The sequence below is a fragment of the Paracraurococcus lichenis genome (assembly GCF_030657435.1).
Taxonomy (GTDB): domain Bacteria; phylum Pseudomonadota; class Alphaproteobacteria; order Acetobacterales; family Acetobacteraceae; genus Paracraurococcus; species Paracraurococcus lichenis.
On record NZ_JAUTWS010000008.1, the window covers coordinates 111,903 to 165,369 of the forward strand.

Annotated in this window: 59 protein-coding genes and 1 tRNA gene (2 of these 60 only partly in view); 31 read left to right on the forward strand and 29 right to left on the reverse strand. The window is 73.1% G+C overall.

Annotated elements, in window-relative coordinates:
- The 14 genes from Q7A36_RS10470 to Q7A36_RS10535 all read left to right on the forward strand — a co-directional run.
- Positions 1 to 2,182 carry the 3' portion of a 4Fe-4S dicluster domain-containing protein gene (locus tag Q7A36_RS10470; protein WP_305103630.1) on the forward strand. 632 nt of this gene lie to the left of the window's left edge, so only the last 2,182 of its 2,814 coding nucleotides appear in the window; its start codon lies beyond the left edge, outside the window; its stop codon occupies positions 2,180 to 2,182.
- Positions 2,179 to 3,534: an NrfD/PsrC family molybdoenzyme membrane anchor subunit gene (gene nrfD, locus Q7A36_RS10475; protein WP_305103631.1), complete on the forward strand. Its 1,356-nt coding sequence runs from the start codon at positions 2,179 to 2,181 to the stop codon at positions 3,532 to 3,534. Before Q7A36_RS10470 ends, nrfD (Q7A36_RS10475) begins: the two co-directional genes overlap by 4 nt.
- A complete protein-coding gene (locus Q7A36_RS10480) occupies positions 3,531 to 4,052 on the forward strand; it encodes a DUF3341 domain-containing protein (RefSeq protein ID WP_305103632.1) in 522 nt (173 codons plus the stop codon). Before nrfD (Q7A36_RS10475) ends, Q7A36_RS10480 begins: the two co-directional genes overlap by 4 nt.
- Positions 4,052 to 4,570, forward strand: coding sequence for a c-type cytochrome (locus Q7A36_RS10485; protein ID WP_305103633.1), 519 nt, complete (start codon positions 4,052 to 4,054; stop codon positions 4,568 to 4,570). The genes Q7A36_RS10480 and Q7A36_RS10485 overlap by 1 nt, the downstream gene beginning before the upstream one ends.
- Entirely contained in the window at positions 4,567 to 5,628 is a 1,062-nt protein-coding gene (locus Q7A36_RS10490) for a hypothetical protein (protein ID WP_305103634.1), read from the forward strand. The genes Q7A36_RS10485 and Q7A36_RS10490 overlap by 4 nt, the downstream gene beginning before the upstream one ends.
- Entirely contained in the window at positions 5,618 to 6,004 is a 387-nt protein-coding gene (locus Q7A36_RS10495; RefSeq protein WP_305103635.1) for a hypothetical protein, read from the forward strand. The genes Q7A36_RS10490 and Q7A36_RS10495 overlap by 11 nt, the downstream gene beginning before the upstream one ends.
- Positions 6,001 to 6,741, forward strand: coding sequence for a thioredoxin domain-containing protein (locus Q7A36_RS10500; protein WP_305103636.1), 741 nt, complete (start codon positions 6,001 to 6,003; stop codon positions 6,739 to 6,741). The genes Q7A36_RS10495 and Q7A36_RS10500 overlap by 4 nt, the downstream gene beginning before the upstream one ends.
- The gene (gene coxB, locus Q7A36_RS10505) at positions 6,738 to 7,676 is read left to right on the forward strand and encodes a cytochrome c oxidase subunit II (RefSeq protein ID WP_305103637.1); all 939 of its coding nucleotides are present in this window, start codon (positions 6,738 to 6,740) and stop codon (positions 7,674 to 7,676) included. The genes Q7A36_RS10500 and coxB overlap by 4 nt, the downstream gene beginning before the upstream one ends.
- Positions 7,673 to 9,367 carry a cytochrome c oxidase subunit I gene (locus Q7A36_RS10510; protein ID WP_305103638.1) on the forward strand — a complete coding sequence of 565 codons (1,695 nt, stop codon included), beginning with the start codon at positions 7,673 to 7,675 and terminating at the stop codon, positions 9,365 to 9,367. Before coxB ends, Q7A36_RS10510 begins: the two co-directional genes overlap by 4 nt.
- Positions 9,364 to 10,005, forward strand: a complete 642-nt coding sequence (locus Q7A36_RS10515; RefSeq protein ID WP_305103639.1) for a cytochrome c oxidase subunit 3 — start codon at positions 9,364 to 9,366, stop codon at positions 10,003 to 10,005. The genes Q7A36_RS10510 and Q7A36_RS10515 overlap by 4 nt, the downstream gene beginning before the upstream one ends.
- Positions 10,002 to 10,376, forward strand: coding sequence for a cytochrome C oxidase subunit IV family protein (locus tag Q7A36_RS10520; RefSeq protein ID WP_305103640.1), 375 nt, complete (start codon positions 10,002 to 10,004; stop codon positions 10,374 to 10,376). Before Q7A36_RS10515 ends, Q7A36_RS10520 begins: the two co-directional genes overlap by 4 nt.
- A 41-nt stretch (positions 10,377 to 10,417) precedes the next feature.
- Positions 10,418 to 11,737, forward strand: a complete 1,320-nt coding sequence (selA, locus tag Q7A36_RS10525; RefSeq protein ID WP_305103641.1) for an L-seryl-tRNA(Sec) selenium transferase — start codon at positions 10,418 to 10,420, stop codon at positions 11,735 to 11,737.
- On the forward strand, positions 11,734 to 13,653 hold the full coding sequence (locus Q7A36_RS10530) for a selenocysteine-specific translation elongation factor (RefSeq protein ID WP_305103642.1): 1,920 nt from the start codon (positions 11,734 to 11,736) through the stop codon (positions 13,651 to 13,653). Before selA ends, Q7A36_RS10530 begins: the two co-directional genes overlap by 4 nt.
- 7 nt (positions 13,654 to 13,660) lie before the next feature.
- A tRNA-Sec gene (locus Q7A36_RS10535) sits at positions 13,661 to 13,753 on the forward strand.
- A 1-nt stretch (position 13,754) separates the two neighbouring features.
- Here Q7A36_RS10535 and Q7A36_RS10540 read toward each other — a convergent pair.
- The 4 genes from Q7A36_RS10540 to Q7A36_RS10555 are packed head-to-tail and all read right to left on the reverse strand — an operon-like array spanning position 13,755 to position 16,748.
- Positions 13,755 to 14,489 carry a DUF4396 domain-containing protein gene (locus tag Q7A36_RS10540; protein WP_305103643.1) on the reverse strand — a complete coding sequence of 245 codons (735 nt, stop codon included), beginning with the start codon at positions 14,487 to 14,489 and terminating at the stop codon, positions 13,755 to 13,757.
- A complete protein-coding gene (gene nrfD / locus Q7A36_RS10545; RefSeq protein WP_305103644.1) occupies positions 14,486 to 15,577 on the reverse strand; it encodes an NrfD/PsrC family molybdoenzyme membrane anchor subunit in 1,092 nt (363 codons plus the stop codon). Before nrfD (Q7A36_RS10545) ends, Q7A36_RS10540 begins: the two co-directional genes overlap by 4 nt.
- Positions 15,578 to 15,579: 2 nt before the next feature.
- On the reverse strand, positions 15,580 to 16,488 hold the full coding sequence (locus Q7A36_RS10550) for a 4Fe-4S dicluster domain-containing protein (protein WP_305103645.1): 909 nt from the start codon (positions 16,486 to 16,488) through the stop codon (positions 15,580 to 15,582).
- 11 nt (positions 16,489 to 16,499) lie between these two features.
- Complete coding sequence (locus Q7A36_RS10555; RefSeq protein ID WP_305103646.1) at positions 16,500 to 16,748, reverse strand: hypothetical protein; 249 nt, start codon at positions 16,746 to 16,748, stop codon at positions 16,500 to 16,502.
- A 152-nt stretch (positions 16,749 to 16,900) separates the two neighbouring features.
- On the opposite strand from Q7A36_RS10555, the gene fdh reads away from it, so the two are divergent.
- Both fdh and Q7A36_RS10565 read left to right on the forward strand, forming a co-directional pair.
- A complete protein-coding gene (fdh, locus tag Q7A36_RS10560) occupies positions 16,901 to 20,095 on the forward strand; it encodes a formate dehydrogenase (protein ID WP_305103647.1) in 3,195 nt (1,064 codons plus the stop codon).
- A complete protein-coding gene (locus Q7A36_RS10565; protein ID WP_305103648.1) occupies positions 20,085 to 20,387 on the forward strand; it encodes a hypothetical protein in 303 nt (100 codons plus the stop codon). Before fdh ends, Q7A36_RS10565 begins: the two co-directional genes overlap by 11 nt.
- Positions 20,388 to 20,465: 78 nt before the next feature.
- On the opposite strand, the gene selD is transcribed toward Q7A36_RS10565, so the two are convergent.
- The 4 genes from selD to Q7A36_RS10585 form a co-directional block, all read right to left on the reverse strand.
- Positions 20,466 to 22,697 carry a selenide, water dikinase SelD gene (gene selD / locus Q7A36_RS10570; RefSeq protein ID WP_305103649.1) on the reverse strand — a complete coding sequence of 744 codons (2,232 nt, stop codon included), beginning with the start codon at positions 22,695 to 22,697 and terminating at the stop codon, positions 20,466 to 20,468.
- 254 nt (positions 22,698 to 22,951) lie between these two features.
- Entirely contained in the window at positions 22,952 to 24,175 is a 1,224-nt protein-coding gene (locus Q7A36_RS10575; protein ID WP_305103650.1) for a hypothetical protein, read from the reverse strand.
- Positions 24,172 to 25,314, reverse strand: coding sequence for a hypothetical protein (locus Q7A36_RS10580; RefSeq protein WP_305103651.1), 1,143 nt, complete (start codon positions 25,312 to 25,314; stop codon positions 24,172 to 24,174). Before Q7A36_RS10580 ends, Q7A36_RS10575 begins: the two co-directional genes overlap by 4 nt.
- Positions 25,315 to 25,383: 69 nt before the next feature.
- On the reverse strand, positions 25,384 to 25,875 hold the full coding sequence (locus Q7A36_RS10585; protein WP_305103652.1) for an MmcB family DNA repair protein: 492 nt from the start codon (positions 25,873 to 25,875) through the stop codon (positions 25,384 to 25,386).
- 81 nt (positions 25,876 to 25,956) lie between these two features.
- Here Q7A36_RS10585 and Q7A36_RS10590 point away from each other — a divergent pair, with 81 nt between their 5' ends.
- Positions 25,957 to 26,394, forward strand: coding sequence for an Rrf2 family transcriptional regulator (locus Q7A36_RS10590; RefSeq protein WP_305103653.1), 438 nt, complete (start codon positions 25,957 to 25,959; stop codon positions 26,392 to 26,394).
- A 39-nt stretch (positions 26,395 to 26,433) separates the two neighbouring features.
- On the opposite strand, the gene Q7A36_RS10595 is transcribed toward Q7A36_RS10590, so the two are convergent.
- On the reverse strand, positions 26,434 to 26,724 hold the full coding sequence (locus tag Q7A36_RS10595) for a 4a-hydroxytetrahydrobiopterin dehydratase (RefSeq protein WP_305103737.1): 291 nt from the start codon (positions 26,722 to 26,724) through the stop codon (positions 26,434 to 26,436).
- Positions 26,725 to 26,844: 120 nt separating this feature from the next.
- Between Q7A36_RS10595 and Q7A36_RS10600 the strand changes: the two genes are divergently transcribed.
- Entirely contained in the window at positions 26,845 to 27,246 is a 402-nt protein-coding gene (locus tag Q7A36_RS10600) for a metallopeptidase family protein (RefSeq protein ID WP_305103654.1), read from the forward strand.
- A gap of 22 nt (positions 27,247 to 27,268) precedes the next feature.
- Here the strand turns inward: Q7A36_RS10600 and Q7A36_RS10605 are convergent, their stop codons facing one another.
- Together Q7A36_RS10605 and Q7A36_RS10610 are read right to left on the reverse strand one after the other, a co-directional pair.
- Positions 27,269 to 27,727 (reverse strand): trypsin-like serine peptidase, encoded by a 459-nt coding sequence (locus Q7A36_RS10605; protein ID WP_305103655.1) that lies wholly within the window; start codon positions 27,725 to 27,727, stop codon positions 27,269 to 27,271.
- An 18-nt stretch (positions 27,728 to 27,745) separates the two neighbouring features.
- Positions 27,746 to 27,991 (reverse strand): trypsin-like serine protease, encoded by a 246-nt coding sequence (locus Q7A36_RS10610; RefSeq protein WP_305103656.1) that lies wholly within the window; start codon positions 27,989 to 27,991, stop codon positions 27,746 to 27,748.
- A gap of 368 nt (positions 27,992 to 28,359) precedes the next feature.
- On the opposite strand from Q7A36_RS10610, the gene Q7A36_RS10615 reads away from it, so the two are divergent.
- Positions 28,360 to 29,325: a phytanoyl-CoA dioxygenase family protein gene (locus tag Q7A36_RS10615; protein ID WP_305103657.1), complete on the forward strand. Its 966-nt coding sequence runs from the start codon at positions 28,360 to 28,362 to the stop codon at positions 29,323 to 29,325.
- 133 nt (positions 29,326 to 29,458) lie between these two features.
- Here Q7A36_RS10615 and Q7A36_RS10620 read toward each other — a convergent pair whose 3' ends face one another.
- Genes Q7A36_RS10620 through Q7A36_RS10640 form a run of 5 tightly spaced genes read right to left on the reverse strand, consistent with a single transcriptional unit; the run spans position 29,459 to position 32,030 of the window.
- Positions 29,459 to 29,956, reverse strand: coding sequence for a copper chaperone PCu(A)C (locus Q7A36_RS10620; protein ID WP_305103658.1), 498 nt, complete (start codon positions 29,954 to 29,956; stop codon positions 29,459 to 29,461).
- Between the two features lie 11 nt (positions 29,957 to 29,967).
- Positions 29,968 to 30,480: a YcnI family protein gene (locus Q7A36_RS10625; RefSeq protein WP_305103659.1), complete on the reverse strand. Its 513-nt coding sequence runs from the start codon at positions 30,478 to 30,480 to the stop codon at positions 29,968 to 29,970.
- A 37-nt stretch (positions 30,481 to 30,517) separates the two neighbouring features.
- The gene (locus Q7A36_RS10630) at positions 30,518 to 30,889 is read right to left on the reverse strand and encodes a hypothetical protein (protein ID WP_305103660.1); all 372 of its coding nucleotides are present in this window, start codon (positions 30,887 to 30,889) and stop codon (positions 30,518 to 30,520) included.
- 10 nt (positions 30,890 to 30,899) lie between these two features.
- Positions 30,900 to 31,436 carry an RNA 2',3'-cyclic phosphodiesterase gene (gene thpR / locus Q7A36_RS10635; protein ID WP_305103661.1) on the reverse strand — a complete coding sequence of 179 codons (537 nt, stop codon included), beginning with the start codon at positions 31,434 to 31,436 and terminating at the stop codon, positions 30,900 to 30,902.
- Between the two features lie 24 nt (positions 31,437 to 31,460).
- Positions 31,461 to 32,030, reverse strand: a complete 570-nt coding sequence (locus Q7A36_RS10640; protein WP_370655655.1) for an arylesterase — start codon at positions 32,028 to 32,030, stop codon at positions 31,461 to 31,463.
- A 118-nt stretch (positions 32,031 to 32,148) separates the two neighbouring features.
- On the opposite strand from Q7A36_RS10640, the gene Q7A36_RS10645 reads away from it, so the two are divergent.
- Complete coding sequence (locus Q7A36_RS10645) at positions 32,149 to 32,868, forward strand: ABC transporter ATP-binding protein (protein ID WP_305103662.1); 720 nt, start codon at positions 32,149 to 32,151, stop codon at positions 32,866 to 32,868.
- 53 nt (positions 32,869 to 32,921) lie between these two features.
- Positions 32,922 to 33,080 carry a DUF6726 family protein gene (locus Q7A36_RS10650; RefSeq protein ID WP_305103663.1) on the forward strand — a complete coding sequence of 53 codons (159 nt, stop codon included), beginning with the start codon at positions 32,922 to 32,924 and terminating at the stop codon, positions 33,078 to 33,080.
- A gap of 40 nt (positions 33,081 to 33,120) precedes the next feature.
- On the opposite strand, the gene mltG is transcribed toward Q7A36_RS10650, so the two are convergent.
- The 6 genes from mltG to fabD form a co-directional block, all read right to left on the reverse strand.
- Positions 33,121 to 34,140, reverse strand: coding sequence for an endolytic transglycosylase MltG (gene mltG, locus Q7A36_RS10655; RefSeq protein ID WP_305103664.1), 1,020 nt, complete (start codon positions 34,138 to 34,140; stop codon positions 33,121 to 33,123).
- A gap of 67 nt (positions 34,141 to 34,207) precedes the next feature.
- Positions 34,208 to 35,491: a beta-ketoacyl-ACP synthase II gene (gene fabF, locus Q7A36_RS10660; protein WP_370655656.1), complete on the reverse strand. Its 1,284-nt coding sequence runs from the start codon at positions 35,489 to 35,491 to the stop codon at positions 34,208 to 34,210.
- Between the two features lie 39 nt (positions 35,492 to 35,530).
- Positions 35,531 to 35,770: an acyl carrier protein gene (locus Q7A36_RS10665; protein ID WP_305103665.1), complete on the reverse strand. Its 240-nt coding sequence runs from the start codon at positions 35,768 to 35,770 to the stop codon at positions 35,531 to 35,533.
- A gap of 210 nt (positions 35,771 to 35,980) precedes the next feature.
- Positions 35,981 to 36,220, reverse strand: a complete 240-nt coding sequence (locus tag Q7A36_RS10670; RefSeq protein ID WP_305103666.1) for a hypothetical protein — start codon at positions 36,218 to 36,220, stop codon at positions 35,981 to 35,983.
- 109 nt (positions 36,221 to 36,329) lie between these two features.
- On the reverse strand, positions 36,330 to 37,067 hold the full coding sequence (fabG, locus tag Q7A36_RS10675; RefSeq protein WP_305103667.1) for a 3-oxoacyl-[acyl-carrier-protein] reductase: 738 nt from the start codon (positions 37,065 to 37,067) through the stop codon (positions 36,330 to 36,332).
- Positions 37,068 to 37,125: 58 nt separating this feature from the next.
- Positions 37,126 to 38,085 (reverse strand): ACP S-malonyltransferase, encoded by a 960-nt coding sequence (gene fabD / locus Q7A36_RS10680; protein WP_305103668.1) that lies wholly within the window; start codon positions 38,083 to 38,085, stop codon positions 37,126 to 37,128.
- Between the two features lie 150 nt (positions 38,086 to 38,235).
- Between fabD and Q7A36_RS10685 the strand changes: the two genes are divergently transcribed.
- A complete protein-coding gene (locus Q7A36_RS10685; protein WP_305103669.1) occupies positions 38,236 to 39,894 on the forward strand; it encodes an FkbM family methyltransferase in 1,659 nt (552 codons plus the stop codon).
- A gap of 66 nt (positions 39,895 to 39,960) precedes the next feature.
- On the opposite strand, the gene Q7A36_RS10690 is transcribed toward Q7A36_RS10685, so the two are convergent.
- A complete protein-coding gene (locus Q7A36_RS10690; RefSeq protein ID WP_305103670.1) occupies positions 39,961 to 40,686 on the reverse strand; it encodes a hypothetical protein in 726 nt (241 codons plus the stop codon).
- A gap of 230 nt (positions 40,687 to 40,916) precedes the next feature.
- Between Q7A36_RS10690 and rpsF the strand changes: the two genes are divergently transcribed.
- The 6 genes from rpsF (at position 40,917) to Q7A36_RS10720 (ending at position 44,477) form a co-directional block, all read left to right on the forward strand.
- Positions 40,917 to 41,390 (forward strand): 30S ribosomal protein S6, encoded by a 474-nt coding sequence (gene rpsF, locus Q7A36_RS10695; protein WP_305103671.1) that lies wholly within the window; start codon positions 40,917 to 40,919, stop codon positions 41,388 to 41,390.
- Between the two features lie 3 nt (positions 41,391 to 41,393).
- On the forward strand, positions 41,394 to 41,672 hold the full coding sequence (gene rpsR / locus Q7A36_RS10700; RefSeq protein ID WP_230448987.1) for a 30S ribosomal protein S18: 279 nt from the start codon (positions 41,394 to 41,396) through the stop codon (positions 41,670 to 41,672).
- Between the two features lie 39 nt (positions 41,673 to 41,711).
- Positions 41,712 to 42,638 carry a hypothetical protein gene (locus Q7A36_RS10705; protein ID WP_305103672.1) on the forward strand — a complete coding sequence of 309 codons (927 nt, stop codon included), beginning with the start codon at positions 41,712 to 41,714 and terminating at the stop codon, positions 42,636 to 42,638.
- A 15-nt stretch (positions 42,639 to 42,653) separates the two neighbouring features.
- A complete protein-coding gene (rplI, locus tag Q7A36_RS10710; RefSeq protein WP_305103673.1) occupies positions 42,654 to 43,208 on the forward strand; it encodes a 50S ribosomal protein L9 in 555 nt (184 codons plus the stop codon).
- A gap of 147 nt (positions 43,209 to 43,355) precedes the next feature.
- Positions 43,356 to 44,045, forward strand: a complete 690-nt coding sequence (locus Q7A36_RS10715; protein ID WP_305103674.1) for an SDR family oxidoreductase — start codon at positions 43,356 to 43,358, stop codon at positions 44,043 to 44,045.
- 27 nt (positions 44,046 to 44,072) lie between these two features.
- Positions 44,073 to 44,477 (forward strand): RNA polymerase sigma factor region1.1 domain-containing protein, encoded by a 405-nt coding sequence (locus Q7A36_RS10720; RefSeq protein ID WP_305103675.1) that lies wholly within the window; start codon positions 44,073 to 44,075, stop codon positions 44,475 to 44,477.
- A 75-nt stretch (positions 44,478 to 44,552) separates the two neighbouring features.
- Here Q7A36_RS10720 and Q7A36_RS10725 read toward each other — a convergent pair whose 3' ends face one another.
- The 3 genes from Q7A36_RS10725 to acnA form a co-directional block, all read right to left on the reverse strand.
- Positions 44,553 to 44,882 (reverse strand): type II toxin-antitoxin system PemK/MazF family toxin, encoded by a 330-nt coding sequence (locus Q7A36_RS10725; RefSeq protein ID WP_305103676.1) that lies wholly within the window; start codon positions 44,880 to 44,882, stop codon positions 44,553 to 44,555.
- Positions 44,873 to 45,082, reverse strand: a complete 210-nt coding sequence (locus tag Q7A36_RS10730; protein ID WP_305103677.1) for an antitoxin MazE family protein — start codon at positions 45,080 to 45,082, stop codon at positions 44,873 to 44,875. The genes Q7A36_RS10725 and Q7A36_RS10730 overlap by 10 nt, the downstream gene beginning before the upstream one ends.
- Before the next feature lie 110 nt (positions 45,083 to 45,192).
- Entirely contained in the window at positions 45,193 to 47,889 is a 2,697-nt protein-coding gene (gene acnA, locus Q7A36_RS10735) for an aconitate hydratase AcnA (RefSeq protein ID WP_305103678.1), read from the reverse strand.
- A gap of 112 nt (positions 47,890 to 48,001) precedes the next feature.
- On the opposite strand from acnA, the gene ccmA reads away from it, so the two are divergent.
- The 3 genes from ccmA to Q7A36_RS10750 all read left to right on the forward strand — a co-directional run bounded on the left by ccmA (position 48,002) and on the right by Q7A36_RS10750 (position 50,280).
- Positions 48,002 to 48,592 (forward strand): heme ABC exporter ATP-binding protein CcmA, encoded by a 591-nt coding sequence (ccmA, locus tag Q7A36_RS10740; protein ID WP_305103679.1) that lies wholly within the window; start codon positions 48,002 to 48,004, stop codon positions 48,590 to 48,592.
- Complete coding sequence (gene ccmB / locus Q7A36_RS10745; RefSeq protein WP_305103680.1) at positions 48,589 to 49,290, forward strand: heme exporter protein CcmB; 702 nt, start codon at positions 48,589 to 48,591, stop codon at positions 49,288 to 49,290. The genes ccmA and ccmB overlap by 4 nt, the downstream gene beginning before the upstream one ends.
- Before the next feature lie 132 nt (positions 49,291 to 49,422).
- Positions 49,423 to 50,280, forward strand: coding sequence for a TauD/TfdA dioxygenase family protein (locus tag Q7A36_RS10750; RefSeq protein WP_305103681.1), 858 nt, complete (start codon positions 49,423 to 49,425; stop codon positions 50,278 to 50,280).
- Positions 50,281 to 50,322: 42 nt separating this feature from the next.
- On the opposite strand, the gene Q7A36_RS10755 is transcribed toward Q7A36_RS10750, so the two are convergent.
- From Q7A36_RS10755 to Q7A36_RS10765, 3 genes are all read right to left on the reverse strand, one after another.
- Entirely contained in the window at positions 50,323 to 50,715 is a 393-nt protein-coding gene (locus Q7A36_RS10755; protein ID WP_305103682.1) for a Zn-ribbon domain-containing OB-fold protein, read from the reverse strand.
- A 5-nt stretch (positions 50,716 to 50,720) separates the two neighbouring features.
- Complete coding sequence (locus tag Q7A36_RS10760) at positions 50,721 to 51,887, reverse strand: thiolase domain-containing protein (protein WP_305103683.1); 1,167 nt, start codon at positions 51,885 to 51,887, stop codon at positions 50,721 to 50,723.
- Positions 51,888 to 51,996: 109 nt separating this feature from the next.
- A protein-coding gene (locus tag Q7A36_RS10765) for an ABC transporter substrate-binding protein (protein WP_305103684.1) crosses the window boundary here: on the reverse strand, positions 51,997 to 53,467 show its 3' portion. Its footprint extends 302 nt past the window's final position; only the last 1,471 of its 1,773 coding nucleotides appear in the window; its start codon lies off the right edge, out of view; it ends in the stop codon at positions 51,997 to 51,999.

The following is a 53,467-nucleotide window of genomic DNA, read 5'->3' on the forward strand; positions in this document are numbered from 1 at the left end:
GCTCGGGCCGGGGCCGGACCAGATCCGCCATGGCCGCGGCTTCGCGGCGCAGCGCCTGGCGCGCGCGCAGGGGACGCGCTTCGGCCGGCTCTACGTGCTGGAGCCGGCGATGACGCTGACCGGCGGCAATGCCGACCATCACCGGCTGATACGGCCCGACGAGCTCCATGCCATCCTGGCCTGGCTGGCGGCGGAGCTCGGCGCGCCGTTGCCGCGGCCAGACCTGCCGGAGGACCGGCAGCGCCTGCTGCGGGCCATCGCCGCCGACCTGCAGGCGCATCCGGGCGCCGCGCTGGTACTGGCGGGGGAGACGCTGCCGCCGGCCTGGCAGGCGCTCGTGCACTGGATGAATGCACGGCTTGCCGCGCCGGTGCGGGCCGTGGCGCCGGTGCAGGGGGAGGGGGCGCCGCTGGCGGAGCTCGTCGCCGCCACGCGCGGTGGCCAGGTGGACACGCTGCTGATCCTCGGCGGCAACCCCGCCTATGACGCGTCCGCCGATCTCGGCTTCGCCGAGGCGCTGCGGCAGGTGCCCTTCGCTGCTTGCCATGGCCTGCATGCGAACGAGACCGCGGCGCTCTGTGCCTGGGCACTGCCGGCGCCGCATGCGCTGGAGGACTGGGGCGACCTGCGCGCGCGCGACGGCACCGCCGCCATCGTGCAGCCGCTGATCCGGCCGCTCTATGCGCCGCGCTCGGAGGCGGCCCTGCTTGGCCTGTTGCTGGGCCAACTCGACCTCTCGGCCTACGAGGCGGTGCGCGCGACCTGGCGCGGCGACCGCGCGGCGGCGGAGTTCGAGTCCTGGTGGCGCCGCGCCGTGCATGACGGCGTGGTGCCGGACAGCGCCGCGCCGCGCATCGATCTGCCGGAGCCGCGGTTGCCGGACCTGCCGCCCGCGCCGCGCCATGCCGGGCTGACCCTGGTGCTGCGGCGCGATGCCTCGGCCTGGGACGGCAGCTTCGTCAACAATGCCTGGCTGCAGGAATGCCCGCGGCCGCTGAGCAGCCAGGTCTGGGGCAATGCCGCCCGCCTCGCGCCCGAGGATGCGGCGCGGCATGGCGTGGCGCCGGGCGATGTCGTGCGCCTCGATGTCGGCGGGCGCAGCCTGGAGGTGACGACGATCCTCGATCCCGGCGTGGCGCCGGGCGTGGTGGCGCTCAGCCTCGGCTACGGGCGCTCGCACGCCGGCGCCATCGGCAATGGCATCGGCGCGGATGCCTACCGCCTGCGCCGCGCCGACGCGCTCTGGGTGCTGCCGGAGTTGCGCCTGACGCCCGCGGGCCGGCACGAGCCGCCGCTGCTGGCGCAGCAGGAGCAGCGGCTGGAGGGGGAGGCGCGCGACCTGCTGCCGCTGGTCACGCTCGAGGCCGCGCTGCGCGACCGGGACGCATCCGGCAAGCACGCCATCGACCAGCCGAGCTTCTATCCCGGCAGCCAAACCGGCGACCATGCCTGGGCGATGGCGATCGACACCACGCTCTGCATCGGCTGCAATGCCTGCGTCGTCGCCTGCCAGTCGGAGAACAACGTCCCGGTGGTGGGACCCGCCGAGATGGCGCGCGGCCGCGACATGCACTGGCTGCGCATCGACACCTATGTGCAGGAGGCCGGCGGCGAGATGCGTCCCGGCTTCCAGCCCGTGCCCTGCATGCATTGCGAGACGGCGCCCTGCGAGCCGGTCTGCCCCGTCGCCGCCTCGGTCCACGACCATGAGGGGCTGAACGTCCAGGTCTACAACCGCTGCATCGGCACGCGCTTCTGCCAGGCCAATTGCCCCTACAAGGTGCGCCGTTTCAACTGGTACGGCTATGCCGACGGGCAGGAATACGCCAACCAGGGCGCGCAGAGCATCGCGGCGCGGCACAATCCGGAGGTCTCGGTCCGCGCCCGCGGCGTAATGGAGAAGTGCACCTACTGCATGCAGCGCATCAGCGCCGCGCGCCGCGCCGCGGAGGCGGAGCATCGGCCGATCGGCGAGGGCGAGGTGGTCACCGCCTGCGCCGCAGCCTGCCCGACCCAAGCCATCACCTTCGGCGACCTGAACCTGCCGGAATCGGACCCTGCGCGCCTGCGCCGCGAGCCGCACCACTACGCCCTGCTCGGCGAACTCGGCACGCGGCCGCGCACCACCTATCTCAAGCGCGTGCGCAACCCCAATCCCGCGCTGGAGGAGGGCGGCGCATGAGCATGGCGACGACTGAGGCCGGGCTGCCGCAGGACGCGAGCTATGCGCGCATGGTCGGCACCATCGCCGACCCGCTGCTGCGGCACCGACCGGGCCGCCGCTACTGGATCGCCCTGCTGCTCGCCTTCCTCGCCACGCTCGGCTTCGCCGGCTGCGTCACCTGGCTCTTCGTCCGGGGCATCGGGATCTACGGCAACAACACCATCGTGGTCTGGGGCTTCCCCATCGCCAACTATGTCTGGTGGATCGGCATCGGCAATGCGGGGACGCTGATCTCCGCCCTGCTGCTGCTGACGCGGCAGTCCTGGCGTGCCTCCATCAACCGCTTCGCCGAGGCGATGACGCTCATCGCCGCCTCCATCGCCGGGCTCTTTCCCATCCTGCATCTGGGGCGGCCCTACCGGGCCTATTGGCTGGCCCCCTACCCGAATACCATGGAGCTCTGGCCGCAATGGCGCAGCGCCCTGGTCTGGGATTTCGCTGCCATCGCGGTCTACCTGCTCTTCTCGCTGTTCTTCTGGTATCTCGGCCTGATCCCGGACCTTGCCACGCTGCGGGACCGCGCCCGCGGCCGGCGGAGCCGCCTGATCTACGGCGTGCTGGCCTTCGGCTGGCGCGGCTCGGCGCGGCACTGGCAGCGCCACGATGCGGTCTACAAGGCGATGGCGGCCCTCGCCGTGCCGCTGGTCGTCTCGGTGCACAGCGTCGTCGGCCTCGATTTCGCCGCCAGCCTCATGCCGGGCTGGCAGGAGACGATCTTCCCGCCCTATTTCGTGGTCGGCGCGCTCTTCTCCGGCTTCGCCATGGTGGTCACGCTGGCCGTGCTGCTGCGCTGGGGCCTCGGCCTGCAGGCCGTGATCACCGACCGGCATTTCGACGCCATGGGCAAGATCCTGCTCGCCGGCGCAATCGTCATGGGCCTCTCCTACGCCACCGAGTGGTTCATGGGCTGGTATGCCGGCGACCATGCCGAGCGCGAACTCCTCCGCTTCGAGTTCGCCGGCCCCTATGCGCCGCTCTACTGGGCCATGCTCGCCTGCAACGTGCTGGTGCCGCAGCTCCTCTGGTTCCGCCGCCTGCGCACCGGCCTGGTCGCCGTCTTCACCATTGCCATCGCGATTAACATCGGCATGTGGCTGGAGCGCATCCTCATCATCTGGAACACGCTCTCGCACGGCTACCTGCCGTCGACGCGGCGGCTCTTCCACCCGACGATCTGGGACTGGGCGACGCTGGCCGGCTCCTTCGGCCTGTTTGCCTTCCTCTTCCTCGCCCTCGTCCGGCTGGTCCCGGCGGTGGCGATGCACGACGTCAACAAGGCGCTCTACGACGCCAAGGCAGGCGAGGCATGAGCGGCCCGCCGCTGCTGCTGGCCGAATTCGGCGATCCGGAGACGCTGCTGGACGCGGCGCGGCGCGCGCGGGATGCCGGCTGGCGTGGGCTCGACGCGCATGTGCCCTTCGCCATCGAGGGGCTCACCGAGGCGCTCGGCCTGCCGCCGACGCGGCTGCGTCTCGCCATGCTCGCGGGCGGCGTCGCCTGCGGCCTCTTCGACTATGGCCTGCAATGGTACAGCGCGGTCTACGACTACCCCTTCGATGCGGGCGGGCGGCCGCTGCACAGTTGGCCGGCCTTCCTGATCCCGACCTTCGAGGCCGTGGTGATCGGCGCCGTCCTCGCCGGGGTGGTGGGCTTCCTCCTCGCTACCGGCCTGCCGCGGCTGCACCACCCGGCCTTCGCCGCGCATGGCTTCGACCGTGCCAGCCAGGACCGTTTCTTCCTCGCGGTCGCCGACCCGGCGGTGGACGCCGCGCGCTTGGCCGCGGCGCTCGACGGCCTCGCCCCGCTCTCGATCCGGGAGGTCGGCTGATGCGCGCCGGCCTGCTCCTCCTGCTCCCCTTGGCGCTCGCGGCCTGCAAGCAGGAGATGGCGCAGCAGCGCAAATACGGCACCTATGCCGCCGCGCCGCTCTGGCCGGACGGCACGGCGGCGCGGCCGCTGCCGGTGGGCGTCGTGGCGCAGGGCGCCCTGGCGCGCGACAGGACCGCCACCGAGCCGCCCGAGGTGACGCCCGCCCTGCTCGCCCGCGGGCAGGAGCGTTACGGGATCTACTGCGCCCCCTGCCACGGCCCGGCCGGGGATGGCGACGGCATGATCCCGCGCCGCGGCTTCCCGCACCCGCCGAGCTATCACAGCGACCGGCTGCGCGCCGCGCCGGCCGCCTACATCTTCGACGTGATCACCAGGGGCTATGGCGTGATGTACGGCTATGCCGCGCGCGTGGAGCCGGCCGATCGTTGGGCGATCATCGCCTATATCCGCGCGCTGCAGCTCTCGCAGCGGGTCGCGCTCGCCGAGGTGCCCGATGCGCGGGAGAGGCTGCCATGAGCGCCGCCGCCTGGCTGCGCGCCCGTGCCCTTTGGCTCTTCCTCGCCGGCCTCGCCGCCGGTGCCCTGCTCCTGCTCTGGGGCCTCGCCGCGCCGCGCCTCGCGCTCGGCGGCCTGCTGGCGGGCCTGCTCTTCTGGCTCGGCCTCGCGCTCGGCGCCTATGCGCTGCTCGCGGTGCATGCGCTGACCGGCGGGCGCTGGCTCGCGCCGCTCTTTCCCGTGCTGGCGCCGGCGACGGCGACGCTGCCGGTCTTCGCCCTGCTCGCGCTGCCGCTGCTGCTCGACCCCGCCGCGGTCTGGCCCTGGGTCGCCGACCCCGGCCTGGCGCGGCACCCCGATGTCGCGCGCTGGTACCTGAACCTGCCCGGCTTCGTCGCGCGCAGCGTCGTGGCGCTCGCGGGCTGGAGCCTGCTCGGCCTGCTGCTGGTCGGCAGCGGCGGCCGCCGGCCCGCGATCGGCGCGCCGGCGCTGCTCTTCCACGGCGTCGCCGTGACGATCCTGGGGCTGGACTGGATGCTCTCGCTCGATCCGGAGTTCCGCTCGACCGCCTTCGCCATGTGGCTTGGCCTGCAGCAGGTGCTCGCCGCGCTCGGCTGGTGCGCGCTGCTGGGGACGGAGCCGGAAGGCGGACGCGGCAAGGCCGGCGACCTCGCGCAACTGCTGATCGCCGCGGCGCTGGGTGCCGCCTATCTCGGCTTCGCGCAATACCTGGTCGCCTGGTACGGCAACCTGCCGGACAAGGCCACATGGTACCTGCAGCGGGAGGCGCTGCCCTGGATCCTGCTCGAGGCCGCCTCGCTCGCCCTCTCCGCCGTCCTGCCTGTCCTCGCCCTGCTGTCGGGCGCCGCGCGGCGCAGCCCGCGGAGGCTGGCCTGGGTCGGCGGCGCGGTCCTGGCGGGCGTGCTGCTGCACATGCTCTGGCTGGTCGGCCCGCCCTTCGGGCCGCTCGCCATTCCCGCGGGCCTGCTCGGGACCGCCGCGGTCGGCGGCATCTGGCTCGGCCTCGCCGGCGGCCCCTTCGCCGCGCGCCTGAGGCGGGAGGTGCCGCATGGCGCGTGAGACCGTCCTCGCCGAGCGCCGGCAGCCGGAGGACCTCAATCCCCGCATCGTGGTGATCGTCGGCCTCGGCACGCTCGGCCTCGTCTTCGCCACGCTCGGCCTCGCCTGGCTGTTCCAGGATCTCGTCGGCATCAGCGGCCCGAGCGCGCAGCCGCCGACCCGCTTCGCGCCGCCGCGATTGCAGAGCGACCCGGCCGGCGAGCTCCGCGACTACCAGGCAGCCCAGGCGGCGAGGCTGTCCGCCTATGCCTGGGTCGACCGCGAGCGGGGACAGGTGCGGATCCCGATCGGGCGGGCGATGGAGATGGTCGCGGCCCGTGGCGCCGAGGCCTTCGCGCCGCTCGACCCGCCACGGCAGCCGGATCCGCGCCGGTGACGCGCCGCGGCCTGCTCGCCCTCGCCGTTGCCCTGCCGGGCGCGGCGCGGGCGGAGGCGCCGGGCGTCTCGCCGCCACCAGACGCGGCGTTGCCGCTCGACCTGGCCCTGCGCGACGCCGCCGGCCGGCCGATCCTGCTCGGCGAGGCGCTCGGCGGCCTGCCCACGATCTTCGCCTTTGCCGATTACGACTGCGCCGCGCTCTGCGGCACCGCCCTCGGCCTCGCCGCCTCGGCGCTGCCGCGCAGCGGTCTCGTCCCGGGCCGGGACTTCCGCCTTGTCGTGCTCGGCCTCGATCCGGCAGATGGGCCAGCGAAGGCCGCGGCGATGCGGCGCGCTTGGCTGGGGGAGGGCACGCCGCTGGCGGACAGCGCGCGGTTCCTGGTCGGCGCGGCGCCGGCGCTGGCCCGGGCCGAAGCCGCCCTCGGCTATCGCGCCTTGCGGCAGGGGGAGCGATACCTGCATCCCCTGGTGCTCTTCGCGCTCCGTGCCGATGGAAGCCTGGCGGCGACGCTGCCCGCCCTGGGTGCGACGCCCGAGGACATGCGCGACGCGCTGCGCAGCGCGGCACGGGAGGATGCGCCGGGCCTCTTCGCGCGCGTGCAGTTGGTCTGCGAGGGGCTCGCCCCGGGCCGCGAAACCGTCCTGCGCAGCGTGCTGGCGGCCAGCGGCGCCGCGACGGTCGCCGTGCTGGCCGGCGGCCTGGTGCTGCTGCGGCGGTGGGAGAGGCGGGCATGAACCTGTCGCTCTGGCCGCAGGCGGCCTCCGAGCAGGCGGCGCGCGTCGACATCCTCTTCACCGGCCTGCTCGTCATCAGCGGCGCCATCCTGCTGCTGGTCGGGGCGCTGCTGCTGGTCTTCTGCGCCCGCTACCGTCGCGGCTCCGCGGCCAGGCGCGGCGACCTGCCGGAATTCCTGCGGCGCGACGTGGAGATCGGCTGGACCGCAGCGACGCTCTTCCTCGCCCTCTTCCTCTTCTGGTGGGCCGGCGCCGTCGCGCTTCGGGCCAATACCGCGCCGCCCGATGCGCTGGAGATCCATGTCGCGGCCAAGCAGTGGATGTGGAAGGCCCGGCATCCCAACGGCGCGCGCGAGATCAACGGCCTGCACGTCCCGCTCGGGGAGGCGGTGCGTCTCGTCATGACCTCGCAGGACGTGATCCACAGCCTCTTCGTCCCGGCCTTCCGGCTGAAGCAGGACGTGCTGCCCGGCCGCTTCACCGAGATGTGGTTCCGCCCGACGCAGGCCGGCGACTACCGGCTGTTCTGTGCCGAGTTCTGCGGCACGCAGCATTCCCACATGGGCGGCACGGTGACGGTGATGCAGCCGGAGGATTATGCGCGCTGGGCCGCCGCCCAGCCGCAGGAGGAGGACCTGCCGGGCGAGGGCGCAGCGCTCTTCACCGCGCTCGGCTGCTCCGGCTGCCACGCGCCGGCCTCGGCGGTGCATGCACCGGTGCTGGACGGTGTCTATGGCCGCATGGTGCACCTCGCCGATGGCCGAACGGTGCGGGCCGACCAGGCCTATATCCGCGATTCCATCCTGCAGCCGAAGCGCGACGTCGTCGCGGGCTACGAGCCCGTCATGCCCTCCTTCGAGGGGCTGGTGGATGCGGCGGACCTGCAGAAGCTGGTGGCCTATATCCAGTCCCTGCGCGGGGAGGCAGTCCGATGAGCGGCATCACGGCGGAGCGCGGCATCCCCGACACGCCGCCGCGCGAGGAGAGCTACCTCACGGCCGAGACCGGCCTCGCCTCCTGGCTGCTGACCACCGACCACAAGCGGATCGCGCTGCTCTTCATGGCGGCGATCACCGTCTTCTTCTTCGTCGGTGGCGCCGGCGCGGTGGCCCTGCGGATCGAGCTCTTCACGCCGCAGGCCGACCTCCTCTCGGACGATGCCTACAACCGCGCCTTCACCTTCCACGGGGTGATCATGGTGTGGTTCTTCCTGATCCCCTCCATCCCGAACATCCTCGGCAATTTCCTGCTGCCGCTGATGATCGGCGCCAAGGACCTGGCCTTCCCGCGGCTGAACCTGCTGAGCTTCTACATCTTCACGCTGGCCGGCATCCTCGCCATCTACACGCTGCTCGCGGGCGGGGTGGACACGGGCTGGACCTTCTACACGCCGCTCTCGACCGCCTTCTCCAACGCCAATGTGCTAGCGGCGGCAGCGGCGGTCTTCGTCGCGGGCTTCTCGACCATCGCCACCTCGGTCAACTTCATCGCCACGGTGCACATGCTGCGGGCGCCGGGCATGACCTGGTTCCGCCTGCCGCTCTTCGTCTGGGCGATCTATGCCACCAGCATCGTCATGGTGCTGGCCACGCCCGTGCTGGCGATGGTGCTGCTGCTGATCTTCGCCGAACGCGCCTTCGGCATCCCGATCTTCGATCCGCTACGCGGCGGCGACCCCATCCTGTTCCAGCACCTCTTCTGGTTCTACAGCCACCCCGCCGTCTACATCATGATCCTGCCGAGCTTCGGCGTGATCTCGGAACTGGTCACCTGCTATGCGCGGCGCCGCGTCTTCGGCTACAGTTTCATGGTCTATGCCATCCTCTGGATCGCGCTGGTCGGCTTCCTGGTCTGGGGCCACCACATGTTCGTCTCCGGCCAGTCGATGCTGGCCAACCTCGCCTTCTCCTTCCTCTCCTTCGTCGTCGCCGTGCCCTCGGCCATCAAGGTCTTCAACTGGACGGCCACGCTCTACCGCGGCCAGATCGTCTTCGACGCGCCGATGATCTATGCCCTCGGCTTCATCGGGCTCTTCACCATCGGCGGGCTGACCGGGCTCTTCCTCGCCTCCATCCCCGTGGACGTGCACGTGACGGACACCTATTTCGTCGTGGCGCATTTCCACTACATCATGGTGGGCGGCGCGGTCTCCGCGCTCTATGGCGGCCTCAGCTTCTGGTGGCCGAAGATGTTCGGCCGGCTCTACCCGGAAGGCTGGGCGCGCTTCGCTGCCGTCATGATGTTCTTCGGCTTCGGCTTCACCTTCTTCCCCATGTTCATCATGGGCTTCCTCGGCATGCCGCGCCGCTACCACGTCTATGCCGAGGAGTTCCAGGTCTGGCACGTCCTCGCCTCGGCGGGCGCCGTCATCCTCGCCGCCGCCTATCTGCTGCCCATGGGCTACCTCGCCTGGTCGCTGGTCTGGGGGCGGCGCGCCACGGCCAATCCCTGGAACGCGACGGGCCTGGAATGGCAGACCTCCTCGCCGCCGCCGACGGAGAATTTCCGTGCGCCGCCCGTGGTGACGCAGGGGCCCTACCACTACCATCCGGAGCATGCCGGCCCGCCGGCGCATGAGCGGGATCCGCACAGTCCGCAGGGCGGACAGGTGGAGCGGGAGCAGTGAGCGGCGTCGCCGCGCGCGAGGCCGCGCTGCACAAGCCCTACCGCAGCCTGCGCCGGCAGCGGGAGGCCTCGGAATTCGGCCTCTGGGTCTTCCTCGGCAGCGAGGTGATGTTCTTCGCCTGCGCGCTGGCCGGCTATGCCGTCTACCGCGTGCTCTGGACGGAGCCCTTCGCCGCGGCGGCGCGGGAGACCAACATCGTCTTCGGCACGGCCAATACCGCGATCCTGCTGACCAGCAGCCTGACCATGGCGGTCGCCGCGGAAGGCTCGCGCGCCGGCCTCCGGCGCCTGACGCTCCTCTGCCTCGGCGCGACCATCGCCTTCGGCCTCGCCTTCCTTGTCGTGAAGGGGTTCGAGTACCGCGAGGATATCGAGAAGCACCTCGTCCCCGGGCCCGGCTTCCGCCTGGCGGCGCCGGCGGCGCAGGTCTTCTTCGCCTTCTACTGGCTGCTCACCGGCGTGCATGCGCTGCACATGACGATCGGCATCGGTATCGTCTCGACCTTGCTGGTCCAGGCCTGGCGCGGCAGCCGCCCGCTGCCGAGCCCGGCCTTCGAGACGGCCGGGCTCTACTGGCATTTCGTCGATATCGTCTGGATCTTCCTCTATCCGCTGCTCTACCTCGCGGGGCGCTCGTGACCGGCCTCGGCGAGGATGTGCCGCAGACGGCGGGCGCGATCTGGCGGCGCACGGTGCCGGTCTGGGCCGGGCTGACGGCGCTGCTCGTCGCCACGCTCTCGCTCGCCTATGTGCCGATGGGGCGGTTCGGCATCGTCGTCTCGCTCGGCATCGCGGCCGCCAAGGCGGGGCTGGTGGTGGTGTTCTTCATGCAACTCCGCAAGCCCGATCCGCTGCTGCGCCTCACCGCCTTCGCCTCCCTGATCTTCGTCGCCTTCCTGCTGACCATCATCTTCGCCGAGGTGCTGACGCGCGCGCCGCCGACCCGGCCGGGCACCGTCATGCCGCGCAGCGCGCCGGACATGCCGGGCCTCGGGCAGCGGGCCTTCTGATGGACGGCGCCGTCCCCCCGCGGCCGCCGGCGATCGGGCGCATGCTGGATTCTGCGGCCGGCCAGGCCCTCGCCGCCGCGCATGGGCGCGCCCTGGCAAAGGAGGCGCTGCGCGCCGCGGCGGCAGCCGGCGCGGCGGATGCAGCGGCGATGCTGCGCGCGGCGGAGACCTGGCTGGACCGGCATGCGCGCGGCCCGCGCCGGGTGCTGAACCTGACCGGCACGGTGCTGCACACCAATCTCGGCCGCGCGCCGCTGCCGGAGGAGGCGCTGGCCGCCATGGCCGAGGCCGCCGGCGCCGCCGACCTCGAGCTCGACCTGGAGACGGGCCGCCGCGGCGAGCGCGACGCGCATCTGGAGGCGCTGCTCGGCCACCTCACCGGCGCGGAGGCGGCGCTCGCGGTCAACAACAACGCGGCCGCGGTGCTGCTGCTGCTGCGCGCGGTGGCGCCGCGGCGGGAGGTGATCGTCTCCCGCGGCGAGCTGGTGGAGATCGGCGGCGCCTTCCGCATCCCCGACATCATGCGCGAGGCCGGCTGCCGCCTGCGCGAGGTCGGCACCACCAACCGCACCCATCCCGCCGACTATGCGGAGGCGATCGGCCCGCGCACCGCCCTGCTGATGAAGGTCCACCGCAGCAACTATGCCATCGAGGGCTTCACGGCCGAGGTCGGCGAGGCCGAGCTTGCCGCCCTCGCGCATCGCCATGGCCTGCCCATGGCCGTGGACCTCGGCAGCGGCAGCCTGCACGACCTCGCGCGCTGGGGCCTGCCGAAGGAGCCGACGGTGCGCGCGGCCATCGAGGCCGGCGCCGACCTCGTCACCTTCAGCGGCGACAAGCTGCTCGGCGGGCCCCAGGCGGGGCTGGTGGTCGGGCGCGCCGACCTCATCGCCCGGCTGCGGAAGCACCCGCTGAAGCGCGCGCTGCGGCTCGACAAGACCACCATCGCCGCGCTCGTCGCGGTGCTGCGGCTGCAGGCGGATGCGGAGAGCCTGCCGCGGCGCCTGCCGGCGCTGCGCCTGCTGCTCCGCCCGCAAGCGGAGATCATGGCGCTGGCGGAGCGGCTGCGGCCCGTGCTGTCCGCCGCGCTGCAGGGGCTGGCGGATGTTGCCGCCACGTCCTGCGAGAGCCAGATCGGCAGCGGCGCCCGCCCGACCGACCTGCTGCCGAGCGCGGCGCTGTCCCTGCGTCCCCGGCGCGGCCTGACGGCGGAGGCGCTGGCCGCGGCGCTCCGGCGCCTGCCGGTGCCGGTCCTCGGCCGCGTCGCGCGCGGCGCCGTGCTGCTCGACCTTCGCTGCCTGGAGGATCCGGTGCCGCTGGAGGCGCAGCTCCGCCATCTGCCCGGGCTGCTCACGCCGTGACCACGCTTGCGGTCGGCGTCATGGGGCATGTGGACCACGGCAAGACCGCCCTGGTCCGCGCGCTCACCGGCAAGGACACGGACCGGCTGGCGGAGGAGAAGGCGCGCGGCATCTCCATCGCGCTCGGCTTCGCCCTGCTGCGCGCCGGCGATGCCGAGATCGACCTGATCGACATGCCGGGCCATGAGCGCTTCCTGCGCACCATGGTGGCCGGCGCCGCGGGCATCGGCGCGGCGCTGGTCGTGGTCTCGGCGCTGGAGGGGCCGCGGGCGCAGACGCGCGAGCACCTGGAGATCGCCGGGCTGCTCGGCTTGCGGCATGCGGTCATCGCCGTCAGCTTTTCCGACCGCGCCGCGCCCGGGCAGGTCAGGGCAGCGGGCGAGGCGGCGGCGGCGCTGGCGGTGCAGGCCGGGTTCGCGCCGCCGCCGGTCGTGCCGACCGCCGCGCCCATCGGCGACGGCGTCGCGGAACTCGCGGCGTCCCTCGCCGCGCTCGCCCGCGCGCTGCCGGCGCCGGCCGATCTCGGCCTGGCGCAACTCGCGGTGGACCGGGCCTTCGCCCTGCCCGGCATCGGCCCCGTGGTGACCGGCACGCTGCGTCGCGGGCGCCTTGCGGTCGGGGAGAAGGTGGAGCTCTGGCCCGGCGGCACGGAGGCGCGGGTGCGGAGCCTGCAGGTGCATGGCCAGTCCGTCGCCGCGGCATCGCCCGGCCGCCGCGTCGCGGTCGCGCTGCGCGGGGTGGAACTCGGCGCGCTCTCGCGGGGCATGCTGCTGGCGAGCCCGGGTGCGGTCCAACCCGGCGCATGGCTGGACGCGCGGCTCGCCGTCCTGCCCTCGGCGCCGGCGCCGCTGAAGGACGGCGCGACCCTGCGCCTGCTGACCGGCACGGTGGAGGTGGCGGCGCGGCTCCGCCTCGCGGCCGGGCCGGCGCTCGCGCCGGGCGAGGCGGCCATCGTGCAGTTGCATTGCGAGCCGCCGGTCGCCGCCATGGCGGGGGACGGCTTCGTCCTGCGCCGGCCCTCGCCGGCGCTGAGCGTGGCCGGCGGCACCGTACTCGACCCCGGCGCCGCCCGCCGGCGGCGCGCCGACCGCGCGGCCATCCCGCGGCTGGAGGCCGCGGCGGCGGGGGACTGGCCGGCGGCGGCGCGCGCGCTGCTGCGGGAATGCGGTGCTGCCGGCGCGCATCCGCGCGCGCTGGTGCCGCGGCTCGGCCAGCCCGCGGCGCGGCTGCGCGGCTGGCTGCTGGCGGCCGGGGCGGCGGAGGCCGCGGACGGCAGGCTGGTGGATGCCGAGGCCTGGGCCGCGCTGCGCGACGCATTGCGGGATGCGCTGGCCGTTTTCCACGCGGCGCAGCCGCTGCAGGCCGGCATGCGGCCTGAGGCCCTGCGCGCCAGCCTGCCCGCGGCGGTGCCGGAGCCGGTCGCCGAGGCGCTGGTCGCGGCACTGCTGGAGGATGGCAGCCTGCAGCGCGTGCAGGGGCTACTGCGCCGGGCGGGCTTCGACCCGGTTGAGGCCATGGCGGCGGAATCGCGCGACCTCGCCCTCGGCCTCGCCGCGCTGTTCCGCCGCGCCGGGCTGACGCCGCCCGACCTCGCGGAGGTGGCCGGCAGCGACCGGCGGCGGGCGGAGGCGCTGCGCTTCCTCCTGCAGCGCGGCGTGCTGGTGCGAACGCTGGACGCGGTACAGAAGCGCACGATCCTGTTCCACCGCGAGGCGGTGGAGGTGGCGAAGCGCCGGCTCGCCGACGGGCTGGCCCGGCCGGAGGGCTTCACCGCGGGGGAGGCGGGTGCGCTGCTCGGCATCTCCCGCAAATACGGCATTCCGCTGCTGGAGCACCTGGATGCCGTGCGCTTCACGCGCCGCGCCGGCGACCGCCGCGTCATCGCGGCTGAACGCATCGTCGACCCTGTGCGTTAGCGCTGGTGGAGGCGTCCTGGGCCTGGTGGCCCTCCCGGTCTTCAAAACCGGCGGCGCGCCAACCGCGCGCGGCGGGTTCGATTCCCGTCCGCCTCCGCCAGCTACATCGCCTCCTTGATGCCCTGGCGGACCAGCCACCAATTGACGGGGTAGGCGGTGGCGAAGCCGCAAAGCATGGCGATCTGCATCATGAACCAGAACTCGGGCATGTCGGCTGCGAGCCGCGCGCCGAGCACCGAGCGGAAGAGATGGAAGTTGGCGAAGGCCATGAAGCCGTACATGCCGACCTGCCAGGCCGTCAGCGACAGGACATCGGCCTTGACGGCCTGCTTCAGCCCCTCGGCGACCGAGAGATCGCGCATCGGCTTGATGGTGAAGTACTGGAAGGCGATGCCGATTGCGAAGGCAAAGAGGTAGTCCACCACCCAGACGGCATACATCCGCTCGGCGAAAAGGCTGTGCCAGCCGAACCAGACGGCGATGATGGGGAGGAAGAAGACCAGCCACTCCGCGATGATATCGCCCAGCGTGCAGCCGGCGCCGCAATGGCTGGTGCCCTTGCCGACCATGACGGGAAAGGGCGTCCCTGCCTTGCTCGGCATCGCCTCGCCGCGCTGCATGGCGGCCTCTGCCCGTGCATCCGTCGCCAGGCGGCCATAGGCGAAATAGCCCCACAGCGTGAACACCGTGCCGAACAGGGCGGTGATCGGCCAGACCAGGTTCATGATCGCCATGTGCTGCGGATGCCGCAGGACGTCGATGGCGATGATGACCGCGCAGCCGAGCCCGAGCAGCAGGGCCGCGATCGAGACGAGGTGCAGCCAGCCGGGGATCATCGGGCGGCGGGCATGCCGCGCAGCGCCGCCCGCCGCGAGGCCCGCACGGAGCGGGTCCGGCGCCCGGGACCGGGCAGGTTGTCCGGCTGGGCGAAGCGGAAGCTCACCTCCGGCCGGTTGGCCGAGACATCGCCCGCCGCCATGGTCGAGACGCGCAGCAGGAGGCTGCCGCCGAGGATGGCCAGGGAGGCGAGCCTCGACAGCCGGCCGTCACCCCCTTCGGCCAGCGACAGCGCATGCAGGCCGAGCGGCAGCGCGGTGCCGAGGCCGGTCGCGCCGATCCGCTCCACCTGGCCCCACCCGCCCTCCAGCGCTCCGGCGACGCCCGCGCGGTCGTAGCTGCGCCGCTGCGACGAGGCCGCGGCAAGCTCCGCTGCCAGCGCCGCGACTGCCACGGCATCCAGCGCCCGCCGCGTCGGCCCCGGCGGCTCGCCGAGCGAGAGCGCCGCGGCGCCGCTGGCGATGGAGGAGCCGCCGAAGCGCATGGCGAGCGCCCGCGGCGCCGCGGCCCAGAGCGGCGTGCTGGTCGCCGCGAGCAGGGCGGCGGTATAGGTGGACATGCCCGCGCCCAGCGCGGCGGCCGGCACCGAGGCCGCGCGCGCGACGCGGCCCGGCCAGCGCCGCCAGGGCATGCGGTCGGCGAGGAACTGCATCGCCGCCGCGAGGCCGCCGGCCGCCGAGAAGCCCATCAGCAGCCAGGTGCCGATGCTCATGGGCGAGGTGCCCTTGGCCACGCGCAGCATGTTGTAGAAGCGCTGCGGCGTGTGCAGGTCGTAGACGAGCAGCGAGGCCCCGACCGTCGGCGCGAGCAGCGAGAGGTAGCGCCCGCGCCGCACCACGTCCCGCCCGTGCCGCGGCCGCGCGCGGTCGGCCAGTGTCGAGAGGATCGCGGCGGCGCCGGAGAGGCCGGCGAGGAAGATGTAGCCGCCGACCACCCAATTGTTGAAGGGCGCCGCCTTCAGCGCCGGGCGCCCGTAATAGGTCGGGCCGCGCCATTCCCGCCGCAGGCCCTGCGTGCCGCCGGTGGCGCTGGGCGGCTTCGGCGCCGGATCCTCGGGGCCGAGGAGGGATGCCCTGACCTCGGACATCGTCAGCGCCGCCGGTCGAGCACGGTGAAGGCCGCGAAGGCCAGCCCCGCGACGGCGGCGAGGCCCGCCAGCAGGCCGGGCGCGACGCGGTTGGCGGGGCGGGTCGGGGCCGCAGGCAGGTTGTAGGTCTCCGGCCGGTCGGTCAGCAGGAAGAAGGCATTGAGGTGCCCGAGATCGCCGGTCGCGCCCGGGGCGCCCGGCGTGCCGTAGAGATAGGCCGTGCCGACGCCCTGCGCGTGCAGGTCCTCCACCCGCCGCTGCGCCCGCGCCTGCAGCACCTCGAGCTCGCCGAACTGGATGCTGTCGGTCGGGCAGGACTTGGCGCAGGCCGGCTCCAGCCCGCCCTTCAGGCGGTCGTAGCAGAGCGTGCATTTGTGCGCCTTGCCGTCGAGATGGTTCAGGTCCACCACGCCGAAGGGGCAGGCCGGCACGCAGTAGCCGCAGCCGTTGCAGATGTCCTGCTGCACCACCACGGTATCGAACTCGGTCTTGAAGATCGCCCCGGTGGGGCAGGCTTCCAGGCAGGGGGCGTTGTGGCAGTGCTTGCACACGTCGCTCATCATCAGCCAGCCGGACTGGAAGGGCGTCTTCTCCGTGCTGCGCACCCCGGGCCCCTGGCCGGCATCGCTGTGCTTCTCGACGAAGGCGACATGCCGCCAGGTATTGGCCGAGAGCGCGCCGGTATTGTCGTAGCTGTTGCCGGTCAGCCCGAGATTATCGGCCGGCAGGTTGTTCCATTCCTTGCAGGCGACCTCGCAGGCCTTGCAGCCGATGCAGACCGTGGTGTCGGTGAAGAAGCCGTAGGAGCGGCCGGGGACGATGCGCACCCCCGCGGTCAGCTCGGACTCGTCCGGGATCGGGCCGCCGAACTCGGACGCCGTGTGCTCGAGCGTGCGGGGATGCATGTCCATGCGGCGGCTCCTCAGCCCTGGGCTTCGATGGAATGGGCGAAGCCCTGGGCTTCGACGGAATGGGCGATGAGCCCGATCAGGTTGCGCGGCTCCGTATAGCGGACGCGCACCCGGGCCTGGCGGCGCTGCAGCGGCTCGAGCTGGTCGGGCTCGGCCAGCGTGTCGTGCCCGAGGATGAAGAGGTGCGAGACGCCGGCATCGTCGGTGAGCTGGAAGCGGCTTTCCTGCACGATGGTGACGATGCCCTCCATGGTCCTCACGGCGGCGGCTCCCCTGGTCCGCAGCCATACGCGCAACGGCAGCGCGCGCTCCGCCGCGCCGGGTGCATGACGCAGATTTAACGACAGCGCGCCGGCACCAACGCCGGCGGCGGCACTTATGCCGGGCAGCGGCAAGGGGCAGGGTGCGGCCGATGGCGAGGATCCGGCGTGGGATGGGCGGGCGTGCCGCCCGCTTCCTGAAGGACTGGTCCCTGCCGCGCCAACTCGCGGGCGAGAGCGTGATGTCCACCGCCGCGCGCAGCACCACCTCGGAGCGGCTGCGCCCGCGCCTCGAGCAGGCGGACAAGGTCGGCACCAGCATCTGCCCCTTCTGCGCCGTCGGCTGCGCCCAGCTCGTCTATGCCAAGGACGGCAAGCCGATCCATATCGAGGGCGACCCGCGCAGCCCGGTGAACCAGGGCACGCTCTGCCCGAAGGGCGCGGGCACGCTCGGCGTGCTGCTGAGCCCCCGCCGGGTCAATACCGTCCTCTACCGCGCCCCGCATGCGACGGCGTGGGAGGAGAAGCCGCTCGACTGGGCGATGGAGCGCGTCGCGCAACTGACGAAGCGGACGCGCGACGAGACCTTCGTCGAGTGCCTGCCGGACGGCCGCGTGGTCAACCACACGCTCGGCCTCGGCTCGCTCGGTGGCGCGACGCTCGACAACGAAGAGAACTACCTGATCAAGAAGCTCTTCGGCGGTGGCCTCGGCATGGTCACCATCGAGAACCAGGCGAGAATCTGACACTCCTCCTCGGTGCCCAGTCTGGGCACCGCCTTCGGCCGGGGCGCGGCGACGATGTCCCTGTGGGACCTCGCGAACGCCGACTGGGTGATCACGATGGGCTCCAACATGGCGGAGAACCATCCGATCGCCTTCCGCTTCCTGGTGGAGGCGAAGCGCAAGGGCGCGACGCTGATCCATGTGGATCCGCGCTTCACCCGCACCGGCGCGCTCTGCGACATCCACGCACCCATCCGCTCCGGCAGCGACATCGCCTTCCTCGGCGGCATGATCCGCTACATCCTGGAAGGCGACCACTGGTTCCGCGAATTCGCGCTGGCCTACACCAACATCGCCAACATCATCGAGGGGGGCTACCAGGACCCGGAGCAGCATGACGGCGTCTTCTCCGGCTTCGACCCGAAGCAGGGGACCTATGACGAGGCCACCTGGCAGTACCGGGGCAAGACCGTCCCCTCCGCCATCGCCGAGCACCGGGTGCAGGGCGAGCAGAGCGGCCCGCAATCGGAGAGCATGGCCGAGGGTCCGGCGCCGCAGGACCCGACCCTGCAGCACCCGATGTGCGTCTACCAGATCCTGAAGCGCCACTATGCCCGCTACACGCCCGAGATGGTGGAGCAGGTGACGGGCTGTCCGAAGGAGACCTTCCTCGCGATCTGCAGGGTGGTGACGGAGAATTCCGGCCGCGACCGCACCGGCGCCTTCGCCTATGCGGTGGGCTGGACGCACCACACCACCGGCGTGCAGATCATCCGCGCCGCGACGATCATCCAGGGCCTGCTCGGCAATGTCGGCCGGCCCGGCGGCGGCATCATGGCGCTGCGCGGCCATACCAGCATCCAGGGCAGCACGGATATCCCGACGCTCTACAACATGCTGCCGACCTACCTGCCGCAGCCCAATGCCTTCCACGACCACGGCACGCTGGACCGCTACATCGCCTCCGAGACGCCGGCGACGGGCTGGTGGCACAACTTCCCGAAATACATCGTCAGCCTGCTGAAGGCCTGGTACGGCGACGCGGCGCGCGCCGACAACGAATGGGGCTACGGACACATCCCCAAGCTCACCGGCGACGTCTCGCAACTGCCGATGACGCTCGCCATGCTGAACGGCGTGGTCAAGGGCCAGTTCATGATCGGCCAGAACCCCGTCGTCGGCGCGGTCAATACGCTGCTGGTGGAGCAGGGTCTCGCGCGCCTCGAATGGCTGGTCGTGCGCGACTGCGCCATGACGGAGACGGCGAATTTCTGGCAGAAGGGCAACCGCGTGCAGCGCGGCGAGGTGCGGCCGGAGGAGATCGGCACCGAGGTCTTCTTCTTCCCCGCCGCCCTCGCCGGCGAGAAGGCCGGCACCGTCACCAATACCAGCCGCCTCGTGCAGTGGCACGACGCGGTCTGCGAGGCGCCGGGCGACAACCGCTCCGACCTCTGGTTCATCTACCATCTGGGGCGGCGGCTGAAGGAGCTCTACGCGGAGAGCACCGCGCCGCGCGACGCCGCCATCCAGGCGCTGACCTGGGACTACCCGACCGAGGGACCGCGGCAGGAGCCCACGGCCGAGGCGGTGCTGCGCGAGATCAACGGCTATACCGTCGCCGACCGCAAGCTGCTGCCGAACTACCAGGCGCTGCAGGAGGACGGCTCCACCGCCTGCGGCGGCTGGATGTACAGCGGCATCTGCCCGGAGGAGGGCCACAACAAGGCCCGCTCCCGCAGGCCGGACGGGCCGGGCGGTCCCGGCAGCCATGCCGGCTGGGCCTTCGCCTGGCCGTCCAACCGCCGCACCCTCTACAACCGCGCCTCCGCCGACCCCGAGGGCCGGCCCTGGTCCGAGCGGAAGAAGATGGTCTGGTGGGACCCGGCGGAGGAGCGCTGGACCGGCCTCGACGTGCCCGACTTCGAGCCGACCAAGCGCCCCGACTACCAGCCGGACTGGAGCAAGCACCCGCACGGCATGGAGGCGCTGTCCGGCGCCGCGCCCTTCATCATGGAGCCGGACGGGCATGTGCAGCTCTTCGTCCCGAGCGGCCTGAAGGACGGGCCGCTGCCCACCTATTACGAGCCGCTGGAGAGCCCGGTGGAGAACCTGCTCTACCGCCGGCAGCAGACCAATCCCGCGGCGCGCATCTGGGCGCAGCCGGGCAACGAGCTGCATGGCCTCGGCGACCCGCGCTTCCCCTATGTGCTGACCACCTTCCGCCTGACCGAGCTGCATTGCGGCGGGGTGATGAGCCGCGTCTCACCGCATACGGCCGAGCTGCAGCCCGAGGCCTTCGTCGAGCTGCCGCCGGAGCTGGCGCGCGAGCTCGGCATTGAGCATCTCGGCTGGGCGACGCTGTCGACGCTGCGCGGCGAGGTCGAGATGCGCGCCATGGTGACCGAGCGGCTGACGCCCTTCACGATCGGCGGCCGGCGCGTCTACCAGGTCGGCGTGCCCTGGGTCTATGGCTGGGAGGGCTATGCCCGCGGCGACGTGGCCAATGTGCTGCTCGCCATCACCGGCGATGCCAATACCAGCATCCACACCACCAAGGCGCTGACCTGCAACCTCCGCGCCGGGCGGCGGAAAGGCGCGCGGAGCGGCCCCGATGCCGGCTGACGCCGCCGCCGAGGGCCGCGCCGCGCTCGCCGCCCTCGACCGCGCGCTCGCGCAGCGGCCGGAGCGGGACGGGCAGGCCTTCACCGACACGACCGAGCATCTCTGCCGCATGCGCGACCTGCTGATCGCCGAGCGCCGGCGCGGCGGCGGGCCGGGGCGGCTCGAGGTGCTGAACGCCATCATCAGCACGGCGCTGGCCGGGCATTTCCCGCTGGGCCAGACGCCCTGGGACGAGGTGGAGCAGGCGCGCGGCGCCCTGCGGCGGCTGGTCGAGGACGGCGGCGAGGGGTGATCCTGGGCCGGTCGCCACGGCTGCCGGCGCATCCAATGGCCGTGGAGGCCGCGCCGGGGCCGACCGGCGCCGCGCACCTCACCCGCCCGCTTCGGCGGGCAGGCGGAGGCCCCGCGCCGCGCCGGTCTCGAGCCGCAGGCCGGGCGCACCGGCTTCCACCCTGCCGACCACCGCCGCTCGGCAGCCGATCGCGGCCAGCGCTGCGAGGCAGGGCGCTGCCGCCTCCGCCGGCAGGCCGGCGAGGAAGCCGCCCGCCGTCTGCGGGTCGAGCAGCGCCGCGACCTCCGGCACCTCCGGGTCGCCGCCCGCCAGCAGGCCGGCGACGGCCGCCGCGTTGCCGTCATGCAGCGTGCTGCGGATGCCCTGTGCCAGCGCCTCCCGCGCCCCCGGCAGCAGCGGCACCGCCTCCGGGTCGAGCAGGGCGACGCCGCCGCCGGCGCGCAGCATCTCCGCGAGATGCCCGAGCAGCCCGAAGCCCGTCACGTCGGTGCAGGCCGTGGCGCCATGCGCCGCGAGCCGCGCCACCACCGGCCCGCCCGGCTCCTGCATCGCCGCGACCGCCGCCTCCAGCCAGGCCGCCCGCGCCGCACCGCGCATGGCGGCGGCCAGGATCACGCCGGTGCCGAGCGGCTTGGTCAGCACCAGCAGGTCGCCCGGCCGCAGCCCGCCCTTGCGCAGCAGCCGGGACGGATCGGCCGCGCCGGTCACGGCGAAGCCGAGCGCGGCCTCCGCCCCCTCCGCGCTGTGGCCGCCGAGGAGCGGCGCGCCGGCCGCCTCCAGCACCTCCCGTGCGCCGAGCAGCATGGCGTGCAGATCCTCCTCCAGCCAGGCGGCGGGCCCGTGCGGCAGGGTGGCGAGGGCCAGCGCCGAGAGCGGCCGGCCGCCCATGGCATGGATGTCGCCGAGCGCATGGTTGGCGGCGATGCGGCCGAAGAGGTGCAGGTCGCCGAGGAAGGCGCGGAACTGGTCGACGCTCTGCACCAGCACCTCGCCCGGCGGCGGGTGGATTACGGCGGCATCGTCCGGTGCCTGCAGCCCGACCAGCACCCCCGGCCCCTCGCCGGCGCCGAGGCGGCGCAGCGCGGCCGAGAGGACCGGCGCCGGCAGCTTGCCGCCGCAGCCGGCGCAGCGCATCGGGGCAGGGGCGGGCATCGGCATGGCCGGCATGGCGGGCAGTTCGGCGAAGCGGGCGATCCAGCGCCGGTCGATCCGCCGCTTCCAGCGCCACAGCCAGCGCCCGCGCCAGGCAAGCGGGCCGCGCAGCGCGATCGCCTCGCCATCCGCCGTGCCGATCAGAGCGAGGGCGTGGCGCTGCGGGCGGAAGGGGCGCGGCGCCTCGCCGCGCACCAGGCGGCGGAGATTGGCCAGCAGCGGCGGGCCCTGCCGCACCGCCCAGACGCCCGCCTTCGCGCGCGGATGAGCCAGCACGGCGGCGACGTCGCCGGCGGCGAAGACCTCGGGGTGAGAGATCGAGCGGAGCGCGGCATCCACCGCGACGAAGCCCTGCCCGTCGAGCGCGAGGCCGGTCTCCCGCAGCCAGGCCGGCGCGGCGGCGCCGGTCGCCCAGACCGCGAGATCGCAGGGCACCTGCCGCCCGTCCTCCAGCACGAGGCCATCCGGCTCGGCGCGCGCCACCGCGGCGTCCGCGACCATGCCGATGCCGCGGGCCTGCAGGGCGCGCCGGACCAGCCCGCGCGCCCAGGCGCCGGCGCGCGGCAGCACCGGCCCGCCGGGCAGCAGCAGCACCTCCGCCCCGCGCGCCGCCAGGCGATGGCGCAGCGCGAAGGCGAGCTCCACGCCGCCCGCGCCGCCGCCGATCACCGCCAGCCGCGGCCGGCGTCCGCCGAGGCGTTCCAGCGCGGCGGCGAGCCGCGCGGGGAAATCCCCGATCGGGCGCACCGGCTGCAGGCAGCCGCCGCCCGGCGGCAGCGGCCGCGCGGCCGAGCCGATGTCGAGCGAGAGCAGGTCGTAGCGCAGCGGCGGGTGGCGGGCGCAGACCAGACGCCGCGCGCCGGGGCGGAGGCCGGTGGCGCGGTCATGGACCAGCCGCGCGCCCGCGGCCGTCGCCAGGCGCAGCAGGTCCACCCGGCAGGCCTCCGGTTCGTAGAGGCCGGCGACCAGGCCCGGCAGCATGCCGGAATAGACCGGCGCCAGCTCCTCGGCGACCAGCGTGACCCGCAGCCGCGGCTCCGGCCGCATCGCCAGCCCGCGCAGCAGCCCGAGATGCGCATGGCCGCCGCCGACGAGCAGCAGCTCCGCCCCGTCGGGAAAGGCCCCGATATCGGGTCCCGCGACCGTATCCCTCGGCATCCGTCCTCATGGCGTGGTGATGGGGCGGCCCCTGGATGTCCCTGACGCCGGCCGCGCCGCGCGAGGATGCTCCGGTCCGTCGATCGAGGACAGGGCGGAGCCGCCTCCATAGGGTGTCACGTGACACGGAAGCGCCCGGCGCCGCGGCGATGGCCGGTCCGCGGGTTGGGATCGGGCGCGGCGACGGCGTCGCCGGCCGGCCAGGGACGCCGCAACCGCGTGCAGGGCCGGCCGATGGAGGCCGAGCTGCGGCGCTACCGCCCCCCGGCGGCGGAGAGCAGCGCCGCCGCCGCCTCCGGCCCGGCCAGGATCTCGATGCTGCGGGCCAGGTCCACGCGGCTCAACCCGCCCTCCGGGCCGGTGCGGCCGCCGAGCGTCGCCAGGCCCGTGGTCAGGTCGCGGATCGCCCGGTCATAGGCCGTGCCGCCGCCGAGGCGCCGGCCCGCCCCCTCCAGCGCGCGCAATTGCCGTGCCCCGTCCTCCAGCGCCTCGACCTCCGCATCCGTCACCATCGGCGCGTCGGCCAGCCGGGTGGCGGGCGCCACCACCTGCCGCTCCGCCGCCACCAGGAAGCCGGCGCGGCAGGCCTCGTCCGCCGCATGCCGGATCGCCTGCAGGCGGCGCTGCCGGTCGCCGGCCAGCAGCGCGCAGCCCTGCAGGTCGTCCAGCCGGCGGGCGAGCGCGGCGGCCTGCTCCGCCGCCGCCAGGGCGTCGAGGCTGTCGAAGGCCGGGGCCGGCTGCTCGAGGAGCGCATCCAGCGCCTGCACCGCCACCGTCCGCGCCGCCGGGTCGAGCCTGGCCGCGACCTGGGCGACGAGGCCGGGCGCCGCGGCCTGCAGGAGCAGCGTGGCGAGGGTGGCGGAGAGCGGTCCGGGGCCGGCCGGCGCCACCGCCGCCAGCGCCGCGCGCGCCAGGTCCTCCGGCGGGCCGGCCACGGCCGCCGACTGCGCCGCCCAGATCGCCGGCCCGGCCTCCCAGAGCGGCCGGCAGAGCGCGGCGATCGGGGCATAGTCGGCAGCCGCCAGCCCCGTGCCTTCCCAGCCCGGCGGCGGCGCGGCGGGCAGGACCTGCCCCGCCCGCGGCCAGAGCCGCTGGCCGAGCGCGGCAACCACGTCCGGCTCGGTCACGGCATGGCCGGCGCAGCCGGCGGCGATCGCCGCGCCCTCCTCGCCCAGCCCGGCCTGGACCACGGCGGCGATGGGCAGCAGGGCACTGCGCGGGATGCAGGGCGCGGCGCGGTTCCAGCGCGTCGCCGGCAGGATGGCGCCGTCGAGCGGCAGGAAGAGCAGCCGCGGGAAGCCGAGCGGCCTGGCGAGCTGGAGCATGCGCAGCCGGGGGCGGACGGAATCGAGGATCCGGTCGGCCTCCCCGCGCCGGGGCAGCGCATCGAGCATGGCGACCAGCCGGGTGATCGCGGCATCGTCCGCCGCGGCGGCGGCCTGGCCGAGCTGGCGGACCTCGCGCAGGGTGCCGCTCATGCGCAGCGGGCCCGCAGCGCCTCGGTCCGCGCCGTCGTGTCCAGCAGCCGCCCCGTCATCCAGTCCTGGTTCGGCTGCACGGTCCGCCGCCAGTGCCGCAGGCCGGAGCGATGCACCTCGAGCAGCCCGGGCATGTCGGTGCCGAGCCATTCGCCCACCTCGGCCGGCATGATCGGCACCAGCGCCGCCATGTCGAGCAGCGCGGCGCCGCGATGGCCCTCCTCCGCCGCCCGCCAGAGGCCGCAGATCAGCTCCCAGCCGTCGAGCAGCCATTCCGGCCGCGCCGCGATGTCGGAGATCGCCGCCGGCGCCACCCGCCAGCGCTGCACCAGGGCCCAGAGGTCCTCGAGCAGCGCATGCGCCTCCTTCAGCGACTGGCGGAAGCAGTGCTGGGTGATCTGCGCCCCCTCGGCCAGCAGGCGGATGCAGCTCCGCTCGGAGGGGCCGCCCATCTCGGCCCAGCGGCCGAGCTCCTGGATGACGGCGGTGATCTCGGCGTCGAGCGCCGGCAGGCGGGCCTGGGTCGGGTTGCCGGGCAGGCCGCAGGGCTCGAAGACCGTGGCGAGCTCGGCCAAGGCCTCGAAGGCGGCAGTGGCGCTGATGCCGCTGTCGCCGCGCCGCTCGACCAGCACGGCGCGCGCGCGCTGCTCCAGCGCCTCGAGGTCGCCCTGGCGGAGCGGCGCGCCCTTGCCATGGGGGTCGCCCTGGCGGACCAGCTCGATCAGCAGGAAGTAGTGGGTATAGGTGCAGGCATCGCGCGTCGCCTTCTCGGCCTCGGCCGCGGCGCGGGCGGCGGCGCGGCCGGCCAGCCCCTCCGCGGCCACCGACCGGGTCGCCTGGCGGACCGCGCGCGGCGTCAGGATCGGCAGTTGCGCCACCCGGCTCCAGAGCGCGCGGTCATGCAGCGTGGGCGTGCAGACATCGGGCAGGCCGGCCCAGGGGAGGATATAGACCCCCTCCACCCCCGCCGGGTTGGCCAGCACCAGCTCGGGCAGCTTGCGCTCGCCCGGGCGGATCCGCCCGCCCATCAGGGCGGGCGTCGTGAAGGGGAGCGCCACGCCGCGTTCGAGGAAGGTGACCGGCTTGTACTTGCCGGCCTCGAAACGGGCGAGCCAGGAGAGGGACTCTGCCACGGCCATGCCGCGCAGCATGCCGGGGGGCGGGTAAAGGAAGGGTTGGGCCCGTGGATGGCGTGGGCGCGGCCGCGGCTATTCCACCCGCAGCGCCGCGCGGAGCTCCGCATGCGCCTCCGGGTCGGAGAGGGCGGCCAGCCGCCCGGCCGCGACCCGGGCATAGCGCTGCAGCAGCGCCTTGCGGCGGGCCGGCGCCAGCGGGTGCTCCGGCGCCTCCCGCAGCAGGGCGGCGTCGCGCCCGTCCACCACCAGCAGCCCGACCTCTGCCGGCAGCAACCCTTCGGGGAAGTCGAGATCCACGGCGAAGTAGAGCCGGTCGCTGAACTCCCGGTAGTCCGGCCATTTCGCATCCGAGAGAAAATCCCGGGCGCAGGATTTCACCTCGATGGCGGCGAAGCTGCCGTCCGGCAGCAGCGCCAGGATATCGGCGCGGCGCCCGTTCGGCAGCGGCATCTCCTGCACCGGGGCCCATCCCCGCAGGGCGCAGAAGCGCATGGCGGCCCGGCAGACCAGCGCGGTTCGTTCGGCGGGTGCGGCCGCTGTGCCACGGGGGATGGAATTGTTCATGGGAAGATCACGCCCCGATCCTGCACCCCCTGTTCATACATCGCGTGACCTGCAAATGTCGCGTGCCGTACATTCCTGGACATGATTGCAACACGCTTCTCCGTCGCTCTTCATATCTTGCTCCTCATCGCCAGCGATTCAGCGGGCGATTCCACCAGTGCGCGGCTGGCCTGGAGCATTGGCACCAACCCCGTGGTCGTGCGTCGCATCGCAGGTCAGTTGTCGCGGGCGGGGCTCATCGCCGTCCAGCGCGGCCCGGGCGGCGCATCCCTGTCCCGGCCGGCCTCGCAGATCACCCTGCGGGATGTCTGGCGGGCGATCCACCCAGAGAGGGAGACATTGATCGGCGTCCATCGGAAGACCAATGCCGAATGCCCGGTCGGGCGGCAGGTGCCGGAACTGCTCGGGCGCCGCTTCCAGCAGGCCGAGATCGCGCTGCTGGCCGACTTCGCCGGCACCACCCTCGCCGACCTGGCCGCGGGCCTGCGGGAGGACCGCGACGCCGCGGCCGCAGGGTAGCCGGCGCTCCTGCCGCCCGCGCCCGGGCCGGACGCCGCGTCAGCCCAGCAGGGCGTCGATGGACCGGGCGAGCCGGACATCCCGCTCGGACAGCCCGCCCGCGTCATGGGTGCTGAGCAGGATCTCCACCCGGTTCCAGACATTGGACCATTCGGGGTGATGGTCCTGCGCCTCGGCCAGCAGGGCGACCCGGCAGAGGAAGCCCCAGGCCTCGGAGAAGTCGCGGAAGCGGAATTCGCGGCGGATGGCGTCCCGCCCCTCCACCAGGGTCCAGTGCGGCAGGCCCTCCGCCAGCCCCGCCCGCGCCGTCGCATCCAGCCGCTCGACCATCGCCCATCCCTTCCGATTACCTGAGCCGAGCGCGCCGCGGACCCGATGCGCGGTGCCGGGCCGGCAGGCCCGCGCGACGCCGCCCTTGACGCCGGGCCCGGCCCGCAGTCCGGTGGCGGCATGCGCCACGGCCCGCCCCCCAGCCTCGACGACATCCTGGATATGGCGGAGACCGCCTTCGCCGCCATCCCCGCGCCGCTGCGCGACCTCGTGCGCGGGACCGCCATCGTCGTCGAGGAAACGCCGGACGACGAGACGCTCGCCGAGATGGGGATCGACAATCCCTGGGACCTCACCGGCCTCTATCGCGGCGTGCCGCTGACCGAGCGCAGCGTGACGGATATCCGCCAGGGGCCGGACACCATCCTGCTGTTCCGCGAGCCCATCCTGCTGGAATGGATCGAGACCGGGGAGGACCTGTTCCGCCTGGTCCGCAACGTGCTGGTGCACGAGATCGGCCACCATTTCGGCCTGTCGGACGCGGATATCGCGCGGCTGGAAGGGGAGGGCGAGGCGGACTGACCGCCGCCGCGCCGCCGGCCGGTCAGGGCGGCGGCAGCACGACCGCGGCAGCGGGCACCGCATAGCCCATCGCCACATCGGCCATCACGGTGGAGGCGATGCCGGCGATGGCCCAGTTGCCGTCGGCGAGCGGCGCCAGCAGCGGCGCGCCGCTCGCCCCGCGCGTCCCGGCGCAGTCATGCGCCAGCACCGGCGGCCCCTCCCGCAGGGCGGTCAGGCCGATCGCCCGGCAGCCGGTATCGGCCAGCACCACCTCCTGCCGGTCCTGCTGGTAGCCCCCGAGCATCAGCGGCGCGCGCGGCGCCGGCGGCTGGCGCAGCAGCGGCAGCACCCGGTCGGGCGTGCCCAGGTCGCGGTCCAGCACCAGCACGGCCCAGTCGCTGCCCGGCGGGCCGGGCGGGTCGGGGCGGAAGCCCGGCCCGGTCCGGTAGGACGCGACCCGGGCATGCGCGACCGCGCTGCCGCGATCATAGCCCAGCATGAAATGCACCGTCGCGGTCTACACCCAGGCGCGCGTCCGCGGCGCCACCAGGCAATGCGCCACGGTCAGCACCAGCCGCGGGCCGACCAGCGCGCCGGTGCAGAGGCCGCCGGTCTCGAGCTGCACGCGGCCGAGGGCGCGCCAGGGGCGCTGCGTCATGCCCACCGGCCGGCGCGGGTCGGCGGCGCCGATGCCGGGCAGGACCGCGCGCGGCAGGCGGCGCGGCTCCTGCGCATGCAGGGCCGGCACCGGCAGGGCGAGCAAGGCGAGGAGCGCGGCCGGAAGCCGGCGCCCTCGCCGCCGCCGCGGATCACTTTGCCGCAGGGTCGGGCTCCCCGGGGCCCGGCGCCAGGGCCGGACCGGCCATGGGTCCGTCCTGGCCATACCGGCGAATTCGCCTTTGTCGCGCATCATGTACACAAACTTGCACCCAGGACATGTGCAACCGAACCGGGATTGCACAGGGTCCGTTGCAAACCATCAAGATCGGCCAAGAAATCTGTACGGTTCTTCATGATTTTCGCCACCGACGCGAAAACCGTTGCGGGCCAAGCCGCAAAAAGTTCTGTTTACGCAAGAAAGCCGCGCACCCTATCGTTCCGGCAAGCGATTGCAGGAACCGGGCTACCACGATGCTGCTGCAACAGATCAACGCCAATGCGGGCTGGGGGCGGGTGCCGCGGCTGGTGTCGCGCATGCCGCGGCTGCTGCACGATATCCGCTCCCATCCGGGCTGGCTGCCCTTCTTCGCCTTCGGCCGCTTCATGGCGGCGCGGCGCCTGGTCTCGGCGCTGGCGGTGCGGCGTGGCGGGCGCGTCGCCGCGGTCGAGGGCGCCTGCCGCGGCGACCTCATCGGTCCCACCGTCCGGGAGGCGGTGGAGACGCTGTGGCGGGACGGCATCTGCCCGGGGGTCTGCCTCTCCCCGGAGGTGGTGGCCGAGATCCAGGCCTTCGCCGGCAGCCGGCCCTGCCAGGGCGGGCTGAACTGGACCACGCGCTTCTGGCCGGAGGAGCGGGAGGCGGTGGAGCGCGCGACCGGCCAGTCCCTCGTCGTCGGGCATTTCCCCGATAACGAGCAGGACTGCCCGACGATCGGGCGGCTGATCCGCGATCCCTGGCTGCATGCCGTGGCCTCCGGCTATTTCGGCACCGCGGCGACGCTGCTGGACGTGCGGCTGTGGTGGAGCTTCCCGTCGAGCGTCCAGAGCCGTGCGGCGCTGAAGCTGGCCGGGCAGGACACCTTCCACTACGACATGACCGACTGGCACCAGCTCAAATTCTTCTTCTACGTCACGGAGGTCGGGCCGAAGACCGGACCGCACCGCTTCGTCCGCGGCACCCATGCGCGGCGGCCCCTCGGCCATCAGGTCAGCCCCTTCAGTTCCAAGACGGATGCGGAGATCCTGGCGACCTATGGCCCGGAGGCGATGATGACGCTGACCGGCCCGGCCGGCTTCGGCTTCGCCGAGGATCCCTTCGGCTACCACACCGGCGCCACGGTGCAGGAGGGCCGGCGACTCTGCCTCGAGGTGTCCTTCGGCATCACCGGCATGTTGCGCCGGCGCGATTATGGCGGGCCGGCGGCGATGCCGAACTGATTCCGGCAGGGCAGGGCCGGGGCGCCGCGGACGGGTAGGGGGCTCGTCCGCGGCGCCGGCAGGGCATGCCATGTCCGGGGAGGCGGCGGCCGGCACAGGGATGCCGCACCACCCGCTTCTCGGCCGCCCGAGGTCAGCGGGCGGTCGGCCCGCGCGCGCCGGCGGCCTCCACCTGCAACTCCACCGGCACATCCCCGGCCCGCTCGAAACGCAACGTGACCGGCACGGTCTGGCCCGGGATCAGCAACTGGGTCAGGCCGATCAGCATCAGGTGGAAGCTGCCGGGCTGCAGCGTGACGCTCTGGCCGGGCGGCAGGTCGATCCCCGGCACGGGGCGCATGCGCATCACCTCGCCCTCCCGGACATGGGTGTGGATTTCCGTCGTCCGGGCGAGCGGGGTGCTGGCGCCGACCAGCCGGTCGGCCGCGGCGCCACGGTTGGTGATGGTCATGAACCCGGCCCCGGTGCCGCCCTGGCCGGCGGCGCGGGTCCAGGGCCGGGCGATGGCGAGGTCGCCGGCCTGGACCGGCTGCGGCGCGGCGGCCTGTGGGTGCTGCTGCGCGGCGGTCGGCCGGGTGAGGAGGACGGGGGCGAGAAGAGCGGGAGCGGCGAGGATCGAGCGGCGGAGCATGGGCGGGGCCCTCAGCGGGGGGTCAGGCGCAGTGAAGGCGCCGGGCGGGCGAGGTCATGGGCGGCCTGGCCGGCCTTCGGCACCTCCGCCCATTGGTCGGCCTTGCCGCCCTCGCAGGTCTGCGACACCGGCAGGTATAGGGTGCCGCCCGGCTCGTTCGGCGCCTGCAGCATGAGGACGAACTCCTCGTACTGCGCATCCGGCAGCGGGCCGCCTTCCCATACGATGCGCGCGACCTCCTCCTCCATCATGCTGCCATGCGGGCTGCGCACGGCCTCCGGCAGGCGACGGCGCTCGATGGTCAGGCGCCAGCCGGGCTTGGGCATGGGCTTGGCCGAATAGACCCCTTCCGGCAGGTCCAGCGCGATGCGGGTGGTGGCGGCACCGCCGCAGCCATGCGGGACGCGGAGGGCGGCGCGGACATAGGACCCGGCCGGCGCCGCCGGCGGGTCCAGGGTGACATGAGCGAAGGCGGGCAAGGCGCAGAGCGCGCCGGCGGCCGCGAGGGCCAGGGACTTACGCATGGACGGACTCCTGAAGCGGTTGCGATGAGGCAGGGCTTCAGGCGGCCGGCGGGGCGCGGGCCTGTTCCGGCGGCAACGGGGCCGGGGCCGGGCGGCGGGCGGCCTCGGCGGGAGCGACCGTGCCGATCGGCCGCGGCCGCCGCAGCGCGACGGGCGGCACCGGCAGCGCGGCGGGCACCACCAGGCAGGCATCGCAATGCCCGTGCGGGGCCGGCGCGAAGGGGTCCGGCACATGCCGCACCCCACCATCCGCCGTGCAGACCGGCATGGTCGCCGATGCCGCGCGTTGCCCCGTCAGCGGGGCCAGCAGCAGCGCCAGCGCGAGCAGAACCCGGCCGGCCAGGCGCCAGACTTGGCGCGCATCGCGCCCGCGGGCCGGGTCCGGCCTCCGGGCCTTCGCGGCGGCCACGGGGCCGCGCTCAGGCCAGCTCGTACTCCACCTCCGGCACATAGACCGCCGCATCCTTGCCGAGGCGGGAGGAATAGAGGGTGAAGTGCTCCACCGCCACCGGCGGCAGGCGGAACAGGTTGTGCGCCTGGACGAAGCCGACCAGCTTGTCCGGCGGCGCCTTGTCGGTCCGCGCCAGGGTCACATGCGGCGAGAAGCGCTTGCGCTCCGGCTCCAGCCCGATGCGCTGCAGCGCGGTCTCCACCTTGGCCTGCAGGAAGCTCAGCCCCTCGGTCTTCTCCACCCCGACCCAGAGGGCGTTGATCCGCCCGCCCTTCTCGAAGGTGCCGACCCCGCGCAGCGAGAGCTCGAAGCTCGGCGCGCGGATATTGGCCAGCGCGTCATCCACCTCCTGCGCCCGCCAGTTCTCGATCTCCCCGATGAAGCGCAGCGTAAGGTGGTAGTTCTCCGGCGGGACCCATCGGGCCCCCGGGATGCCGCCCGAGAGCATGGCGAGCTGCGCCTTGATGGCGGCGGGCAGGGCGAGGGCGACGAAGAGGCGGATCATGGGCCGGTTCTCCCCTGGGGCACTTCATCCGGCGGGCGGGTGCGGCACCCGCTCCAGCAGGGTCTCGACCGAGGGGAGGATGCGGCGGACCACCTCCGCCAGCCCCCGCTCGTTCGGGTGGATGCCGTCCGGCTGGTTCAGCGCTGGGTCGCCGGCCACCCCCTCGAGGAAGAAGGGGTAGAAGACGAGCTCCGGCCGCGACCGGGCCAACTCCTGGTACACGGCGGCGAATTCCCGGCCGTAGTCGGCGCCGAGATTGGGCGGGGCGAGCATCCCCGCCAGCAGCACCGGGATCCGGCGGGCGGCCAGCCTGTCCAGGATCCCGGTCAGCGCCGCGCGGCTCTGCACAGGCGGCAGGGCGCGCAGCCCGTCATTGCCGCCGAGCTCGACGATCGCCGCCTGCGGGTTGTCGGCCAGCGCCCAGTCGAGGCGCGCGAGGCCGCCCGCCGTGGTGTCGCCGGAGACGCCGGCATTGATGACCCGCACGGCACGGCCACGGGCGAGGAGGGCCCGCTGCAATTGCGGCACGAAGCCCTGGTCCTGCGGCAGGCCATAGCCCGCGGCCAGGCTGTCGCCGAGGACGAGCAGCCGCACCGGTCCCTCCGCGCCTGCGGACCGCAACACTCCGAAACCCGAAAGGGCGGCGAGCAGCGCTGTTCCGATCGCCCTGCGACGGCCATATCCGGCGGCACCACGGAATGTCCCAGGCGCCATGGATGCCATCGCAACGCACTCCCGATCCCTGCCCGAACCCGATGCCGCCGAAGCGCTCATCGCAGCCAGGGACCTGCGGTTCAGGGTGGCGGGAGCGGCCGGGGAGGTCAACATTCTCCGCGGGGTGGACCTGACCATCCGGCGCGGGGAGGCGGTGGGGCTGGTCGGTCCTTCGGGCTCGGGCAAGACCTCGCTCCTCATGCTGCTGGCGGGGCTGGAACGGCCGACGGGCGGCACGCTGCGCGTGGCCGGCCAGGACCTCGCCCGGATGGATGAAGACGCGCTGGCCCGCTTCCGGCGGGGGCATGTCGGGATCGTGTTCCAGGCCTTCCACCTGGTCCCGACCATGACGGCGCTGGAGAACGTCGCGGTGCCGCTGGAATTCGCCGGGCGGCGGGATGCCTTCGACCGCGCCGCGGCGGCGCTGGAGGCGGTCGGGCTCGGCCATCGGCTCGGGCATTATCCCGGCCAGCTCTCGGGCGGCGAGCAGCAGCGGGTGGCGCTGGCCCGCGCGACGGTCGCCGAGCCGCCGCTGCTGCTGGCGGACGAGCCGACCGGCAACCTCGACCGGGGGACGGGCCAGGCCGTCATGGACCTGCTCTTCGGGCTGCGGGTGCGGCTCGGCACGACGCTGCTGCTGATCACGCATGACGAGCACCTCGCGGCGCGCTGCGGCCGGGTGGTGCGCATGGAGGACGGGCGGGTGGCGGAGGGCTGAACGGCCCGGCCCTTTCGGGCGTTCTTCGCATGCAACGGCATAGGAGATGGGAGATGCGAGTCGCACTGCTTCTGCTGGCCGGCCTGGCCCTGTCCGGCTGCGGCCTGGTGGCCTTGCCTTTCCGGGTGACGGGCGACGTGATCCAGGTGGTGCCGGTGGTCGGCAAGCCGATCGGCGCGCCGATCCACGCGGTGGGCGACGCGATCGATTAGCCGGGCGGGAGCCCCGGAGGGCTGCGTCCCGGTCCCGGGCTCAGCGCGTGACGGGCGCCCCGTTCTCCGCCCGTCGCTTCTCGATCTCCCGCCAGCGGCCGACGTTGCGGTTGTGCTCCTCGAGCGTGCGGGCGAAGGCATGCCCGCCCGAGCCGTCGGCGACGAAGTAGAGATCCTCGGTCGCCGCCGGCCGCGTCACCGCCCGCAGGGCGGCCAAGCCCGGCGCGCCGATCGGCGCCGGCGGCAGGCCCTTGATGCGATAGGTGTTGAAGGGGTGGTCGCGGTCGAGGTCGGCGCGCGTCAGCGGCCGGTCCAGCGCGCCGCCCTCGGCCGCGGCATAGGCGACGGTCGGGTCGGACTGCAGCGGCATGCCGCGCCTGAGGCGGTTGAGGAAGACCGCGGCGATGCGCGGCCGCTCCTCGGGCAGCGCGGTCTCGCGCTCGACGATGCTCGCCAGCACCAGGGCCTCGCGCGGGGAGGCGAGGGGCAGGTCCTCCGCCCGCTCCGCCCAGGCCTCGGCCAGGGCCTTCGCCATGGCCTGCTCCGCCCGCCGCAGCAGCGCCGCGCGCTCGTCGCCATACTGGTAGGCATAGGTTTCGGGCAGCACGGCCCCTTCCTCGGGCGCCGAGACCTCGCCGGTCATTCCCTCGGCGCCGCGGATGACGGCCAGGATCTGCCGCGCGGTCAGCCCCTCCGGGATGGTGAGGCGCCGCTGCACCGGCCGCCCCGTGCGCAGCACCGCCAGCACCTGCTCCAGCGAGGCGCCGGGCGGGAAGGCGAACTCGGCCGCCCGCAGCGGGCCCTGTCCGCGCGTCGCCCAGGCGGCGGTGGCGAAGGCGCGGCCATCGGCGATGACCCCGGCCCGCAGCAGGGCCTCGGCGATCGCCTCCGTCCCGCCGCGCGGGACCACCACCTGCGCCGGCGCGGCCAGCGGCCCGGGCGCACGATAGGCCTGCAGCGCATACCAGCCGGCGCCGCCCGCGAGGGCGCAGACAAGAAGAAGCACCACGCCGATGCGGCGCAGCACGCCGACGCCGGAACGGCGCGGCGCCCTAGCCATGGGACGCATCTCGGGATTGCGGCGGCATGCTCATGCCTGCGGAACGCGCCGCCGCCGCTTTCGTGCCTTACTGCGGCGCGCCGAAGACGATGCTCGCATTGGTGCCGCCGAAACCGAAGCTGTTGGACAGCGCCACCCGGATCGGCCGCTCCTGCGCCTGCCTGGCGACGCGGTCGATCGGGCTCTCGCGCGAGACCTGCTCGAGGTTCAGCGTCGGCGGCGCGACATGGTCGCGGATCGCCAGGATGGAGAAGATGCCCTCGACCGCGCCGGCCGCGCCGAGCAGGTGCCCGATCGCCGACTTGGTGGAGGACATGGCGAGCTTGCCGGCATCCTCGCCCCAGAGCCGCTCCACCGCGCCGAGCTCAAGGTCGTCGCCGAGCGGCGTGGAGGTGCCGTGCGCGTTGACGTACTGCACCTCGGCCGGCGCGACACCGGCATCGCTCAGCGCCGCCCGCATGGAGCGGAAGGCGCCGTCGCCGGTCTCGGAGGGAGCGGTGATGTGGTAGGCATCGCCCGACATGCCGTAGCCCAGCACCTCGGCATAGATCTTCGCGTTGCGCTTCTTCGCGTGCTCGTATTCCTCGAGCACGAGGACGCCGGCGCCCTCGCCCATGACGAAGCCGTCGCGGCCCACGTCCCAGGGGCGGGAGGCCTGTTGCGGCGTATCGTTGTAGCCGGTGGACAGGGCGCGGGAGGCGCAGAAGCCCGCCATGCCGATCTCGGAGACCGCGGCCTCGGCGCCGCCCGCGACCATCACGTCGGCATCGCCGAGCGCGATCAGCCGCGCTGCATCGCCGAGCGCATGCACGCCCGTCGCGCAGGCGGTGACAGCGGAGTGGTTCGGGCCCTTGAAGCCGAAGCGGATCGAGACGTGGCCGGAGGCCAGGTTGATCAGCGCGGAGGGGATGAAGAAGGGCGAGATCCGCTTGGCCTTGCCCTGCGAGATCAGCACCGAGGCCTCGTAGATGGTCGGCAGGCCGCCGATGCCCGAGCCGATCATGACGCCGGTGGCGCAGCGGCCTTCCTCGTCCTCGGGCTTCCAGCCGGAATCCTCGACCGCCTCCGTCGCCGCCACGAGGGCGAGCTGGATGAAGCGGTCCATCTTCTTCTGGTCCTTGACCGGGATCCACTCGGCCAGGTCGAGCCCGCCGGTCGCCCGGGTGCCGGACGGCACCTGGCCGGCGATCTTGGCCGGCAGGTCCTTGGTGTCGAAGGACTGGATGGCCGCGATGCCGCTCTCGCCCTCGATCAGCCGCTTCCAGACATGCTCGACACCGAGACCGAGCGGGCATGCGATGCCCATGCCGGTGACGACAACCCGCCGCGGGGCCACACCTTTCGCGAACACGCTCAGCCTCTTCGTCTATGGAACTTCGCCGGCCGGCCGTCAGGCCGCCTTGTTCTTCTCGATGAACTCGATCGCGTCCTTGACGGTCTGGATCTTCTCGGCCGCGTCGTCCGGGATCTCCACGCCGAAGGCCTCCTCGAAGGCCATCACCAGCTCGACCGTGTCGAGGCTGTCGGCACCCAGATCATCGATGAAGGAGGCATTGTCGGTGACCTTGGCCTCTTCCACGCCGAGGTGCTCGACAACGATCTGCTTAACCTTCTCGGCGGTATCGCTCATCGCCTGATTTTCTCCTGATAACGGCGCGTGACGGACCCAGGCCGGCCCCAGAGGGACGTCCCAAAGAGCCCGGGGGGGTAACACGGAACACGGAACGCGCCTAGGCGCTGTTTGCGCCCTTGGCAAGGGCCGAGGGCAGGGCGGCCGGGGCGCCGCGCCGGCCCGATGCCAGGCGGTCTGGCCTCGTGCGGCCCGTCTCAGCAGCCCGTCTCAGCGGCCCGGCGGGGCGACCGCCAGCGCCAGCCGCGCCAGGCCCATCATGGCCTCGATCGCCGCGCCGGGCGTGGCGAGGCAGGCCAGGGAGGCGAGCAGAGCGACGTGCAGGTCGCCCCCCTGGCACAGGACGGCGACGGGGGCGGCGACCGCCGCCGCGCCGAGCAGGAGCCAGGGCCCGTCCGGCCAGGGGCCGACCAGGGGAAGACCGGGCCTGGGAAACCGGGGCTTGTCCACGCGCGCCATCCGCCGCCTCGCCTGCACAGGAGGGAGAAAGCGGAGAAGCCTAGCGTAGGTTGCCTGACGGAGGCCCGAACAATCGCACGATGGGCCTGCCCGCCGGCCCTCAGATCATCGCCATGCCGCCGTTGACGTGCAGCGTCTGGCCGGTGACCCAGGCGGCCTCCTCGCTCGCCAGGTAGACCACGGCGCCGGCGATGTCCTCCGGCGTGCCCATGCGCGCCGCCGGGATGCGCTCCAGCAGCTTGCCCCGCGCCGCCTCGGGCAGCACGTCCGTCATGGCGGTCTTCACGAAGCCCGGGGCGACGACGTTCACCGTCACGCCGCGCGTCGCCACCTCCTGCGCCAGGGACTTGCTCATGCCGATCAGGCCCGCCTTGGCGGCGGCGTAGTTGGCCTGCCCGGCATTGCCGGTGACACCGACGATGGAGGCGATGGAGACGATCCGCCCATGCCGCTTCTTCATCATCCCGCGCAGGCTGGCGCGCGCCAGGCGGAAGGGCGCGGTCAGGTCCACCTCCAGCACCGCGGCCCAGTCGGCATCGCCCATGCGCAGCGCCAGCATGTCGCGGGTGAAGCCGGCATTGTTGACCAGGATGTCGAGCCCGCCGAGCCCGCCCTCCACCGTCTCGACCAGCGCGGCCGGCGCCGCGGGGTCGGCAAGATCGGCCGGCGCGACCAGCACCCGCTCGCCGAGTTCTGCCGCCAGCGCCTCCAGCTCGGCCGCGCGGCGGCCGGTGAGGGCCACGGCGGCGCCCTGGGCGTGCAGCGCGCGAGCGACCGCGGCGCCGATGCCGCCGGTGGCACCGGTGACCAGGGCGACCTTGCCATCCAGACGGAACATCGCGAACTCCTTGTATCCTGCGGGACGCCGCGCGCGGGTCACGGGCCGCGCGACAGGCTCAGAGCGACTTGAGGAAAGCCTCGATATCGGCGGGATTGCCGACGGCCATGGCCGTCGCCTCCGGCGCATTGCGCTTCATCAGCCCGGTCAGCACCTTGCCGGCACCGAGCTCGGCGAAGCGGTCGCAGCCCATCGCCGCCATGGCGGCGACGCATTCGCGCCAGCGCACCGTGCCGGTCACCTGCCGCACCAGCAGGTCGCGGATCTCGGCAGGCTCCGTCGCCTTGTCGGCGGAGACGTTCGCCACCACCGGCACCGCCGGCGCGGCGATCGCCGCCCGCTCCAGCGCCTCGCCCATCGCATCGGCTGCCGGCGCCATCAGCGAGCAATGGAAGGGCGCCGAGACCGGCAGCGGCATGGCGCGCTTGATCCCCGCCCCCGGCGCGGCCGCGACGGCGCGATCGATGGCGCCCTTGTGGCCGCTGATCACCACCTGCCCGCCGCCATTGTCGTTGGCGACCTCGGCGACCTCGGCCTTGCCGGTCTCGGGATCGGTCCGCGCGGCCTCGCAGAGCGCCCGGGCCTGCTCGAGCTCGGCGCCGAGCAGCGCCGCCATGGCGCCGAGGCCGGGCGGCGTCGCCTTCTGCATCGCCTCCCCGCGCAGCCGCAGCAGGCGGGCGGCCGTCGGCAGGTCGAAGGCACGGGCGGCGGTGAGCGCCGAGTACTCGCCGAGGCTGTGCCCGGCAACCAGCGCCACGCGGGTGGCGAGGTCGAAGCCGCCCTCCTTCTCCAGCACCCGCAGCACGGCGACGGAATGCGCCATCAGCGCCGGCTGGGCATTGGCGGTCAGGGTCAGTTCCTCCGCCGGCCCCTCGAACATGAGGCGCGAGAGGTTCTGCTTCAAAGCCTCGTCCACTTCCCCGAACACCTCGCGGGCGGCGGGGAAGGCGGCGGCGAGGTCCCGGCCCATGCCGGGAGCCTGGCTCCCCTGGCCGGGGAAGACGAGGGCGAGCGCCATGGCGGCTTGTTCCTTGGTGGCTGGGCCGTGCGATGGGCGCGCGGGGTAAAGGCCGGTCATCCGACTGTCAACGTTCGCGGCCGCACGCTTAACCCCGGCTTCAGCCGCGCCGGGCCAGCCTGCCCCTCCACCCACCAAAACGGGGGCGCCATGCCATCGGCATCCATGGGCGAGCGGCTGCCGCGCCTCGCCTTCCTGCAGTTGCGCGGCCTCGACCATTTCCTGCCCGACCTCGTCGCCGGCCTCGCCGCCACGGGTGCCGTGGAGCCGCGGCGCTTCACGGTCACGGGTCCGGAGGCGCTGGCGGAGGCGCTGCGCTGGGCCGACGACCCGGCGCGCGACGCGCTCTGGTTCGAGTTCTGCTGGCCGCCCTTCCCCGAGCTGCTGGCACGGACGGACTTCGGGGAGCGGCGGGTGATCCTCCGCGTCCACCGGATCGAGGCCTATGAGGCGCCGCATGCCGCCCGCTGCCCCTGGGACAGGGTGACGGACTGCGTCACGGTCAGCGAGGACATGGCGAGGATCCTCCTGCAGGCGGCGCCCACGCTCGAGCGCACGACCCGCCTGCATGTCCTCCACAACGGGGTGGACCTCGACCGCTTCGCCCCGGCCGCCGCGCCGCCCGACCCGTTCCGCATCGGCTGGTGCGGCAGCATGATCGCCCGCAAGAACCCGACCCTCGCGCTGGAGATCCTGGCCCGGCTGCTGGCGGAGGACCCGCGCTGGCGGCTGCACATCGCCTCCGGCCAGGGGGACCGGCTGGTGCAGGACGCGGTGCTGCGCCTGGTGCCGCGCATGGGCCTCGGCGGCGCGGTGCGCTTCGACGGCGCGGTCCCGGCCGCCGCCATGCCGGCCTGGCATGCCCGCAACGCCGTGCTGCTCTCGACCAGCCTGCACGAGAGCTTCGGCTACGCCATCGCCGAGGCGGCGGCGGTCGGCTGCGACCTGGCGGTGCTGGACCACCGGGGGGCGGAGGAGTTCTGGCCCGAGGCGGCGCGCTTCGGGACGGTGGAGGAGGCGGCGCGCATGATCCGCGCCGCCCGCCCGGGACGCTGGCGCGGCCTCGTCGCGGAGCGCTTCGGCCTGGATCGGCAGGTGGCCGCGGTGCTCGCCCTGCTGCGGGACCGCGCGCCGCCGGCGCCGCGGGAGAGGCTCGTGCCGCTCTCCCACGGCGCCTGGCGCGGCGTCTTCCCGCTGCGCGACCCGGCGGACCAAATCCAGCACGCCATCCTGGCAACCGGCGCCTTCTACGAATCCGCGATGCTGGAGGATCTGCGGCAGCGCCTGCCGCCGGGCGGGCTCTTCGTCGATGTCGGGGCCAATATCGGCAACCACACGCTCTTCGCCGCCGGGGTCTGCGGCGCCCGGGTGCTGGCCTTCGAGCCCGCCCCGGCATTGGCCGAGCATTGCGCGGCGACGCTCGCGTCGAACGGGTTGGCGGGGGCGCTTGACCTGCGCCGGCAGGGCGCGGCGGCCGCGCCCGGCGCCGCCCGGCTGCTTCCCGGCCCGGCCGGCAATGCCGGGGAGACGGCGCTCGAGCCCGATGCAGCCGGCGAGGTCGCGCTGGTCCGGCTCGACGATGCGGTCGGCGAGGCGCCCGATGCGATCAAGATCGACGTCGAGGGCATGGAATGCGCGGTGCTCGAGGGCGCCCGCGGGCTGCTGGCCCGGCACCGGCCCGCGCTCTATGTCGAGACGCGGACGGAGCCGGAATTCGCCGCCGTCGCCGCGCTGCTCCGGCCGCTCGGCTACCGGGCCGAGGCGCGGTTCAACCATACGCCGACCTGGCTGTTCCTGCCGGAACGCTGAGGCATGGGTCTGGGGCTCCGCCCCAGGCCCCGCGAAGGGGGCGAGGCCCCCCTTCGAGACACCCCTTCAGTCCTTTCCTTCGGCCGTCTCGGTGGCCAGCGCCGCGGCGACGGGGGCGATGACCGAGGGGAGCGAGGCGCCCGGGCGCGGCACCGGCGGCGCCGGCACCACCACCGGTGGGCCGGGCGGGGCCGGGACCATCTGCTGGATCACGCTGGCCGCCGCGGCCCCCGCCGGGTCCGACCCGGCGGCCGGGGTGGAGGCCGCGCCCTCGGGCCTCTCCTCCCGCTCGGGCTTGGCCGGGGCGCGCGCCGGCGGCGCGGCCGTCGCCACCGTGTAGTCCGGCACGATCCGCGCCTGGTTGCCGGTGATCACCAGCACCTTCTGCCCGACCACCAGGGGCACCGTGTCCTTCTGCGTGACCGAGAGCAGCTCGTCCTTCTCCGTCCGCACCACGTATTCATGCGCCGGCGTGTCCACCGCCGCGCTCTCCGCCGCCCGGCCGATCAGGCCGCCGACCAGGGCGCCACTGACGCCGCCGAGCGCCTGGCCGATGCCGCCGCCCGGCGTCTGGGCGCCGAGCACGCCGCCCGCCGCCGCGCCGGCCGCGGCGCCGGTGCTGCCCTCGGCGGTGATCTGCACCTGGCGCACGCCGACCACCACGCCCGGCTCCACCTTGTTCGCCTGCTGCACGGCGCGGGTGGCATAAGTGTCGGGCGAGTAGCGCTCCCCGCAGGCGGCGAGGGCGAGGGCGAGGGCGGAGGCGAACAAGGAGGCGGCGAGACGGGGCAAGGGTCTGTCCTTCCGCGGTTGCGGCCCGTGTCTAGGTCAAGCGGGAACGGCTTGTCACCCGGAAGGCGAAGGCCCGCCCCCGCGACTCCGCGCTTGCGCGCCGGCCCTCTCCCATGCTTTACGCCGCGCTTCCCTGCCGCCCGCGAAGGCATCGCGCGCGGCTATGCCCCTTTGCGCGCCTTGGCATCCCGCCTTGCGCCCCTGGGCTGAGACAGCCAGAGGGAGAACATATGCCACTCTATGAAAGCGTGTTCATTGCACGCAACGATGTCACGCAGCAGCAGGTCGACACCATCGCCGACCAGATCACCGCCACCCTCGGCGAGCAGGGCGGCGAGGTGAAGAAGCGGGAATACTGGGGCCTGCGCGGCCTCGCCTACCGCATCAAGAAGAACCGCAAGGGGCACTACATGCTCCTCGGCATCGACGCCTCCCCGGCGGCGATGCAGGAGGTCGAGCGCCAGCTCGGCCTTAACGAGGACGTGCTGCGCGTGCTGACCCTGCGGGTCGAGGCGATCGACGAGGCGCCGTCGGCCATCCTCTCCCGCCGCGGCGAGGACCGCGAGCGCGACCGCGGCTTCCGCGGTCCCCGCCCGCCGGGCCGCTTCGGCAGCGGCCGCCGCGACCGCGGCGACGAGCGCGAGGAATTCCGCGCCCGCCCGCGCGAGGAACTCGAAGCCGCCACCGGTGGCGAGGAGCAGTAAGCCATGTCCGAGACGACCGACCTCTCCCCGGCCGCCCGCCGCCCCGCCGTCGGCGCCCGCCGGCCCTTCTATCGCCGCCGCAAGTCCTGCCCCTTCTCCGGCCCGAACGCGCCGAAGATCGACTACAAGGACGTGCGCCTGCTGAGCCGCTTCCTCTCCGAGCGCGGCAAGATCGTGCCGAGCCGCATCACCGCGGTATCCGCGAAGAAGCAGCGCGAGCTGGCCAATGCCATCAAGCGCGCCCGCTTCCTGGCCCTGCTGCCCTACGTGATCAACGACTGAGGCAGGGGGCGGGGTAGGGATCCCCAGGACGACGGAGCGATGGGTGCCGTGATCGCGAAGCGGCCGCAGGGACAGGGACTCTTCGGCAACCCGGGGCTGCTGGCCTCGGGGGCCGCGGGATTCGCCTCGGCCGTCCTGGCCCTCTGGGCCATGCGCGACCTGCCCCTCGGCACCGGCCTGCTCTGGGTCGCGCCCTTCCCGCTCTTCGCCGCGGGGCTCGGCTTCGGCCCGGCCAGCGCCGTGGCCGCCGGCCTGCTCGGCACGCTGCTCGTCGCCGTCTCGGGCGGGGGCTACGCCGCCACGGTCTACCTCGTCCTCTTCGGCGTGCCGGCGCCGCTGCTGGTGCTGGCGGGCCTCAGGGGCGGGCGGCTGGGGCTTGCCATGCCGCTGGCGCTGCTCGGCCTCTGGCCGCTCGTCGTCCTGCTGGCGGCGGCGCTGCTGCTGGCGGACGACGGCGGGCTGGAGGCGGCGCTGCGGCAAGCGATGGAGACCTCGCTCGCCCGGCTCGGCCTGCCGGCCTCGGAGGAGTTCGTCGCCGCCCTCGTGCGGGTGAAGGCAGGCGCGATCGGCTTCTGGGCCGCCACCGCCCTGCTGGCCAATGCGCTGGTGGCGGCGGCCGTCCTGGCGAAGCGCGGGTGGCTCGCGGTGCCGCGGCCGGACTGGGCCGCGGTGCGGCTGCCGGGCTGGTACCCGCTGCTGCCGGCGCTTGCCCTCGGGCTCTTCCTGGCGGCGCCGGCGGGCGGCGATGCGATCCCGCTCTCGGCCCTGCTGCTGCTGCTCGTGCCGCTCTTCCTGCAGGGCCTGGCCGGCGTGCATCGCCGGCTGCGCGGCCGGGCGGGGCGGCGGCCGATGCTGGCGGCCTTCTATGTCCTGCTGGTGCTCTTCCTGCAGGTGATGGGCCCGGGCCTGGTCGGCCTCGGCCTCTACGACCAATTCCAGCGGCGCGCGGCGCCGCGTCAGAGCTGACGAAAGGCGCAAGCCATGATTGAACTGATCCTGATGCAGCGGGTCGAGAAGCTCGGCCAGATGGGCGAGCTGGTGAAGGTCCGCCCCGGCTATGCCCGCAACTTCCTGCTCCCCAAGGGCAAGGCCATCCGCGCCAATGCCGACAACCTGAAGCGGTTCGAGGCCGAGCGCGCGCAGCTCGAGGCGCAGAACCTGAAGCGCCGCGAGGAGGCCGAGCGGATCGCCGAGCGCGTCTCCGGCCTGACGGTCACCATCATCCGCCAGGCCGGCGAGTCGGGCAGCCTCTACGGCTCCGTCTCTGCCCGCGACATCGCGGATGGCTGCAAGGACGGCGGGCTCACCGTCTCCCGCACCCAGGTGCTGCTGGAGCAGCCGATTAAGACGCTCGGCCTGACGAACGTCCGCGTCGAGCTGCACCCCGAGGTGCACATCAACGTCGTGGTGAACGTCGCCCGCTCGGTCGAGGAGGCGGAGAAGCAGATCCGCGGCGAGGAGATCCTCCGCGAGGAGGAGCCGAGCCTCGAGGACGAGCTGCGCGCCGAGATCGGCGCGGCGATGGAGGAGCGCTGAGCGCTTCCTCTCCGCGTATCGCGGCGACATGCGGGGGCCCTTCGGGGCCCCTTTGCAATTCGGCACCCCGGCCCAACTCCGGACCATGAGCGCGATGATCAGGCCGGCCTGGCGCGGCAAAGCGACCGGACCGCGGAGGATGCCGCGATGAGCGGCACGGCGGTGGTGCTCGGCGCCACGGGCGGCATCGGCGGCGCGCTGCTGGCCGCGCTGGAAGGGGAGGGGCGCTGGCGGCGCGTCATCGGCCTCTCGCGCCGGGGCGAGCCGGCGCTCGACATCACGGAGGAGGCCAGCGTCGCGGCCGCGGCGGCATGGCTGGGTCGGGAGGCGCCGGACCTGGCGCTGGTGATCGTCGCCACCGGCTTCCTGCATGATGCGCGCTTCCAGCCGGAGAAGGCGATGCGCCAGCTCGACCCGGCGCAACTCGCCCACAGCTTCGCGGTGAACGCCATCGGCCCGGCGCTCGCCATGAAGCACCTGCTGCCGCGGCTGCGGCGGGACGGGCCTGCGGTCTTCGCCGCGCTCTCGGCCCGGGTCGGCAGCATCGGCGACAACCGCCTCGGCGGCTGGTGGAGCTACCGCGCCTCGAAGGCGGCGCTGAACCAGCTCATCCGCACCGCGGCGGTGGAGATGGGGCGGGCGAACCCGCGTGCCGCGGTCGTTGCGCTGCATCCCGGAACGGTGGATACCGGCCTCTCCGCGCCCTTCTCCAAGGCCGGGCTGGAAGTGCAGCGGCCGGAGGCGGCCGCGCGCCGCCTGCTGGACGTGCTGGCGGGGATCGGGCCGGAGCAGTCGGGTGGCTTCTTCGACCATCAGGGAAGGCCGGTCCCCTGGTAGCCGGCCGGCGATGGAGGCGGCAGGCGCATGGCGGGCAATCCCTTCCAGACCTGGGTGGTGCGGATCGGGCCGCTGATCGCGCGCGGCAAGGCCCGTGGCTGGGTGACCCGGGCCGAGATCCGCGCCGCCCTGGCGCGGCCGATCGCGCCGGAGGGGCTGGTCGGCGAGTTCACCGCCGCGCTGAAGGCCAAGGGCGTGCGCGTGCGCGACCGGGCGCCGGTGGAGGACGGCCTGCTCCTCGACGCCATGACGGCGGCGCTGGAGCGGCTGATCGAGCGCGGCAAGGCGCGCGGCTACGTCACCTATGAGGAGATGCACGCGGCGCTGCCGGCCGGCAGGGTCTCGAGCGAGTTGATCGAGGATACGCTGGCCCACCTGGCGGAACTGGGGATCAGCGTGGTCGAGGCCGAGGAGGGCGGGACGGAGGGGTGAGGCGTGCCGATGACCGAAGGGCCGGATGGCCCGGAGGTCTGAATCGGCTCGCCCAACATACAAGGCGGCGGGGCGCTAGCCGATGCCGAGGAAGAGGAGCAGCGATCGGTCGATGCGCAGCATGTCCTCCGCCGACACCATCCCGATGCGGGTGCCGAAATTGCCCCTGGGCACGGTGGTGATCTTGTCGACCATCACCCTGCAATCGGCATGGAGCCCGTTCCCGGCGCTGGGCTGCAGTTCAGGGCGGATTAGCGGGGCATCCGTCGGATCGGTCGTGCAGGGTACGACGGTCACCGAGTTGAAGCCGGTGACCCGGTCCGACTGAACGATGATCGCCGGCCGGGGCTTCCCGGCATAGGCGCCGCCGGCAACGGTCCAGACCTCCCCGCGCCTCACGGCCACTCGGCCGAGATCGCGTCCACGAAGGCCTGGTCATCCCTCTCCTGCTCGCTCTCCGCAATGGCGCGGACCTGGCGCCGCAGTTCCTCCTCGAACCCCGGGGCGCGGGTATCGGGCACCCAGATCTGGATCGGGCGCAGTCCCTGCCGGCGCATCTTCTCCCGGTAGCGGCGGACCTTCTCCCGGGCGGCGGACGGCGTCATGGCTGGACCTCCGGGTAACATGTTACCTCGGCCCGGCGCCGTTTCAAGCGCCCGGAATTGCGAAGGGGCCCTCGCGGGCCCCTCCAACTCATCCCGGTGGTCAGGCCGGCTCAGGCCGCCTTCGCCATCCCGCGCAGCACGTAGTGCAGGATGCCGCCGTTCTTGTAGTACTCGACCTCGTCGGCCGTATCGACGCGGCAGAGCACCTTGGTGGTATGCTTGCTGCCATCGGCGCGGGTGATGACCAGGTCCAGCGTCATGCGCGGGCGCAGGTTCTCCAGCCCGACGATGTCGATCTGCTCGTCGCCCTGGATGCCGAGCGACTTGCGGTCCTCGCCGTTCATGAAGACCAGCGGCAGCACGCCCATGCCGACGAGGTTGGAGCGGTGGATGCGCTCGAAGCTCTCGGCGATCACCGCCTTCACGCCCAGCAGGAAGGTGCCCTTCGCCGCCCAGTCGCGCGAGGACCCCGTGCCGTATTCCTTGCCGCCGAAGACGACCAGCGGCGTGCCTTCCTGCTTGTAGCGCATGGCGACGTCGTAGATCGGCGCCACCGCGCCATCCGGGTAGTGCTTGGAGACGCCGCCCTCGGTGCCCGCCACCATCTCGTTCCGGATGCGGATATTGGCGAAGGTGCCGCGCATCATGACTTCATGGTTGCCGCGGCGGGCGCCGTAGCTGTTGAAGTCGGCCTGCCGGACCTGATGCTCCACCAGGTACTCGCCGGCCGGGCTGGTCTTGCGGATATTGCCGGCGGGCGAGATGTGGTCGGTGGTGATGCTGTCCGCCAGCACCGCCAGCACGCGGGCGCCCTGGATCGGCTGGATGCCCTTCACCTCGGGCGTGATGCCCTCGAAATAGGGCGGGTTCTGCACGTAGGTGGAGCCCGAGTTCCAGCGATAGGTGTCGCTGTCCGCATCGACGCGGATCGCCTGCCACTGGCCGGGGCCCTTGAAGACGTCGCCATAGCGCTCGAGGAACATCTCGCGCGTCACGACGGAGTGGACGGTATCCGCCACCTCCTTCTGTGTCGGCCAGATGTCCTTCAGGTAGACCGGCTGGCCGTTGCTGCCGGTGCCGATCGGCTCTTTGCTCAGGTCCTTGGTCACCGTGCCGGCGAGGGCATAGGCGACCACCAGCGGCGGGGAGGCCAGGTAATTCGCCCGCACATTGGCGTGGACGCGGCCCTCGAAGTTCCGGTTGCCCGAGAGCACCGCGGCGGCGACCAGCTTCTCGTTCTCGATCGCATCCACGATCGGGTCCGGCAGCGGCCCGCTGTTGCCGATGCAGGTGGTGCAGCCATAGCCCGCGATGTTGAAGCCGAGGGCATCGAGATGCGGCTGCAGGCCGGACTGCGCGAGGTAGTCGGTGACCACCTGGGAGCCGGGGGCGAGCGAGGTCTTGACCCAGGGCTTCGCCTTCAGGCCGAGCTCGTTCGCCTTCTTCGCCACCAGCCCGGCCGCGACCAGGACATAGGGGTTGGAGGTGTTGGTGCAGGAGGTGATGGCGGCGATCACCACGTCGCCGTGGCCGAGGTCGTAATTCGCGCCCTCGACCTTCACGCGCTTGGCCGCCTCGTCGCCCGGCACGCCCATGACGCCGGCGGCGAGGTCCTTGGCGAAGGCAGGCGCCACGTTCGATAGCGCGACGCGGTCCTGCGGCCGCTTCGGGCCGGCCAGCGAGGGCTCCACGGTGCCGAGGTCGAGCTCGAGCGTGTCGGTGAAGACCGGGTCGGGCGAGTTGCTGTCGCGCCAGAGGCCCTGCGCCTTGGCATAGGCCTCGACCAGCTTGATCCGGTGCTCGTCGCGGCCGGAGAGGTTGAGATAGCCGATGGTCGTAGCATCGACCGGGAAGAAGCCGCAGGTCGCGCCGTATTCGGGCGCCATGTTGGCGATGGTGGCACGGTCGGCCAGCGCCAGGTCGTCGAGGCCGGCGCCGAAGAACTCGACGAACTTGCCGACCACGCCCTTCTTGCGGAGCATCTGGGTGACGGTCAGCACCAGGTCGGTCGCGGTGACGCCTTCCTTCAGCCGGCCGGTCAGCTTGAAGCCGATGACGTCGGGGATCAGCATGGCGATGGGCTGGCCGAGCATGGCCGCCTCCGCCTCGATGCCGCCGACGCCCCAGCCCAGCACGCCGAGGCCATTGACCATCGTCGTGTGGCTGTCCGTGCCGTAGCAGCTGTCGGGATAGGCGTAGAGATCGCCGGCATCGGCCATGGTCCAGACCACCTGCGCCAGGTATTCGAGGTTCACCTGGTGGCAGATGCCGGTGCCGGGCGGCACGACGCGGAAATTGTCGAAGGCGGACTGGCCCCAGCGCAGGAACTCGTAGCGCTCGCCGTTCCGCTCGAACTCGATGTCGACGTTCTTCTGCAGCGCGTCGGGCGTGCCGGAATAGTCGATCATCACGGAGTGGTCGATGACCAGGTCGACCGGGACCAGCGGGTTCACCCGGCGCGGGTCGCCGCCGAGCTTGATCATGCCGTCCCGCATCGCCGCCAGGTCGACCACGCCCGGAACGCCGGTGAAATCCTGCATCAGGATGCGGGCGGGGCGGAAGGGCACTTCCTTCTCGGACTTGCCGGCCGGCAGCCAGCCGGCGATCGACTTCGCGTCCTCGACCGTGTAGCTGCTGCCGTCCTCGTAGCGCAGGACGTTCTCGAGCAGCACCTTGAGGCTGAAGGGCAGGCGGCTGATGTCGCCGATGCTCTTGGCCGCTTCGGGCAGGCTGAAGTAGTTATAGGTCTTGCCGTCAACCACCAGGGTGCGGCGGGTCTTCAGGCTGTCCTGCCCGATCATCCGCATGATCCGGAACCTTTCCTTCGTCGCGCCTGTTGCGGCGCGTCACGGCCGCGGGTTTAAGCATGGCCGGACTTGACGGTCCACGGTCGTGATTTTCCAAGGGGCTGGGTCGGGTATGCTGGAAGCCAGGGACCTCGCCTGTTTCCGGGGCGAGAGGGTGGTCCTTGCCGGCGTCTCCTTCCAACTCGAGGCGGCAGGCGCGCTGCTCCTCGTCGGCGCCAACGGGGCGGGTAAGTCCACCCTGCTGCGCCTGCTGGCCGGGCTGCTGCGGCCGGAGGCGGGCGCGGTGCTGTGGGACGGCCGGGACGCGCTGGCCGACCGGGCCGCGCATGCGGCGCGGGTCCGCTACCTCTCGCACCAGGACGCGCTGAAGCCGGCGCTGACGGCGCGGGAGAACCTGGAATTCTTCGCCCGGCTCTGGGGCGGAGGGGTGGAGGCGGCGCTGGCCGCGCTCGACCTCCTGCCGCTCGCCGACCTGCCGGCGCGGGTCCTCTCCTCCGGCCAGAAGCGGCGGCTGGCGCTCGCCCGGCTGGCCCTGGCGCCGGCGCCGCTCTGGCTGCTGGACGAGCCGACGGTGGGGCTGGATGCGGCCTCGGTCGAGCGGCTGGGCCTGCTGCTGGCGCGGCACCGGGCGCAGGGCGGGATGGTGCTGGCGGCGACCCACCTGCCGCTGCCCCTGCCGGGCGCCGGGGAGTTGCGGCTGTGAGCGCGCCGGGGGAGGCCCTGGAGGCGCCGGCGGCAGGCGGCCGGGCCTGGCTGGCGCTGCTGGCGCGGGAACTGCGCCTGGCCCTGCGGCACCCGGCCGATACCTTGGCAGCGGTGCTGTTCTTCGTCCTCGTCGCCGCGCTCTTTCCCTTCGGCGTCGGTCCGGCGCCGGAGACGCTGGCGCGGCTCGCCCCGGGCGCGCTGCTGGCGGCGGCACTGCTGGCCGCCCTGCTGCCGCTGGACCGCCTGTTCGGCGCGGATGCCGAGGACGGGTCGCTGGACCAGTTGCTGCTGAGCGGCATGGGGCCGTCGGCCGTCGCTGCGGCCAAGGCGGCGGCGCATTGGCTGACCACCGGCCTGCCGCTGTTGCTGGCCACGCCCATTGCCGCCGCCATGCTGAACCTGCCGGTGGAGGCCTGGCCCGCCGCCATGGCGGCCCTGGGGCTGGCCGCCGGCTTCCTCTCCCTGCTCGGCACCGCCGGGGCAGCGCTGACGCTGGGCGCCCGGCGCGGCGGCGTGCTGCTGCCCCTGCTGGTCCTGCCGCTGGCGATCCCCGCCGTCATCTTCGGCGCGGCGGGGATCGAGGCGGCGGCGGCCGGCCTCCCGGCGCGGCCCTATCTGCTGCTGCTGGCGGCCCTGCTGGCCGCCGCCCTGCCCCTCGCGCCGCTGGCCGCCGGCGCGGCGCTGAGGACCGAATGATGCTGGCACAGGCGCTCGACTGGATCGCGCAGCACCGGCCGGCGATGGTGGCGCTGGCCGTCGTGCTCGCCCTGACCCTGCTGGCGGGGCGGCGGCGCTGAGGGCATCATCCCGGCAAAACGGAGGACGCCCATGCCCGAGCTCACCCCGCTGCACCCGCTCTTCGCCGCGCGGGTCACCGGTCTCGACCTGCGGCGCGGCGTGACGGCCGAGGAGGCCGCCTGGCTGCGGGCGGCGCTGGACCGGCACTCCGTGCTGGTCCTGCCGGGACAGGACATCACCGATGCGCAGCAGGTCGCCTTCTCCGAGGCCTTCGGCCCGCTGGAGGCGACCCGGCCCGGGGCGCGCGGCGCCGGCAGCCCGCTGATCGTGCTCAGCAACATCGACCGGGATGGCGGCATCGCCCCGCCCACCGACCGGCAGGTGCTGAACAACCTGGCGAACCGCGCCTGGCACCACGACAGCAGCTTCAAGCCGGTGCCGGCGCGCGCCTCCGCCCTCTCCGCGCGGGAGACCCCGTCGCGCGGCGGGGAGACGGAATTCGCCTCCATGCGCGCGGCCTGGGCGGCGCTGCCGGAGGCCATGCGGGCCCGGGTGCGCGGCCGCGTCGCGATCCACGACTTCGCCTGGTCGCGCGGCCGCATCGCGCCGGCGCTGGTGACGGAGGCGGAGCGGGCGCAGCACCCGCCGGTGCGCCAGGCCATGCTGCTGGAGGAGAATTCGCACGGCCCGGCGCTCTACCTCGGCGCGCATGCCCGCAGCGTGGAAGGCATGCCGGAGGCGGAGGGGCGGGCGCTGATCGAGTCGCTGATGGCGCACGCCACCCAGCCGGGCTTCGTGTACCGCCATGCCTGGACGCGGCACGACATCGTGGTCTGGGACAACCGCGCCGTACTGCACCGCGCGACGCCCTTCGACAGCGAGGGCGAGCGGCGGCTGATGGTGCGGACGACGATCGCGGGCGCGGCGGCGACGCTGGCCGCGGCGTGAGCATGACGCGGCGGCGCGACCTTCGCGCCGCCGCCGCCCGCGTTACGCCGGCTTGAACTGCGGATAGGGCGGCCCGTCATCCTTGGTGGGGCGCCAGGTGACGGCCACCTTGTCGCCGATCGCCACCTTGTCGAAGTCGCACTCCACGATGTTGGTCATCATCGTGGGGCCTTCGTCCAGCGTGACATAGGCGACCGCGTAGACCTCCGGCGCGCGCTTCATGACGCTGACGCTGTAGATGGTCCCGCGGCCGGAGGCCTCGCGCCACTCCGTCTTCTCGCTCATGCAATGCGGGCAGACGGCGCGGGGGTACCAATGCGCCTTGCCGCAGGCGGTGCAGGCGCGGATGAGGAATTTCCCTTCCTTCGCCGCGGCCCAGAAGGGCTCGGTCTCCGGGTTGGTCAGCGGCGCGGGGATGGAGCGTTCCTTGGCCATGGGTCTCACTCCCTCTCCATGATCAGCGTCGCGGCGCCGTGCCGGCTGCCGAGCAGCCCGCCCGTGCCATGCGCCAGGGCGATGTCGCAGTTCTTCACCTGCACGGCCGGATGCGCCTCCCCGCGGAGCTGCCGCACCGCCTCGATCACCTTGGTGATGCCGCCGCGATTGGCCGGGTGGTTGTTGCAGAGCCCGCCGCCATCGGTGTTGAAGGGCAGCTTGCCGGTGCCGCTGATCAGGTTGCCGTCGGCGACGAACTTGCCGCCCTGGCCCTTCTCGCAGAAGCCCAGGTCCTCGAGCTGCATCAGCACCGTGATGGTGAAGCTGTCGTAGATCGAGGCGTATTTGATGTCCTTCGGCGTCACGCCGGCCTCGGCGAAGGCGGCGGGGCCGCTGCGGACGGCGGCGGAATAGGTCAGGTCCACCTCCCCGCCCATCTGGCCCTTCATGCTCTCCCCGGCGCCGAGCACTTTCACACGTGGCCGCTTCAGCGATGCCGCGATCTCGGGGGCGACCACCACCAGCGCGCCGCCGCCGTCCGAGACGACGCAGCAGTCGAGCCGGTGCAGCGGCGTGGCGATCAGCGGGCTGTCGACCACCTGCTCCACCGTCACCACGTCCCGCAGCATGGCGTGCGGGTTGTGCTGCGCGTGGTGGCTGGCCGCGACCTTGATCCAGGCGAGCTGCTCGGAGGTGGTGCCGTACTGGTACATGTGCCGCGCCGCGCACATGGCATAGGCATTCACCGTGGCGATGCCGGTCGGGAATTCCCATTGCGTGTCCGGCGCATCCGCGCCGCGCACCCGCGGCACGGCGCCGGAATGCCCCTCGCTCCGCGGCCGGCCGGCGAGCGTGATCAGCGCCACCTTGCACTTGCCGGCCGCGATCGCCTCCGCCGCATGGGAGACATGGGCGATGTAAGAGCAGCCGCCGACATCGGTGCTGTCGAGGTGGCGCAGCGTCAGGTTCATGTAATCGGCCATGGCGAGCGGCCCGAGGCCCGGCGCATCGCCCGCGCAGAAATAGCCGTCCACGTCGTCCTTGGAGAGGCCGGCATCCCGCAGCGCGCCGAGCGCGCTCTCGGCATGCAGTTGCGCGACCGACTTGTCCTTGGCGAGCCTGGTCGGGTGCTCATAGGCACCCATGATATAGGCCTTGCCCTTGATACTCATGCGCTCCCCCGGAGGTTGCATCCTCGGACGGGGGCAATGTCAGCACGGATCGGCGCAGTGGGGTAGCGGGGGGCCGGCAGGCCCCCCGCCCCATTCTCAGGTCCGCGTCTCAGGCCCGCTTCGGCGGCGTCGCCGGCCAGCTGCGGATCAGGGTGTCGTAGTCCACCGTCTCGCCCTTCGGCTTCTCGTTGGCGAGCTTCCTCTGCGGCGCGAGGTTGCCGTCCTTCTTCGACTGCTCGTACCAGTGCTCGGCCGAGGTCTTCGGGTTCAGCTTCGGCCCGCACTCGCCCTGGACATTGGCGCGCTGCAGGCGCTCCAGCACGCTGTCCTGCGCCGCCGCCAGCGCGTCCATCGCCTGCTGCGGCGTCTTGGCGCCGGAGGAGGCATCGCCGATGTTCTGCCACCAGAGCTGCGCCAGCTTCGGGTAGTCCGGGATGTTCACGCCGGTCGGCGTCCACTGCACCCGCGCCGGGGAGCGGTAGAACTCCACCAGGCCGCCGAGCTTCGGCGCCCGCTCGGTGAAGGACTGGTGCCAGATGTCGCTCTCGCGGATGAAGGTGAGCCCGACATGGCTCTTCTTCAGGCTGGTGGACTTCGACACGCAGAACTGCGCGTAGAGCCAGGCCGCCTTGCGGCGATCCACCGGCGTCGACTTCAGCAGGGTCCAGGATCCCGCATCCTGGTAGCCGAGCTTCATGCCGTCCTTCCAGTAGGCGCCCTTCGGGGAGGGCGCCATGCGCCACTTCGGCAGACCCTCGCCATCCACCACCGGCAGGCCAGGCTTGACCATGTCGGCGGTGAAGGCGGTGTACCAGAACATCTGCTGCGCGATGTTGCCCTGCGCCGGGACCGGGCCGGATTCGCTGAAGGTCATGCCGGCCGCCTCGGGCGGGGCATACTTCTTCAGCCACTCCACGTACTTGGTCACGGCATAGACGGCGGCCGGGCCATTGGTGTCGCCGCCGCGCTCGATGGAGGAGCCGGTCGGGCGGCAGCCCTCCATGCGGATGCCCCATTCGTCGACCGGCTTGCCGTTCGGGATGCCGCGGTCGCCATTGCCGGCCATGGAGAGCCAGGCATCGGTGAAGCGCCAGCCGAGCGAGGGGTCCTTCTTGCCGTAGTCCATGTGGCCATAGACCTTGACCCCGTCGACCTCCTTCACGTCGTTGGTGAAGAACTCGGCGATGTCCTCATAGGCCGACCAGTTCACCGGCACGCCGAGGTCGTAGCCGTACTTCTTCTTGAAGGCGTCCTTGATGGCGGGACGGGTGAACCAGTCGTAGCGGAACCAGTAGAGGTTGGCGAACTGCTGGTCCGGCAACTGGTAGAGCTTGCCGTCCGGGGCGGTGCAGAAGCTGCGGCCGATGAAGTCCTCGAGGTCGAGGGTCGGCAGGGTGACGTCCTTGCCCTCGCCGGCCATCCAGTCGGTCAGCGGCACCGCCTGCTGGTAGCGGAAATGCGTGCCGATCAGGTCGCTGTCGTTCACCCAGGCGTCGTAGACATTGCGCCCGGACTGCATCTGGGTCTGGATCTTCTCGACCACGTCGCCTTCCTGCAGCAGGTCGTGCCGCAGGCGGATG

Bases quoted from the DNA above. Each gene is read 5' to 3' on its own strand.
- acnA (WP_305103678.1), bottom strand. From the start codon at position 47,889: ATGCGGATGATCGGGCAGGACAGCCTGAAGACCCGCCGCACCCTGGTG.
- rpsR (WP_230448987.1), top strand. From the start codon at position 41,394: ATGTCCGAGACGACCGACCTCTCCCCGGCCGCCCGCCGCCCCGCCGTC.
- Q7A36_RS10600 (WP_305103654.1), top strand. From the start codon at position 26,845: ATGCGCCACGGCCCGCCCCCCAGCCTCGACGACATCCTGGATATGGCG.
- Q7A36_RS10595 (WP_305103737.1), bottom strand. From the start codon at position 26,724: ATGGTCGAGCGGCTGGATGCGACGGCGCGGGCGGGGCTGGCGGAGGGC.
- Q7A36_RS10540 (WP_305103643.1), bottom strand. From the start codon at position 14,489: ATGATCCCCGGCTGGCTGCACCTCGTCTCGATCGCGGCCCTGCTGCTC.
- fabD (WP_305103668.1), bottom strand. From the start codon at position 38,085: ATGGCGCTCGCCCTCGTCTTCCCCGGCCAGGGGAGCCAGGCTCCCGGC.
- Q7A36_RS10580 (WP_305103651.1), bottom strand. From the start codon at position 25,314: ATGGCCGTGGCAGAGTCCCTCTCCTGGCTCGCCCGTTTCGAGGCCGGC.
- thpR (WP_305103661.1), bottom strand. From the start codon at position 31,436: ATGATCCGCCTCTTCGTCGCCCTCGCCCTGCCCGCCGCCATCAAGGCG.
- Q7A36_RS10730 (WP_305103677.1), bottom strand. From the start codon at position 45,082: ATGACGCCGTCCGCCGCCCGGGAGAAGGTCCGCCGCTACCGGGAGAAG.
- Q7A36_RS10495 (WP_305103635.1), top strand. From the start codon at position 5,618: ATGGCGCGTGAGACCGTCCTCGCCGAGCGCCGGCAGCCGGAGGACCTC.
- rplI (WP_305103673.1), top strand. From the start codon at position 42,654: ATGATTGAACTGATCCTGATGCAGCGGGTCGAGAAGCTCGGCCAGATG.
- nrfD (WP_305103631.1), top strand. From the start codon at position 2,179: ATGAGCATGGCGACGACTGAGGCCGGGCTGCCGCAGGACGCGAGCTAT.
- Q7A36_RS10485 (WP_305103633.1), top strand. From the start codon at position 4,052: ATGCGCGCCGGCCTGCTCCTCCTGCTCCCCTTGGCGCTCGCGGCCTGC.
- rpsF (WP_305103671.1), top strand. From the start codon at position 40,917: ATGCCACTCTATGAAAGCGTGTTCATTGCACGCAACGATGTCACGCAG.
- Q7A36_RS10590 (WP_305103653.1), top strand. From the start codon at position 25,957: ATGATTGCAACACGCTTCTCCGTCGCTCTTCATATCTTGCTCCTCATC.
- Q7A36_RS10625 (WP_305103659.1), bottom strand. From the start codon at position 30,480: ATGCGTAAGTCCCTGGCCCTCGCGGCCGCCGGCGCGCTCTGCGCCTTG.
- nrfD (WP_305103644.1), bottom strand. From the start codon at position 15,577: ATGTCCGAGGTCAGGGCATCCCTCCTCGGCCCCGAGGATCCGGCGCCG.
- Q7A36_RS10720 (WP_305103675.1), top strand. From the start codon at position 44,073: ATGGCGGGCAATCCCTTCCAGACCTGGGTGGTGCGGATCGGGCCGCTG.
- mltG (WP_305103664.1), bottom strand. From the start codon at position 34,140: ATGGCTAGGGCGCCGCGCCGTTCCGGCGTCGGCGTGCTGCGCCGCATC.
- Q7A36_RS10760 (WP_305103683.1), bottom strand. From the start codon at position 51,887: ATGAGTATCAAGGGCAAGGCCTATATCATGGGTGCCTATGAGCACCCG.
- fabG (WP_305103667.1), bottom strand. From the start codon at position 37,067: ATGTTCCGTCTGGATGGCAAGGTCGCCCTGGTCACCGGTGCCACCGGC.
- Q7A36_RS10575 (WP_305103650.1), bottom strand. From the start codon at position 24,175: ATGAGCGGCACCCTGCGCGAGGTCCGCCAGCTCGGCCAGGCCGCCGCC.
- Q7A36_RS10565 (WP_305103648.1), top strand. From the start codon at position 20,085: ATGCCGGCTGACGCCGCCGCCGAGGGCCGCGCCGCGCTCGCCGCCCTC.
- Q7A36_RS10605 (WP_305103655.1), bottom strand. From the start codon at position 27,727: ATGCTGGGCTATGATCGCGGCAGCGCGGTCGCGCATGCCCGGGTCGCG.
- Q7A36_RS10585 (WP_305103652.1), bottom strand. From the start codon at position 25,875: ATGAACAATTCCATCCCCCGTGGCACAGCGGCCGCACCCGCCGAACGA.
- Q7A36_RS10645 (WP_305103662.1), top strand. From the start codon at position 32,149: ATGGATGCCATCGCAACGCACTCCCGATCCCTGCCCGAACCCGATGCC.
- Q7A36_RS10705 (WP_305103672.1), top strand. From the start codon at position 41,712: ATGGGTGCCGTGATCGCGAAGCGGCCGCAGGGACAGGGACTCTTCGGC.
- Q7A36_RS10550 (WP_305103645.1), bottom strand. From the start codon at position 16,488: ATGGACATGCATCCCCGCACGCTCGAGCACACGGCGTCCGAGTTCGGC.
- selA (WP_305103641.1), top strand. From the start codon at position 10,418: ATGCTGGATTCTGCGGCCGGCCAGGCCCTCGCCGCCGCGCATGGGCGC.
- Q7A36_RS10755 (WP_305103682.1), bottom strand. From the start codon at position 50,715: ATGGCCAAGGAACGCTCCATCCCCGCGCCGCTGACCAACCCGGAGACC.
- Q7A36_RS10490 (WP_305103634.1), top strand. From the start codon at position 4,567: ATGAGCGCCGCCGCCTGGCTGCGCGCCCGTGCCCTTTGGCTCTTCCTC.
- coxB (WP_305103637.1), top strand. From the start codon at position 6,738: ATGAACCTGTCGCTCTGGCCGCAGGCGGCCTCCGAGCAGGCGGCGCGC.
- Q7A36_RS10715 (WP_305103674.1), top strand. From the start codon at position 43,356: ATGAGCGGCACGGCGGTGGTGCTCGGCGCCACGGGCGGCATCGGCGGC.
- Q7A36_RS10620 (WP_305103658.1), bottom strand. From the start codon at position 29,956: ATGCTCCGCCGCTCGATCCTCGCCGCTCCCGCTCTTCTCGCCCCCGTC.
- Q7A36_RS10510 (WP_305103638.1), top strand. From the start codon at position 7,673: ATGAGCGGCATCACGGCGGAGCGCGGCATCCCCGACACGCCGCCGCGC.
- Q7A36_RS10480 (WP_305103632.1), top strand. From the start codon at position 3,531: ATGAGCGGCCCGCCGCTGCTGCTGGCCGAATTCGGCGATCCGGAGACG.
- Q7A36_RS10615 (WP_305103657.1), top strand. From the start codon at position 28,360: ATGCTGCTGCAACAGATCAACGCCAATGCGGGCTGGGGGCGGGTGCCG.
- Q7A36_RS10665 (WP_305103665.1), bottom strand. From the start codon at position 35,770: ATGAGCGATACCGCCGAGAAGGTTAAGCAGATCGTTGTCGAGCACCTC.
- Q7A36_RS10650 (WP_305103663.1), top strand. From the start codon at position 32,922: ATGCGAGTCGCACTGCTTCTGCTGGCCGGCCTGGCCCTGTCCGGCTGC.
- Q7A36_RS10685 (WP_305103669.1), top strand. From the start codon at position 38,236: ATGCCATCGGCATCCATGGGCGAGCGGCTGCCGCGCCTCGCCTTCCTG.
- selD (WP_305103649.1), bottom strand. From the start codon at position 22,697: ATGCCGAGGGATACGGTCGCGGGACCCGATATCGGGGCCTTTCCCGAC.
- Q7A36_RS10750 (WP_305103681.1), top strand. From the start codon at position 49,423: ATGCCCGAGCTCACCCCGCTGCACCCGCTCTTCGCCGCGCGGGTCACC.
- ccmA (WP_305103679.1), top strand. From the start codon at position 48,002: ATGCTGGAAGCCAGGGACCTCGCCTGTTTCCGGGGCGAGAGGGTGGTC.